The organism is Streptomyces sp. NPDC002577 (assembly GCF_053594815.1).
In genome coordinates this window covers 1-56544 of record NZ_JBSFWK010000029.1, presented here as the reverse complement: position 1 = coordinate 56544, position 56544 = coordinate 1, and the positions used below count along the sequence as shown (strand labels likewise).

The 56544-nt window shown below is 70.8% G+C and carries 50 protein-coding genes and 4 pseudogenes (1 of these 54 only partly in view); 38 read left to right on the top strand and 16 right to left on the bottom strand.

Going from position 1 to position 56544, the window contains the following annotated elements:
• The 21 genes and pseudogenes from ACWD4J_RS29045 to ACWD4J_RS28945 form a co-directional block, all read left to right on the top strand.
• Positions 1-686, top strand: partial view of an NrtA/SsuA/CpmA family ABC transporter substrate-binding protein gene (locus ACWD4J_RS29045; protein WP_451398406.1) — the 3' portion only. 322 nt of this gene lie to the left of the window's left edge; only the last 686 of its 1008 coding nucleotides appear in the window; the start codon falls outside the window, past its left edge; it ends in the stop codon at positions 684-686.
• An 11-nt stretch (positions 687-697) separates the two neighbouring features.
• The gene (locus ACWD4J_RS29040) at positions 698-1555 is read left to right on the top strand and encodes an ABC transporter permease (protein WP_451398457.1); all 858 of its coding nucleotides are present in this window, start codon (positions 698-700) and stop codon (positions 1553-1555) included.
• Entirely contained in the window at positions 1552-2307 is a 756-nt protein-coding gene (locus ACWD4J_RS29035) for an ABC transporter ATP-binding protein (RefSeq protein WP_451398405.1), read from the top strand. The genes ACWD4J_RS29040 and ACWD4J_RS29035 overlap by 4 nt, the downstream gene beginning before the upstream one ends.
• Positions 2308-3171, top strand: coding sequence for an ABC transporter substrate-binding protein (locus ACWD4J_RS29030; RefSeq protein WP_451398404.1), 864 nt, complete (start codon positions 2308-2310; stop codon positions 3169-3171).
• An 11-nt stretch (positions 3172-3182) separates the two neighbouring features.
• On the top strand, positions 3183-4256 hold the full coding sequence (locus ACWD4J_RS29025) for an LLM class flavin-dependent oxidoreductase (protein WP_451398403.1): 1074 nt from the start codon (positions 3183-3185) through the stop codon (positions 4254-4256).
• 94 nt (positions 4257-4350) lie between these two features.
• Positions 4351-5313 (top strand): Lrp/AsnC family transcriptional regulator, encoded by a 963-nt coding sequence (locus tag ACWD4J_RS29020; RefSeq protein ID WP_451398402.1) that lies wholly within the window; start codon positions 4351-4353, stop codon positions 5311-5313.
• 114 nt (positions 5314-5427) lie between these two features.
• Entirely contained in the window at positions 5428-5517 is a 90-nt protein-coding gene (locus ACWD4J_RS29015; protein WP_451398401.1) for a putative leader peptide, read from the top strand.
• A gap of 219 nt (positions 5518-5736) precedes the next feature.
• Positions 5737-7212 (top strand): APC family permease, encoded by a 1476-nt coding sequence (locus ACWD4J_RS29010; RefSeq protein WP_451398400.1) that lies wholly within the window; start codon positions 5737-5739, stop codon positions 7210-7212.
• Positions 7209-8498, top strand: a complete 1290-nt coding sequence (locus ACWD4J_RS29005; RefSeq protein WP_451398399.1) for a glutamine synthetase family protein — start codon at positions 7209-7211, stop codon at positions 8496-8498. The genes ACWD4J_RS29010 and ACWD4J_RS29005 overlap by 4 nt, the downstream gene beginning before the upstream one ends.
• A complete protein-coding gene (locus tag ACWD4J_RS29000) occupies positions 8495-9796 on the top strand; it encodes a hypothetical protein (protein WP_451398398.1) in 1302 nt (433 codons plus the stop codon). The genes ACWD4J_RS29005 and ACWD4J_RS29000 overlap by 4 nt, the downstream gene beginning before the upstream one ends.
• Entirely contained in the window at positions 9793-11055 is a 1263-nt protein-coding gene (locus ACWD4J_RS28995; RefSeq protein ID WP_451398397.1) for a cytochrome P450, read from the top strand. The genes ACWD4J_RS29000 and ACWD4J_RS28995 overlap by 4 nt, the downstream gene beginning before the upstream one ends.
• Positions 11056-11087: 32 nt before the next feature.
• Positions 11088-13151: a molybdopterin-containing oxidoreductase family protein gene (locus tag ACWD4J_RS28990; protein ID WP_451398396.1), complete on the top strand. Its 2064-nt coding sequence runs from the start codon at positions 11088-11090 to the stop codon at positions 13149-13151.
• Between the two features lie 153 nt (positions 13152-13304).
• Complete coding sequence (locus tag ACWD4J_RS28985; protein WP_451398395.1) at positions 13305-14048, top strand: DUF1684 domain-containing protein; 744 nt, start codon at positions 13305-13307, stop codon at positions 14046-14048.
• Between the two features lie 52 nt (positions 14049-14100).
• A complete protein-coding gene (locus ACWD4J_RS28980; RefSeq protein ID WP_451398394.1) occupies positions 14101-15621 on the top strand; it encodes an ABC transporter substrate-binding protein in 1521 nt (506 codons plus the stop codon).
• Positions 15621-16586, top strand: a complete 966-nt coding sequence (locus ACWD4J_RS28975) for an ABC transporter permease (protein ID WP_451398393.1) — start codon at positions 15621-15623, stop codon at positions 16584-16586. The genes ACWD4J_RS28980 and ACWD4J_RS28975 overlap by 1 nt, the downstream gene beginning before the upstream one ends.
• Complete coding sequence (locus tag ACWD4J_RS28970; RefSeq protein WP_451398392.1) at positions 16583-17455, top strand: ABC transporter permease; 873 nt, start codon at positions 16583-16585, stop codon at positions 17453-17455. Before ACWD4J_RS28975 ends, ACWD4J_RS28970 begins: the two co-directional genes overlap by 4 nt.
• Positions 17452-18252, top strand: a complete 801-nt coding sequence (locus ACWD4J_RS28965; protein WP_451398391.1) for an ATP-binding cassette domain-containing protein — start codon at positions 17452-17454, stop codon at positions 18250-18252. The genes ACWD4J_RS28970 and ACWD4J_RS28965 overlap by 4 nt, the downstream gene beginning before the upstream one ends.
• Positions 18253-18269: 17 nt before the next feature.
• Positions 18270-19034, top strand: coding sequence for an ABC transporter ATP-binding protein (locus ACWD4J_RS28960; RefSeq protein ID WP_451398456.1), 765 nt, complete (start codon positions 18270-18272; stop codon positions 19032-19034).
• A 188-nt stretch (positions 19035-19222) separates the two neighbouring features.
• Positions 19223-19303: a putative leader peptide gene (locus ACWD4J_RS28955; protein WP_451398455.1), complete on the top strand. Its 81-nt coding sequence runs from the start codon at positions 19223-19225 to the stop codon at positions 19301-19303.
• Positions 19304-19645: 342 nt separating this feature from the next.
• Entirely contained in the window at positions 19646-20212 is a 567-nt protein-coding gene (gene ssuE, locus ACWD4J_RS28950) for an NADPH-dependent FMN reductase (RefSeq protein ID WP_451398390.1), read from the top strand.
• 42 nt (positions 20213-20254) lie between these two features.
• A pseudogene (locus ACWD4J_RS28945) lies at positions 20255-20458 on the top strand (LLM class flavin-dependent oxidoreductase); the annotation flags it as partial.
• Here the strand turns inward: ACWD4J_RS28945 and ACWD4J_RS28940 are convergent.
• Together ACWD4J_RS28940 and ACWD4J_RS28935 are read right to left on the bottom strand one after the other, a co-directional pair.
• Positions 20454-20540: pseudogene (locus ACWD4J_RS28940) on the bottom strand (LLM class flavin-dependent oxidoreductase); the annotation flags it as partial. The pseudogenes ACWD4J_RS28945 and ACWD4J_RS28940 overlap by 5 nt on opposite strands.
• A gap of 26 nt (positions 20541-20566) precedes the next feature.
• Positions 20567-21013 carry a hypothetical protein gene (locus tag ACWD4J_RS28935; RefSeq protein WP_451398389.1) on the bottom strand — a complete coding sequence of 149 codons (447 nt, stop codon included), beginning with the start codon at positions 21011-21013 and terminating at the stop codon, positions 20567-20569.
• A gap of 203 nt (positions 21014-21216) precedes the next feature.
• Between ACWD4J_RS28935 and ACWD4J_RS28930 the strand changes: the two genes are divergently transcribed.
• A complete protein-coding gene (locus ACWD4J_RS28930; RefSeq protein ID WP_451398454.1) occupies positions 21217-22263 on the top strand; it encodes an LLM class flavin-dependent oxidoreductase in 1047 nt (348 codons plus the stop codon).
• 11 nt (positions 22264-22274) lie between these two features.
• Here ACWD4J_RS28930 and ACWD4J_RS28925 read toward each other — a convergent pair whose 3' ends face one another.
• The 7 genes from ACWD4J_RS28925 to rhaI all read right to left on the bottom strand — a co-directional run bounded on the left by ACWD4J_RS28925 (position 22275) and on the right by rhaI (position 31451).
• Complete coding sequence (locus tag ACWD4J_RS28925) at positions 22275-23354, bottom strand: sugar ABC transporter substrate-binding protein (protein WP_451398388.1); 1080 nt, start codon at positions 23352-23354, stop codon at positions 22275-22277.
• Positions 23355-23678: 324 nt separating this feature from the next.
• The gene (locus ACWD4J_RS28920; protein WP_451398387.1) at positions 23679-24329 is read right to left on the bottom strand and encodes a LutC/YkgG family protein; all 651 of its coding nucleotides are present in this window, start codon (positions 24327-24329) and stop codon (positions 23679-23681) included.
• Positions 24326-25801, bottom strand: a complete 1476-nt coding sequence (locus ACWD4J_RS28915) for a LutB/LldF family L-lactate oxidation iron-sulfur protein (protein WP_451398386.1) — start codon at positions 25799-25801, stop codon at positions 24326-24328. The genes ACWD4J_RS28920 and ACWD4J_RS28915 overlap by 4 nt, the downstream gene beginning before the upstream one ends.
• A complete protein-coding gene (locus ACWD4J_RS28910) occupies positions 25798-26553 on the bottom strand; it encodes a (Fe-S)-binding protein (protein ID WP_451398385.1) in 756 nt (251 codons plus the stop codon). Before ACWD4J_RS28910 ends, ACWD4J_RS28915 begins: the two co-directional genes overlap by 4 nt.
• 121 nt (positions 26554-26674) lie before the next feature.
• Entirely contained in the window at positions 26675-28126 is a 1452-nt protein-coding gene (locus ACWD4J_RS28905; protein ID WP_451398384.1) for a rhamnulokinase, read from the bottom strand.
• A complete protein-coding gene (locus tag ACWD4J_RS28900) occupies positions 28123-30162 on the bottom strand; it encodes a bifunctional aldolase/short-chain dehydrogenase (RefSeq protein ID WP_451398383.1) in 2040 nt (679 codons plus the stop codon). The genes ACWD4J_RS28905 and ACWD4J_RS28900 overlap by 4 nt, the downstream gene beginning before the upstream one ends.
• A gap of 128 nt (positions 30163-30290) precedes the next feature.
• The gene (gene rhaI, locus ACWD4J_RS28895) at positions 30291-31451 is read right to left on the bottom strand and encodes an L-rhamnose isomerase (RefSeq protein ID WP_451398382.1); all 1161 of its coding nucleotides are present in this window, start codon (positions 31449-31451) and stop codon (positions 30291-30293) included.
• 270 nt (positions 31452-31721) lie between these two features.
• Here rhaI and ACWD4J_RS28890 point away from each other — a divergent pair, with 270 nt between their 5' ends.
• The 8 genes from ACWD4J_RS28890 to ACWD4J_RS28855 all read left to right on the top strand — a co-directional run bounded on the left by ACWD4J_RS28890 (position 31722) and on the right by ACWD4J_RS28855 (position 40695).
• Positions 31722-33236 carry a sugar ABC transporter ATP-binding protein gene (locus ACWD4J_RS28890; protein ID WP_451398381.1) on the top strand — a complete coding sequence of 505 codons (1515 nt, stop codon included), beginning with the start codon at positions 31722-31724 and terminating at the stop codon, positions 33234-33236.
• Entirely contained in the window at positions 33233-34273 is a 1041-nt protein-coding gene (locus ACWD4J_RS28885) for an ABC transporter permease (protein WP_451398380.1), read from the top strand. Before ACWD4J_RS28890 ends, ACWD4J_RS28885 begins: the two co-directional genes overlap by 4 nt.
• Positions 34266-35261 (top strand): ABC transporter permease, encoded by a 996-nt coding sequence (locus tag ACWD4J_RS28880; RefSeq protein WP_451398379.1) that lies wholly within the window; start codon positions 34266-34268, stop codon positions 35259-35261. The genes ACWD4J_RS28885 and ACWD4J_RS28880 overlap by 8 nt, the downstream gene beginning before the upstream one ends.
• A 33-nt stretch (positions 35262-35294) precedes the next feature.
• A complete protein-coding gene (gene rhaS / locus ACWD4J_RS28875; protein ID WP_451398378.1) occupies positions 35295-36374 on the top strand; it encodes a rhamnose ABC transporter substrate-binding protein in 1080 nt (359 codons plus the stop codon).
• Between the two features lie 31 nt (positions 36375-36405).
• A complete protein-coding gene (locus tag ACWD4J_RS28870; RefSeq protein WP_451398377.1) occupies positions 36406-36726 on the top strand; it encodes an L-rhamnose mutarotase in 321 nt (106 codons plus the stop codon).
• A 29-nt stretch (positions 36727-36755) separates the two neighbouring features.
• Positions 36756-38177, top strand: a complete 1422-nt coding sequence (locus ACWD4J_RS28865) for a BNR repeat-containing protein (protein WP_451398376.1) — start codon at positions 36756-36758, stop codon at positions 38175-38177.
• 91 nt (positions 38178-38268) lie between these two features.
• Positions 38269-39294: a LacI family DNA-binding transcriptional regulator gene (locus ACWD4J_RS28860; RefSeq protein WP_451398375.1), complete on the top strand. Its 1026-nt coding sequence runs from the start codon at positions 38269-38271 to the stop codon at positions 39292-39294.
• Positions 39295-39393: 99 nt separating this feature from the next.
• Positions 39394-40695 carry an alpha/beta fold hydrolase gene (locus ACWD4J_RS28855; RefSeq protein ID WP_451398374.1) on the top strand — a complete coding sequence of 434 codons (1302 nt, stop codon included), beginning with the start codon at positions 39394-39396 and terminating at the stop codon, positions 40693-40695.
• 46 nt (positions 40696-40741) lie between these two features.
• Here ACWD4J_RS28855 and ACWD4J_RS28850 read toward each other — a convergent pair whose 3' ends face one another.
• Positions 40742-41251, bottom strand: coding sequence for a hypothetical protein (locus ACWD4J_RS28850; protein WP_451398373.1), 510 nt, complete (start codon positions 41249-41251; stop codon positions 40742-40744).
• A 97-nt stretch (positions 41252-41348) separates the two neighbouring features.
• Between ACWD4J_RS28850 and ACWD4J_RS28845 the strand changes: the two genes are divergently transcribed.
• Positions 41349-42107, top strand: coding sequence for a PIG-L deacetylase family protein (locus ACWD4J_RS28845; RefSeq protein WP_451398372.1), 759 nt, complete (start codon positions 41349-41351; stop codon positions 42105-42107).
• Between the two features lie 89 nt (positions 42108-42196).
• Entirely contained in the window at positions 42197-43174 is a 978-nt protein-coding gene (locus tag ACWD4J_RS28840; RefSeq protein WP_451398371.1) for an NADPH:quinone oxidoreductase family protein, read from the top strand.
• Positions 43175-43261: 87 nt separating this feature from the next.
• On the opposite strand, the gene ACWD4J_RS28835 is transcribed toward ACWD4J_RS28840, so the two are convergent.
• The gene (locus tag ACWD4J_RS28835) at positions 43262-43927 is read right to left on the bottom strand and encodes a response regulator (protein ID WP_451398370.1); all 666 of its coding nucleotides are present in this window, start codon (positions 43925-43927) and stop codon (positions 43262-43264) included.
• A complete protein-coding gene (locus ACWD4J_RS28830; protein ID WP_451398369.1) occupies positions 43924-45039 on the bottom strand; it encodes a sensor histidine kinase in 1116 nt (371 codons plus the stop codon). Before ACWD4J_RS28830 ends, ACWD4J_RS28835 begins: the two co-directional genes overlap by 4 nt.
• 321 nt (positions 45040-45360) lie before the next feature.
• On the opposite strand from ACWD4J_RS28830, the gene ACWD4J_RS28825 reads away from it, so the two are divergent.
• The 3 genes and pseudogenes from ACWD4J_RS28825 (at position 45361) to ACWD4J_RS28815 (ending at position 47022) form a co-directional block, all read left to right on the top strand.
• The gene (locus ACWD4J_RS28825) at positions 45361-45984 is read left to right on the top strand and encodes a VanZ family protein (protein WP_451398368.1); all 624 of its coding nucleotides are present in this window, start codon (positions 45361-45363) and stop codon (positions 45982-45984) included.
• A 154-nt stretch (positions 45985-46138) separates the two neighbouring features.
• Positions 46139-46662: pseudogene (locus ACWD4J_RS28820) on the top strand (hypothetical protein).
• A 165-nt stretch (positions 46663-46827) separates the two neighbouring features.
• Positions 46828-47022 carry a hypothetical protein gene (locus ACWD4J_RS28815; protein WP_451398367.1) on the top strand — a complete coding sequence of 65 codons (195 nt, stop codon included), beginning with the start codon at positions 46828-46830 and terminating at the stop codon, positions 47020-47022.
• A gap of 92 nt (positions 47023-47114) precedes the next feature.
• Here ACWD4J_RS28815 and ACWD4J_RS28810 read toward each other — a convergent pair whose 3' ends face one another.
• Both ACWD4J_RS28810 and xylB read right to left on the bottom strand, forming a co-directional pair.
• Positions 47115-48314 (bottom strand): ROK family protein, encoded by a 1200-nt coding sequence (locus ACWD4J_RS28810; protein ID WP_451398366.1) that lies wholly within the window; start codon positions 48312-48314, stop codon positions 47115-47117.
• Between the two features lie 78 nt (positions 48315-48392).
• Positions 48393-49838, bottom strand: a complete 1446-nt coding sequence (xylB, locus tag ACWD4J_RS28805; RefSeq protein ID WP_451398365.1) for a xylulokinase — start codon at positions 49836-49838, stop codon at positions 48393-48395.
• Positions 49839-50047: 209 nt separating this feature from the next.
• Between xylB and xylA the strand changes: the two genes are divergently transcribed.
• Positions 50048-51214 carry a xylose isomerase gene (xylA, locus tag ACWD4J_RS28800; RefSeq protein ID WP_451398364.1) on the top strand — a complete coding sequence of 389 codons (1167 nt, stop codon included), beginning with the start codon at positions 50048-50050 and terminating at the stop codon, positions 51212-51214.
• 289 nt (positions 51215-51503) lie between these two features.
• On the opposite strand, the gene ACWD4J_RS28795 is transcribed toward xylA, so the two are convergent.
• The gene (locus ACWD4J_RS28795; protein ID WP_451398363.1) at positions 51504-52931 is read right to left on the bottom strand and encodes an SWIM zinc finger family protein; all 1428 of its coding nucleotides are present in this window, start codon (positions 52929-52931) and stop codon (positions 51504-51506) included.
• A complete protein-coding gene (locus ACWD4J_RS28790; RefSeq protein WP_451398362.1) occupies positions 52928-55858 on the bottom strand; it encodes an SNF2-related protein in 2931 nt (976 codons plus the stop codon). The genes ACWD4J_RS28795 and ACWD4J_RS28790 overlap by 4 nt, the downstream gene beginning before the upstream one ends.
• Before the next feature lie 274 nt (positions 55859-56132).
• On the opposite strand from ACWD4J_RS28790, the gene ACWD4J_RS28785 reads away from it, so the two are divergent.
• Both ACWD4J_RS28785 and ACWD4J_RS28780 read left to right on the top strand, forming a co-directional pair.
• Entirely contained in the window at positions 56133-56315 is a 183-nt protein-coding gene (locus ACWD4J_RS28785; RefSeq protein WP_451398361.1) for a hypothetical protein, read from the top strand.
• A 133-nt stretch (positions 56316-56448) separates the two neighbouring features.
• Positions 56449-56544, top strand: a pseudogene (locus ACWD4J_RS28780) (IS481 family transposase); the annotation flags it as partial.

Here is a 56544-nt window from a genome sequence, read left to right as displayed (position 1 = left end):
TGTCTCAGGCGCCCGGATTCAAGTTCTTCGCGGCCACCGAGCCCGACCCCGTCGGGGAGGGCATCCTCGCCAAGGAAGGCTCAGGAATCGACTCTGTGAAGGACCTGATCGGCAAGAAGGTCGCCGTGAACCAGGGCGGCACCGGCGAGTACCTGCTGCTCAAGGCCCTGGCCAAGGAAGGCGTTCCGGTCGGCAAGGTGAAGCGCGTCTACTTGCGGCCCGACCAGACCGCGGCCGTCTTCAACGCGGGCAAGGTCGATGCCTGGGCGGTCTGGGCGACGTACTCCGTGGCCGAACTCGGCACCGGAAAGGCACGCTTCATCGCCGACGGGCAGGCCATCGGCTCCGACAACTACAGCCTCACCGCCGTGCGCACCGGCTTCGCGGAGAAGCACCCCGAGGTCGTCAAGGCCCTCTACGAGTACCTGCACGACGGCAGCGTGCAGGAGAAGAAGAACCCGGCGGCGTACCTGAACGTCAACACCGACGCCGGACCGCAGGCGCTGAACGGCGAGGCCAAGCGCATCCAGGTCGAGTTCACCGGCAAGGGCGGCACCATCGAAGCCATCACGGACGCCGACATCAAGCGGTTCAAGGACGTGGCACGCTTCTACGCCGAACAGAAGGTGACTCCGACCGAGGTCGACATCGCCGCCCACCTCATCGACATCGAGAAGCTGTCGTGACGGCGACACACATGGAGCTGGTCCAGGAGGAACCGGCCGACGAGAAGTCCGCCCACGAGGGGCTGGTCGTCCCGCGCGCATCGGTGCGGCGGCCCCGCTCGCGGACGTACTCGCTGACCGTACGAGCCCTGGGACCGCTGGTGCTGCTGGCCCTGTGGTGGATCGCCTCCGCCACAGGCATGCTGACCCCCGACGTGCTCGCCTCGCCCACCGACGTCGTACGCGCCGTCGGTGAACTGTGGGGCAACGGCCAGTTGCCCGACGCGCTCTCCACGTCGCTCACCCGCTCCGGCATCGGACTGCTCATCGGGCTCGTCGGGGGCCTGACTCTCGGCGTCACCACGGGCTTCACGCGCCTGGGCGACGAACTTCTCGACTCGTCGCTGCAGACCCTGCGCACCATCCCGTTCCTCTCCCTCGTACCGCTGTTCATGGTGTGGTTCGGCATCAACGAGGTCGCGAAGATCCTGCTGATCGCCGTGGCCACCACCTTCCCGATGTACGTCTCCACCGCCGGCGGCGTCCGCAACACCGACCGCAAGCTGGTCGAGGCCATGCGCAGCTTCGGAATGAGCAGGCTCGCGATCGTGCGGGAGGTCGTTCTGCCCGGCGCGCTGCCGTCGCTGCTCGCAGGGCTCAGGCTCTCCATGACGCTCAGTGTGATCGCGCTGATCGCCGCCGAGGAGATCAACGCCACCGCCGGCATCGGCTATCTCATGGCGCAGGCGCAGAGCTACGCCCGCACCGACATCCTCGCGGTCTGCATCCTCGTGTACGGGCTGCTCGGCCTGCTGGCCGACGGGATCGTGCGACTCCTGGAACGGCTGCTGATGCCCTGGCGTGCGGCAGTGCAGGGAGAGGCCCGATGAGTACCGCCGTACGCGTCAGGGGCCTGCGCCGGGTGTTCGGCGAGCGCGCCGTCCTCGACAGCCTCGACCTCACGATCGCGCGAGGGGAGTTCGTGGCGCTGCTCGGGGCGAGCGGCAGCGGCAAGACGACACTGCTGCGGATCCTCGGCGCACTGGACGGTGCCGACGCGGGAGAGGTCCTGGTCCCCGAGGCGCGCACCATCGTCTTCCAGGAGCCCCGCCTCGTCCCCTCCAAGCGCGTCCTGGCCAACGTGACCGTCGCACTGCCGCGCAGCGAGGCTGCGCGCGGACAGCGCGCGCTCGCCGAGGTCGGCCTGGAACGGCACGCACGCGCATGGCCCGCCACCTTGTCGGGCGGTGAGGCGCAGCGAGTCGCACTCGCCCGCGCCCTCGTCCGCGAACCCGAACTCCTGCTCCTCGACGAGCCGTTCGCCGCACTGGACGCCCTGACGCGACTGAAGATGCAGGACCTCGTGGGTGAGCTGTGCCGGACGCACCGTCCTGCCGTGCTGCTGGTCACGCACGACGTCGACGAGGCCGTACGCCTCGCCGACCGTGTCTGCGTCCTCCGCGACGGCCGGCTCGTCACCGACGAGCCCGTCGCCGTGGCCCGGCCCCGTGACCCGGGAGACCCCGCTTTCGCCGCCCTGCGCAGGCGGCTCCTGAACGACCTCGGCGTGCACATTGCCGCTGCCACGTCCCCCGACGCACCCGACACCGCCCTCAGCCCCATCCAGACCGGAGTGATCTGAATGACCATCACCATCGGCGTACACGACAGCAACCCGTCCCTGTACTACCTCTCCCGCCTCGACTACGCCGCCGAGGAACTCGCCGCCGTCGGCGAGACCGCGGCGTTCCACCCGTACACCAACGGCGTGCGCACCGGACCTTTCCTCACCGAGGGAGTGATCGACTTCGGCGGCACCGGATCGACCCCGCCCATCACGGCACAGGCGGCGGGGCACGACATCGTGTACACCGCCGTCTCGGCACCGCGTCCCGACCACGGCGCACTCCTGGTCACCGAGGACAGCCATGTCCGCAGCGTCGCCGACCTGAAGGGCGGCACCATCCACCTGGCGATCGGCTCCTGGCAGACCCACCTGATCGCCAAGGCGCTCGACGACGCCGGACTGTCGTACGCGAACGACGTCACCGCCGAACGCAGCAGTGACGACAGCGAGAAGCTGCTGCGCTCCGGAGAGATCGCCGCCTGGGTCGCACAGGGCGCGCAGCTCGCCGCCGCGCGACGCACGGGAGGCGTCCGCGTCCTGATCCCCACCGGCGAGGTCATCACCGACCGCTCGGTGTTCTTCACCCGCAGGGAACTGGCCGAGCAGCGGCCCGAGGTCGTCGAGGCGCTGACCCGGGCGCTGCGACGGGCCGACGACTGGGCGGCGGCTCATCCGCGCGAGGCCGCCCAGATTGCCGCCGAGCACCAGGGCGGCACCGCCGGCGACTGGGAGACGGCACTGCGCGCACTGCCGTGGCGCATCGAGGAGGTCAGCGACGCGTTCCTCGCCGAGCAGCAGGAGGCCGCGGACATCTTCGTGCGTACCGGCTTCATCGAGCGACCCGTCAGGGTCGCGAACGCCGTCGCCCGGACGGCGTGAGGGAACAGGACATGGCCTCGGAAGTCCTCTGGTACATCATTCCGCGCGAAGGCGCCTACCCCTGGGAGCCGGCCGGGCGCCGGCCTGTCGACCTCGGCTACCTCCAGCAACTCGCGGGCACCGTCGAACGCCTCGGCTTCACGGGCGCGTTGCTCGCCACCGACCTGTACGACGTGTGGCCGCTCGGCAGCGCCCTCGCGGCCACCACCAGCACCCGCTTCAAACCGCTGCTCGCCGTCCACCCCGGCCTGATCTCGCCGACCCTCCTAGCCAAGATGGCGCTCAGCTTCGACACCCTCTTCGGGGGGCGGCTGCGCTTCAACGTCGTCAACGGTTCGACGAAGACCCTGCGCGAGTACGGCCTCCAGGTCGAGCACGACGAGCGCTACGAACTCAGTGCCGAGTACTGGTCCATCGTGAAGCGGCTGACCGCCGGAGAGGTCTTCGACCACAAAGGCCGCTTCTACGACCTCAAGGACGCCGGAGCCTCCTTCCGCGAGCTGAAGCCGGTGCAGGCCCCGCACATCCCTCTGTGGTTCGGCGGCTCCTCGGAGCCCGGCATCGAGATGGCCGCCCAGCACGTCGACGTCTATCTGACCTGGGGAGAACCGCCGCACCTGCTCAAGGAGAAGCTGGACCGGGTGCGCGAGCGCGCGGCCGCGTACGGACGGACACTGCGCATCGGGCTGCGGCTGCACCTGATCGTCCGCGACACCGAGGACGAGGCGTGGGCCGCCGCCGACCGGCTCCTGGACGTCACCAGCGAAGCCACCTACGCGCGCCAGCTCGGCGGCAGGGCGGGGGAGGACGGGGTCGGCTGGCAGCGGCAGTTCCGCCAGCACGGCGGCAAGGTCCCGGCCCGGGCCCGGGAGCTGGAGGTCCATCCGAACCTGTGGCCGGGCATGAGCCTGTTCCGGCCGGGGCCCGGCACCGCCGTCGTCGGCTCGGCGTCCCAGGTCGTCGAGCGTCTGAAGGAGTTCGAGGACCTGGGCGTAGACACGTTCATCCTGTCGGCGAACCCGCTCCTGGAGGAGGCGTACCGAGTGGCGGAGACGGTGCTGCCCGCACTCGGTGTCCGGCCCTGACACGGGCCGTCCCCGCTCGCGGTCCCCTGCCATGGGCCGTGGCCCCGCCGGCCCACGTGCCCGACCACCGTGTACGCATATAGGTTCCTGAGCCATGCCCATGCTTGACGACCTCGACCTGAGGATCATCGCCGCGCTGCAGATCAACGGGCGCGCCTCCTGGCGCGCCATCGCCCAGGCTCTGCAACTGGGTGAGCGGACGGTGGCCCGTCGGGGGGCGAGGCTGCTGGAAAGCGGCACGGTGCGCGTCACGGGGCTGGAGAACTTCGCCGAAACGGTGGTCATCCGGGTGCACTGCGCACCCGGTCTCGCTCCGCAGACGGCGGCCGCGCTCGCCGAGCGTGACGATGTCGTGTTCAGCTGTACGGTCACCGGAACCGCAGATGTGGTCGCCGAACTTCAGTGCCCCGCAACGCGCCTGGAGGAGCTGGCCTTCTCGGAGCTGCCGACGCTGCCGGGGTTCGCCGGGCAGGAGATGGCCCCGGTCCTGCACTACTACCGGACCGCGCGGGAGTGGCGCCCCGGTCTGCTGACCGAAGCGGAGGCGGCGGCCCTGGATCCGGGGCCCGCCCCGGTGCAGGGTCCCACCCCCGCCCCGCTCCCCGGGGAGCAGGCCAAGGACGAGGTGGCGATGCTGCGGGCACTGGCCGCGAACGGGCGGCTCACCCATGAGGAACTGGCCGCCGTGGCCGGGGTGTCCAAGGCCACGGCGGGTCGGCGGGTGGAGGCCCTCATCGCACAGGCCCGTGTGGCGATCCGGGCCGTGGTGGAGCCGGCGGCACTGGGGCTGCCGGTGGAGTCGCTGGTCTGGGTCCGTACTCGTCCGGGGGCACTGGAGGACACGGCCGAGGCCCTGCTCCGGGATCCGGCGGTGCGCTATGCGGCCGTCCTGATGGGTGAGTTCCAGTTGCTGGTGAACACCGCGCATGACTCGCGTGCCGCGCTCCACCACTTCCTGTCCGACGGGTCCTGGACGGGTAGCGCCGAGGCGGTGCGCTCCAGCCTGGTGATGCGGTCGTTCCGGCGCGGCGGCCTTCCGGCGGCGGTGACGGATTAGCTCACCGGAATCGTTGTTGGCGACCACTTGGATCGCGAGAACGTCTCGTATGACGAGAAGAATCGCCAATGGCGGTCGAATAGTTGACCGCGCCCTTCGTGCTTCCTACGATGCATGGTCGTGGAGACCAATTCCGTGCTGACGGTGCGTCGCGAGGTCGATCTGTGCCGCGTCGCGAGTGCCTGCTGTCGTAGCACGCACTGATCTGCCGCCGTACCGGCGGATCCCTTCTGCTGCCGCGCATGTGAACTGTTCACCCGTCCCGGCCGAGCGATGAGCGCTAGGCCGGTGTGACGCGCGGTATCTGTCTTCCCTTCACGCCTGTTCCGCTCTCGCATCTCCTTGCCGCCGACGCCGTTCGGCCTGCCCGCGTGCGCGGACATCTGTCCGAAAGGCACCGCTATGCCCATATCATTGCGGGGAGTGGCTCACGACTCCCCGGCTCCGCCGCCCGGACCCGGACTGGCCCGCGGCGCCCTGTCCGCCCTGGAGGCGTTCGGGCAGTCGCTCGCCGCCACCGGTCCGAGCATCGCGATCGGCGGCACCATCCCCGTCATCTGCCTGACGGCCGGCGGCGGCGCCTTCTGGTCGGTCGTGGTGGGCACCGTGATCGCGCTGCTTGTGGCGCTGGTCGTCGCCCAGTTCGCCCGGCGTGCCGTCGGAGCGGGGTCCCTCTACAGCTACGTGTCGCTCGGGCTCGGGCGCGGCGCGGCCTTCGCGACCGGCTGGGGCATCGTCGTCGGGTATGTGGGCATCGCCGCCGCCTGCCTGGTCGGAGCGGCCGTCTATGCGGGCGCGCTGCTTGACTCGGCGGGTGTACCCGCGGCTGGACGCGGCGTTCAGCTGGTGCTGCTGGTCCTGGTGACCGTGGCTGCCTCGGTCCTGCCGGTGCGGGGCGTGCGGCTGTCCGCGCGGGTCGGGATCGTCCTGGAGATCGTCTCCCTGGTGATCATCCTGGCCGCCCTCGTCGCGACCGTCGTCCACTTCGGATTCCGCTTCGACACCGGCCAGTTCGACCCCGCCAACGTGGACGTGAACAACGTCATGCTCGGCGCGGTGCTCGCCGTCGCCGTCTTCGTCGGGTTCGAGTCGGCCGGATCGCTCGGAGCCGAGACCCGCGACCCGTACCGTTCGATCCCGCGCGCCATCCTCGCCACCGTGGCCGGCGCCGGCATCCTGTACCTGATCAGCGTGCACGTTCAGGTGATCGGCTTCAGCCACAGCGCCGAACTCGCCGCATCCGCAGCACCGTTGAACGAACTCACCGACGCCGCCGGAGTCGGCTGGCTCTCGCCCGTACTCAACCTCGGCGTCCTTGTCTCGGCCATCGCCTGCGCATCCGCCAGCGTGAACGCCGCCGCCCGGAGTCTCTACAGCCTCAGCCGCGAGGGCGTACTGCCGGCCTTCCTGGGCCGGGTACACCCCCGCCACAGGACTCCACACATCGCGCTGTACCTGCTGGGCGCGGCCTCCGGCATCCTGCCGCTGCTACTGATCGTGTCCGGCGGCGCGGAACTCGACGTCTACGCCTGGACCGCCGCCTTCGGCACCTTCGGCTATCTGCTGGCCTACCTGCTGACCGCGCTGGCCCTGCCCCGGTTCCTGCGCCGGCGCGGCGAGTCGTCCGCGGGCCCGCTGGTGGCGAGCGCGCTGGCGATCCTGGCCATCGCCTACGTCATCTACAAGAACCTTGTGCCGATGCCCGAATGGCCGGTGAACCTGCTGCCCTACGTGTTCGCCGCCGCCGTCCTCGGCGGGCTCGCCTGGTACGCGGTGCTGCGCCACCGCGATCCGCAACGCGCCCAGGGCCTGGGCCGTCTCATCGAAGCCCCCGAATCCCCCGAAGCCGGCGCATCCCGTACCGCCACCGAGCCCGAGCCCGCCGGAGAGATCGCATGAGCGCCGACGAATTGGCCACCGCTCTGGACAGTGGCGCCGTGACGGAGCTGGAGGTCGCCTGGTCCGACCCGTACGGCAGGGTGCAGGGCAAACGCGTCCCCGCAGCGCGCTATGCCGGGCCGGCCGCCGGCCGCGGCTTCACGTTCTGCACCGGCTCCCTCGCCTGGGACACCACCGGAGAGGTCCAGGAGACATCCCCGCTCGGCGATCCGGCGAGCGGATACCCGGACGCGTACGCCCTGCCAGATCCCGCCACTTACCGGCCGCTGCCCTGGCGACCCGGCACCGGCCAGGTCATCGCGGACGTGTACGACCATGAGGGGGAGCTGCTCGGCAGCACGCCCCGCGCGGCACTGCGCCGGGTCCTGGACCGTCTCGCCCGGCTCGGCTACACCGCGCGGACCGCGCTCGAGCTGGAGTGCTACCTGCTGCGCGCCGACGGGACGCCGCTCCAGGACGGGCTGCACGCCTACTCCCTGGAACTGGCGAACGAACTCGACCCGCTGCTCGGCCGGTTCACCCGAGACCTGACGTCGTACGTACCGATCGAAGGCGTACTGACCGAGTACGGCCCTGGGCAGATCGAGATCAACCTCGCCCACCAGGAGGCGCTGACCGCCGCCGACGACGCGTTCCGGCTCAGGTATGCGGTGAAGGAACTGGCCCGCCGCGAAGGGCTCCTGGCCACCTTCATGGCCAAGCCCTTCAACGGCCACTCCGGCAGCTCAGCCCACATCCACCTCTCGCTCTGGCGCGACGGCGTCCCGGCCTTCGCCCCCGAGCACGGCACCGAGAGCAAGATCGCCCGGGCGGCGATCGGCGGACTCGTCCGGCACCTGCCCGCCCTGGTGCTGTTCGGCGCGCCGACCGTGAACGCGTACAAGCGCTTCGAGCCCGGCGCGTTCGCCCCCGTGCGCGCCGACTGGGGCGGCGACGACCGCAGCGTGGCCGTCCGCTCCCTCCTCGACACGCCCGAGGCGAGCCGGATCGAGCTGCGCACTCCCGCCTCCGACGCCAACCCCTATCTCGCCCTGGCCGCCGCCCTCGCCGCGGTGGTCGCCGGCATCGAGGACGCCGAGGAGCCCCCGGACCGCGACGAGCCCGCCGCCCCGCTGCCCAGAACGCTTGCCGACGCCTGCGCCGCCACCCGCGCGGACACCCGGCTCGCCGCCGTCCTCGGCGAGCAACTCGTCCAGGACACCGCCGCGCTCGCCGCGGCCGAATGGCACGCCTACACCACCCAGGTCACCCCCTGGGAGACCGACCGCTACCTGAGGACCGCATGAACCACCCCCTGCACGAAGCCGCCGAATTCCCCGCCCTCAAGGCGGTGTTCGGGCGCCGCGCCCGCCGCTTCCCGCTCGGCGGCACCCTCACCGGGCCGCTGGCCTACGAGTCGTCGCACGCACCGGTGCCACTCAGCGCCGAAGAGGAAGCCGTCCTGGTTGCCGCCGCGAGCGGGGTGACCGGCATCGTCCGCGAGGAATGGTCCTTTCTGGACGAGGAGGGCCGCACCACCGGCGGCGACAAGCTCGCCACCTTCACCGGGCGCACCTACCCCAGCCCGCTGGCCAACCACTCCACCGAGGTGTTCTGGACCAACGACGAGGGCACCTTCGTCCTGCCGCAGCGCGACAGCCGCCCGGACGCCTACATCCAGAACCAGACCGCAGAGGAACAGCAGGCGTACGTGGGCAAGGCGGTCCAGCTCACCGAGGGCCGCCTGGACATCCCGCGGCGCCGCCCCAACCTGTTCGCCTTCAACCGGCAGAACATCAACCTCCCCGGCACCACACTCTTCATCCCCATCGCCGACCTGACCCGCCAGTGCATCTCGGCGCTGCTGCTGTACTTCGACCGCCCGCACGGCTACTACCTCGTCGACGAGCGGCTCGGCGGCGACCCGCTGCGGCCGTTCGTGAAGTCCGGGCTGCTGGACGACACCCACCCCGTGGACCTGGCCGACTTCGAGCGCTGGCAGATGGTCGACGCCAACGGCGTGGAGTCCGGTCTTGTCGTCGCCAACCTGATGACCGCCACCCAGGCCCTGGGCCTCGGCGGGCACCCGTTCAACGGCGGCAAGGGCCGCGTCACCATGGGCGGCGAGCGCCAGTGGCACGCGATCGGCGGCGAGGGGCCGGCCGGCGGGCTCGGCTTCCGCTTCCACCGGGTGCCGGACGACGCACCCATCGGGGCGGGCGAGGAGATCCCGGTCGGCCTGGACGGGGTCTTCGAGGGCGCGGTGCCCCCGTACCACGACACCATCGAGGACGCCGTGGACTTCGTCGTCGATCTGCGCTGGGGCCCCACCGGCACGTTCACCGGCGGCGTCACCACCCCGTGGAAGGACCCGTCCCTGGTCACCCGCATCCCGCGCCCCTCCGAGGAGGCCATCGCGGCCGTCAAGACGTGGGTGCGCTACGTCTGGGACGCCTACGGCCGCTTCCCGGCGACCATCGACCCGTTCCTCACCACCGTCTGGTACCAGGCACACCACCTGGACCTCGACTTCTACGACCGCTACTACCCGGGCGAGGCCGTGCCCGCGCACATCCGCACCCACCTGGAACGGTGGCACGGATGAGCTCCGCGACGACCCGACTCGCTCCCGGCACCGTCGATCTCATCGACAACGCCCGCTACGGCCGTGCGGTCCCCTACGCCGACTTCGACCTGCTGCGCCGCGAGGACCCCGTCCACTGGCACCCCGAGCCGGACGGGCCCGGCTTCTGGGCCGTCACCCGCTACGAGGACGTCGTCGCCGTGTCCCGGGACACCGCCACCTACTCCTCGGAAACCGGCGCGACCGCCCTGGAGGACCTGGAGCCGGACGCACTCGAGGCCCGCAAGTCCATGCTCGACATGGACCCGCCCCGCCACACCAAGCTGCGCAAGCTGCTGGTCGGCGACTTCACCCGGCGTCAGTCGCTGCGGCACGAGGAGGACATCCGGTCGATCGTCCGGCCGCTGCTGGACGTGGCGCTCGCCCGCGGGCGGTTCGACGTCGTCGAGCACCTGGCGACCGCCGTGCCCATCCGGGTGCTGTGCCGGATGCTGGGAGTGCCGCCCGAGGACGAGCCGCTGATGGTCTCCCTCAGCGACCGCATGATCGCCAACACCGATCCCGACCTCGGCGACGTGGCGCCGGACAGTCCGGAGAGCGAGCGCTACCGGCTGCTGCCCTTCCGCAGCCCCGCGTCCCTGGAGATGCACGCCTACGCGTCCCGACTTCGCGCGGACCGCACCGCCTGCCCGGCCGGCGACATCGTCTCGACGCTCGCGGCGGGTGAGGTCGAGGGGAGCCCACTGAGCGAGGCCGAGTTCCAGGCCATGTTCCTGCTGCTCCTGGTCGCCGGCAACGAGACCACCCGCTCCGCCCTCGCGCTCGGCATCCGGGCGTTCCTGGACCACCCCGACCAGTGGGAACTGCTGCGGGCCGGGGCCGACCTGGACCTCGCCGTCGAGGAGGTGCTGCGGTGGACGACGCCGCTGCACCACTTCCGGCGCACCGCGACCTGCGACACCGAGCTGCGCGGCCGCCGCATCAGCGCCGGCGACAAGGTCGTGGTCTGGTACACCTCCGCCAACCGCGACGAGGACGTCTTCACCGACCCGTACCGCTTCGACGTCGCCCGTGATCCCAACCCGCAGATCGCGTTCGGACGCGGCGGCCCGCACCGCTGCCTCGGGGAGCATCTGGCCCGTGTCGAGATCCGTGTCGTCCTGGAGGAACTGCTCGCCCGCGATCTGACGCTACGTCAGGACGGCCCGGCTCGACGCGTCCGGTCCAACTTCACCAACGGGCTCAAGTCCCTTCCCGTACGCGTGGAGACGGGCGGATGAGCGGGGAGTGCGAGGTGTCCGGAGGCAGTTCGGTGAGTGCAGTACGCGAGGTGCCCGGTGCCTGCCCGCTGGACTGCCCCGACACCTGTGCCTGGACGGTGTCCGTACGGGACGGGCAGGCCGTGGGGCTGCGCGGCCGGGCCGACCACCCCTACACCCGCGGCACCCTGTGCGTGAAGGTCAACCAGTACCTGGACCACACCCGCGCCCCGAGCCGCCTGCTGTACCCGCTGCGCCGCACCGGCCCCAAGGGCTCCGGACGGTTCACCCGGATCACCTGGGACGAGGCACTCGACGAGATCGCGACGCGGCTGCACGACATCATCGACACCCACGGAGGCGAGGCGATCTGGCCCTATCAGGGCACCGGCACCCTCGGCTGGATCCAGGGACTGCAGGGCAGGGCGGGCAGTCGGCTGTGGAATGTCCTCGGGGCCTCCCGGCACGAGATGACCATCTGCTCCAGCGCCGGTAACGCCGGGCTGCGCCACATCCAGGGCACCAGCCGCGGCATGGACCCCGAGGACCTGCGCCATGCGCGGCTCATCCTGCTGTGGGGCACCAACACTCTGACCACCGGTCACCATTTGTGGCGCATCATCCAGGAGGCGCGCCGCTCGGGCGCGTACGTCGTGGCGATCGACCCCGTGCGCACCCGCACGGCGGCGCAGGCGGACGAGCACCTCGCCCCGCGCCCCGGCACCGACGCCGCCCTCGCCCTGGGCCTGCTCCACACCGTCCTCGACGAGGACGCGGAAGACCGGGACTACCTGGCCCGCCACACCCTCGGCTGGGACGCCCTGCGCGCCCGTATCCAGGAACACACCCCCGAACGCGTCGCCGCCGCCACCGGTGTCTCGCAGCAGCAGCTGACCGCTCTCGGCCGGCGGCTGGCCCACACCCGCCCGACGGCCATCCGCACCTCGATGGGCATGCAGCGGCACCGCCGCGGCGGCGACGCCTTGCGCGCCCTCGCCTGCATCCCCGGCGTCACCGGCGACTGGCGCCACTGCGGCGGGGGCCTGCACTATTCCACCGACGGCGTCTTCGCCGCCGACACGGCCGCCCTGTTCCGCGACGACCTGCGGACCGCCCCGGTACGCAGCCTGTCCATGACCCGCCTCGCCGAAGGGCTGCTCGACGTCACCGCCCCTCCGGTCAAGGCGCTGTTCGTGTACGGCGCCAACCCGGTCGCCAGCTCGCCCGACCAGAACCGCATCCGGCAGGGCCTGGCCCGCGCGGACCTCTTCACCGTTGTCCTCGAGCACTTCCCGACGGACACGGCGGACTGGGCCGACCTCGTGCTGCCCGCCACGATGCAGCCCGAACACACCGATCTCCACGACGCCTACGGCCACCACTACCTCGCCTGGAACGAGCCCGCCGTCGCCCCGCCCGGCGAATGCCTCTCGACCACCGAGACCTTCCGCCGGATCGCCCGCCGCATGGGCCTGACCGAACCGTCGCTGTACGACTCCGACGAAGAGCTGGCCCGGCAGGTGCTGGATTCCGGGCATCCCTCTCTGGACGGCGTCACCGTAGAACGGCTCCGGGGGGAGGGGTGGGTACGGCTGCCGCTCCCAAAGCCGCGTCTGCCGTTCGCGGACGGCTTCCCGACGCCATCCGGGAAGTTGGAATTCCTCTCCGCGTCGGCGGCCGCCGAAGGGCGCGACCCGCTGCCGGGCAGTCACCGGCCCCAGGCCCCGGTCGAGGACGGTCGCTACCCGCTGGTCCTGCTGTCCACCGCCTCTCACTTCCGCCTGAACACCGTCTTCGGAAACAAGCCCGAGCTGCGGCGCCGCGCCGGCGGGCCGGAGGTGTCCCTGCACCCCGCGGACGCAGCCACCTGCGGGGTCGGCGAGGGGGACGCCGTGGTGATCAGCAGTCCGCGCGGGTCCTTCCGCGCGGTCGCGCGCATGGACGGCCGCGTCACGCGCGGCACGGCCCTCACCGAGAAGGGTCACTGGCCGAAACTCTCCCCGGGCGGCGGGGGCGTCAACGCCACGGTGGCCGAAGACGACGCCGACTTCGGAGGCGGCGCGGTCTTCCACGACAACCGGGTACGGGTTGAACCGGCCCGGACAGCAGTGACGTAGTGACCCGCGTGGACGCCTGGCCCCTCCTCCGGACGCCTGTCCCCTCCTCAATTTGACATTAGCCAATCTTATGGACGATAAAGAACCTGCTTTGGCCACCAATTTCACGCAGCGTGACAGTCGTGGCGTGGCAGCCGACGACCGACTACGTGAATGAGTGAAACCGTGTCCCACACCGCCGCCTCGGACCAGCCGACCCCGGACCCCGCCGGGGCCTGGGAGGCGTGGCGCGCCGAGCGGCGGCGCTCGGTCACCTCGCCCACCGGGAACCTCGCCCTCGTCGAGACCCGCTGGCTCCCGGCCGGTGAGCGCCCCGACCTCGATGCCGCCCGTGCCGGACAGCCGGAGACCGTGACAGTCACCACAGTCGAGCGCACCGACCTCGTCACCGGCGAGCCCGAGTACGGCATGCGCTTCTGGGACGCCCAGTCCCCGGCGATCAAGGACTTCGAGCACACCGACGCCTTCCCGTACGACCCGGCGTGGGTCCTGGAGGCCGACTACACCCCCGTGCCCGGCGCCCGGCGCGTCGCGTTCGAGCACATCCGGGACAACGGCGGCACCCGCGACCTCGTCGTGCCCGGGGACATCGCGCTCACCGTGGACGGCCAGGACTACACCCTGAGTGCCTTCGACGACGACGGCACCCTGCTCCTCGTCTTCGGCGACCCCACCAACGGCGACTCCACTTACGGCGCCGGCCGCTTCCTCTTCGTGGAGCGCACCGTCGACGACAGCCGAGTCCTCCTCGACTTCAACCGCGCCTTCGTGCCGCCCTGCGGATTCTCCGATCAGTACAACTGTCCGATGCCGCCGCGGCAGAACCGCTTCCACCTGCCCGTCGAGGCCGGCGAGAAGCGCCCTGTCTTCCGCGGCGGCGTCCCGGCGCAGCACTGATCACCACTCCCGGCTCGTCACTTCCCCGCAGTACGAAAGCGTGCGTTCCCTCATGAGCATCAAGAAGACGTCCCTGTACGGCACCGCCACCGTCGCCGCCCTTGCCCTGACTCTCACCGCCTGCGGCGGGGGCTCCGGCAGCAGCGACGCCTCCGGTGGCACGTACGACAAGAACGCCACCGTCAACATCGGCTCCCTCTACGAGCCGCAGAACCTCGACAACACCGCGGGCGGCGGCCAGGGCGTCACCGAGGCGCTCAACGGCAACGTCTACGAGGGGCTGTTCAAGCTCACCGACGACGGCAAGGTCGAGAAGCTGCTCGCCCAGGACTACAAGGTCAGCGACGACGGCCTCACGTACACCCTCACCCTGCGCAACGGCGTGAAGTTCCACAGCGGCAAGACGCTGACCAGCGCGGACGTCAAGTACAGCCTGGAGAAGGTGCTCGCCGAGGACTCGCAGTCCGCGCGCAAGAGCAACCTCGAGGTCGTCAAGGACGTCGCCACCCCCGACGCGAAGACCGTGAAGGTCACGCTGTCGAAGAAGTCGATCTCCTTCGTCTACAACCTCTCCTACGTCTGGATCATCAACTCCGAGGCCAAGGGCCTGAAGACGAGCGAGGACGGCACCGGCCCGTACAAGCTGAACAAGTGGACGCGCGGCTCCGCCCTCAGCCTTGACCGGTTCACGGGCTACTGGGGTGACGCGGCCGCCAACAAGCAGGTCGTCTTCCACTACTACAAGGACGCCACGGCGCTGAACAACGCGCTGCTGACCAACGCCGTCGACGTCGTCACCAGCGAGCAGTCGCCCGACGCCCTCGACCAGTTCAAGAACAACCAGAACTACAAGGTCAACGACGGCAACTCGACGACCAAGCTGCTCCTCGCCTTCAACGACAAGGCGAAGCCCTTCACGGACGTCAAGGTCCGCCAGGCCGTCTCCGCCGCCATCGACGACAAGAAGCTGCTCGAGTCCGTCTGGGGCGGCTACGGCAAGCTCATCGGCTCCATGGTGCCGCCCACCGACCCGTGGTACGAGGACCTCACCAAGGTCAACGCGTACGACACCGCGAAGGCCAAGAAGCTGCTCGCCGAGGCAGGTTACGAGAACGGCTTCAGCTTCACCCTCGACACCCCGAACTACGACCCGCACCCGACCGCCGCGACCTTCATCAAGTCCCAGCTCGCCAAGGTCGGCATCACCGTCAAGATCAACACGATCACGCCCGACGAGTGGTACACGAAGGTCTACAAGAACCACGACTTCACGGCCACGCTCCAGGAGCACGTCAACGACCGCGACCTGGTCTGGTACGGCAACCCCGACTTCTACTGGGGCTACGACAACAAGCAGGTCACCAAGTGGGTCGAGCAGGCCGAGGAAGCGTCCTCCACGGCCGAGCAGACCGAGCTGCTGAAGAAGGTCAACCGCCAGACCGCCGAGGACGCGGCCAGTGACTGGCTGTACCTGTACCCGCAGATCGTCGTCGCCGGCAGCAAGCTGTCCGGCTACCCGGTCAACGGCCTCAACTCGCAGTTCTTCGCCTACGACATCAAGAAGAAGGGCTGATGGCGCGGTACCTCCTGCGCCGCCTCGCCTTCCTGCTGGTGTCGCTGGCGCTCGCGAGCATCGTGCTGTTCGTGCTGCTGCGCATGCTGCCGGGCGACCCCGCCAACGCACTGACGTCGGTGGGGGCCAGCCCCGAGCAGATCGCGGCGGCACGGCACTCCATCGGCTCCGACAAGCCGCTGCCCGAGCAATTCACGCACTGGATCGGGCAGCTGGCGACCGGTGACCTCGGCACGTCGTTCGTCAGCTCGCTGCCGGTCGCGCCCGAGGTCGGCTCGCGGCTGAACGTCACGGTCCCGCTCACGCTCGCGGCGTTCGTCCTGGCGGTCGTCATCGCCGTACCGGCCGGTTTCGTCGCCGCGTACAAGCGCCGGACCTGGTACGGGGCGCTGCTCAGCGGGGTGTCCCAGCTGGGCATCGCCGTCCCGGTGTTCTGGCTCGGCATGATCCTCATCGCCGTGTTCGCGCTGAACGCGGGCTGGCTTCCCGCGGGCGGCTTCCCGCCGGACGGCTGGGCGCAGCCGGGCGAGGCGATCCGCTCGCTCGTCCTGCCCGTCGTGACGATCGCGCTCGTGATGAGCGCGTCGCTGATCCGGTACGTGCGGTCCGCCACGCTCGACGTCCTGGACAGCGACTACCTGCGCACCGCGCGCGCTCTCGGCTCGTCCTTCGGACGGGCCATGTGGCGGCACGGGCTGCGCAACGCCTCCGTGCCGGTCATCTCCATCCTCGGCATCGAGCTGGCGTCCACGCTGCTCGGCGCGGTCGTCGTGGAGTCCGTGTACGCACTGCCCGGCCTCGGCTCCATGCTCGCGACCGGCATCGCCCAGCACGACTACCCGGTCATCCAGGGCGTGCTGTTCGTGTCCACGTTCGCGGTGCTGGTCATCGGCTTCGCCGCCGACCTCGTACAGCGGATCATCGACCCGCGGCTGCGGGGCAGGCTGTCGGGAGGTGCCCGATGACGCAGATGGATCTGACAGCTCAGACATCGCAGACGCCGGAGCCGAAGCGGTCGGCCAAGCGCTCGTACACGCTGATCACCGGCTGCGCGCTGGCCGGCCTGATCGCCCTGCTCGCGCTGGTCTCCCTCGTCTGGCTCCCGTACGCCTCCGACGACACGTCCGGCGGACGGCTCACGGGCCCTGCCGGAGACCACCTGCTCGGCACCGACAAGCTCGGCCGCGACCTGTTCACCCAGCTCATGACCGGCTCCCGGATCGCCTTCGAGGCCGGCCTCGGATCGGTGCTCATCGCAGCGGCCGTCGGGGTCACGCTGGGCGTGCTGGCCGCCTTCGCGCAGGGCTGGCTCGACGACACGGTCTCCGCGTTCCTCGACATCCTGATCGCCTTCCCGACGCTCCTCCTGGCGATGCTCATCGTCGCCGCCCGCTCGGCCTCGCTGGGCTCCGCCGTGCTGGCCATCGGCCTCGCGCAGAGCGCGGTCGTGGCGCGGCTGGTGCGCGTCCTGGTCAAGCGGGTCCTCGCGCAGGACTACATCACGGCCGCCCGTACCTCGGGCACGTCGTGGCCGCGGATCGTGGCCGGGCACGTGCTGCCCAACATCTGGCCGACCCTCGTGGTGAACCTCGCCCTCCAGTTCGGGCTCGCCGTGCTGGCCGAGGCAGGTCTGTCGTACCTGGGCCTCGGGGCGCCGCCGCCCAACGCCTCGTGGGGCCGCATGCTCCAAGAAGCGCAGGCCACCTTCACCACGGCCCCGGCGGGCGCGCTGGCCCCCGGCATCCTGCTCGTTCTCCTCGTCATCGGCGTGAACCTCATCGCCGACGGCCTGCGCGACACCCTCGACCCGGCGGCCCGGCGGAGGCGCGCGTGAACATCCTCGACGTACGCGACCTGACCATCCGGACCGCCGACGGGCGCGTCCTCGTCGACCGGCTCTCGCTGACCATCGCCCCCGGCGAGCGACTCGGCCTCATCGGCGAGTCCGGTTCCGGCAAGTCGCTGACCACGCTCGCCGTGCTCGGCCTGCTGCCCGACGGGATGACCACCACCGGCAGCGTCGAACTCGCCGGCACCCAGATCCTGGGCGCGAGCGAGAAACAGCTCACCGGCGTGCGCGGCCGGGACGCCGCCATCGTCTTCCAGGAGCCGCTCACCGCACTCGACCCGCTGATGCGCGTCGGCAAGCAGATCGCCGAACCGCTGGCCAGGAGGCAGGGGCTGAAGGGCGCCGCACTGAAGCGGGCCGTGGCGGAAGCCCTGGAACAGGTGCGACTGCCCGAGCCCGGCCGCATCGCCCGTGCCTTCCCGCACGAGATCTCCGGCGGCCAGCGGCAGCGCGTCGCACTCGCCATGGCGCTGGCCTGCAACCCGAAGCTGCTCATCGCGGACGAGCCCACCACCGCGCTCGACGTCACCGTGCAGTCCGAGATGCTCGACCTGCTCGACACCCTCGTACGGGAACGGGACATGGCCGTCCTCTTCGTCAGCCACGACCTCGCGGTCGTCTCGAAGGTCACCGATCGCGTCCTGGTGATGAAGGACGGACACGCCGTGGAGGAGGGCGACGTGCGCGAGATCGTGCGGGCCCCGCGTGAGGAGTACACCCAGGCGCTGGTGGCCAGCGCCCGGCAGCTGGAATCGGCCCTGGACCTGAGGAGCGCGCGATGACGCCCGTACTGGACGCGATGACGCCCGTACTGGAGCTGAGCGCGGCCTCCTTCGCCTATCGGGGAAGCGCCGCGCCCGTCGTCCAGGACATCTCCCTCAAGATCGAGGCCGGGCAGAGCCTCGCCCTCGTCGGCGAGTCGGGCGCGGGCAAGACGACTCTGCTGCGGCTGCTGCTCGGGCTCGCCCGGCCCACCTCGGGCGTCGTCCGCTTCGACGGCGACCCGCTGAACCTGCGCGCCCGCGAGCAGATGCGGCGCTTCCGGCGCAGCGTGCAGTGCGTCTTCCAGGATCCGTACTCGTCGCTCGACCCGCGCCGGTGCGTCGGCAGCATCGTGTCGGAACCACTGCGTTCCCTCGGCATCGACGACCGGCGGACGGCCCTGCCCAAGGCGGCCGAGGCCCTGGAGCGGGTCGGGCTGCCCGCCGACGCCGCCGAGCGCTATCCGCACGAGTTCTCCGGCGGCCAGCGGCAGCGCATCGCGATCGCCCGCGCGACCGTCTGCGACCCGCGGGTGCTGCTCGCCGACGAACCCGTCAGCGCACTCGACGTCACGACCCGCGTCAAAGTCGTGGACCTGCTGAGCGAGTTGAAGGAAGAGCGCGGCCTGACCCTCGTCATGGTCTCCCACGACCTGTCGGTGGTCGCCTCGCTGTGCGAACACACAGCGGTCCTCGAGAGCGGCCGCATCGTCGAACAGGGCGACACGGCACAGGTGCTGGGCGCTCCCGTCCACCCGTACACCCGCCGTCTGGTGGAGAGCGTGCCGCGGCTGCCCGCCTGACCGCGCCTGCTGTTCAAGGGCATCCCTATCACGGCCTCGCGAATACCGACTCGTCGCCCGGCAGCCATCGCCGGTAATCTGGCCTATGGGTGTACGCCATTTCCGCAGCGCAGCACCCGTGTCCGGGATGTGGAATCACATCAGGGCCTTCTTGACCGGCTGGACTTCCCACTGGTTGGATCGGTGACATGAAGCGACAGGACCTCACGCGGCGACGGCACGTCGACCTTGCGCGTGTTTCCAGTGCCTTCTGTTGCCGTCGGGCCTGAGCGGACCTGAGGGAAACCCTCCAACTCGCTGCAGTTTCCGGACGTTTGCCGGGCCGTCGATCGATCGTCCGGCCGCAGAGCCGTCCGACTTCATGAAATCCAGTAGCGGTCGAATTCCGTGCCGTGAATCTTCTGTTCCTCAACTCACTGCCGCAGCGCAACGCATCTGAATTCTCGCGGCCTATCGATGTCGATCACCGGTCGCTTCGTCGGCATACGGCAATTCAGATCACGGTGCACGGCCGCGCAGACTGATTCGGCCTGCATGCACCCCCTTCACGCATCGATCTGACATTCCGTCATCAACCGTCGTCGCGCACGCCACAACCAGAAGGAACCCTCATGGCCACCATCCTCTCCGTCTCCGGAAGCCCCTCCGCGACCTCCCGCACCGGCCGCCTGCTGCGCCACCTGGACGCCCGGCTCACAGCCCAGGGACATGAAGTGATCCCCCTGGACGTCCGCACGCTGCCCGCCGAGGCGCTCCTCGGTGCCGACTTCAAGCACCCCGCGATCGTCGAGGCCACTGAGCTGTTTGCGCAGGCGGACGGTGTGGTGGTCGGCACTCCCGTCTACAAGGCCGCTTACTCCGGCCTGCTGAAGTCCCTCCTCGACCTGCTCCCGCAGTACGCCCTCGAGGGCAAGACCGTCCTGCCGCTGGCCACCGGCGGTACGACGGCCCATGTCCTGGCCATCGACTACGCGCTGCGGCCCGTGCTCAACTCCATGGGCGCCGGGCACATCGTCCAGGGCTGGTTCACCCTCGACAAGGACATCACCGTCGGCGACGACGGAACCCTGACGATCGCCCCGGGCTCGGCCGAGGCCCTGCAGCACGTCGTGGACCGGTTCTCCGCCCTCCTCGGCGGCCGCACCTCGCGTACGTCCCTGCTGGCGGCCACCGCGTGAGCGCCGAGCCTGGTGACGAGTCCGTGACCGGGTCCGCGACCGATGGCCTCCACCTACCAGCGGCAAACAGGCGGACGCCTGCTGCTCAACGTGGTCACCGGCGGGGAGAGCCACGCGCAGCGCGCCTACGGCGACTTCCTGGACAGGACCGGCCGTTATGAGCGTACGGACGAGTTCCTGGCGATCGTCCGGGGGCTGTGGGCCGGCGAGTCCGTGGACTTCGCGGGCAAGCACCTGCAGGTCGAGCGGCGACCTCGCTCGCGATGGGCGATGAGCCGCCGAAGCAGAACTCCGGCAGCGGCTCGGGCACCCGGGCCAGCTTCGCGTCCCAGCCCCGGCTGACCCGTACCGGCGTCAGTCCCAGAGCTTGAACGTCTCTTGCTGCCGCGCCTGCTCCGGCTTGTCATGGGTGTAGACGAGGCGCATCCGGGTGTAGTGATCCTGGTTCGGATCCCTGTCCCAGGTCTGGGGGCGGTCGAGCTTCACGGTGACCGGGTACGAGTGGAACTTGCCCGCGGCGCAGTACGGCTTGCAGTCGTTGACGAGGTCGTTGCCACGGGCCTCGGCGTACGTCGGCCCCCAGGAGGTCCACCGGAGGTCGGCGAGCCGGTTGTTGCCGTCCCCGCAGGCGAGGATGAAGTGATCGGGGCGGACCTGTGCGTCGAAGAAGCAGTCGACCACGACGGGATCGGGCTCGGGCGATGGCGACGACGCCCCCGCGGAGGTGGATGCCGGTACCACCGCTGCGAGCGCTGCAGCGGCACAGACCATGACCGCTGTCCTCAGCTGGTGTCTCTGCATGTCGGCTCCCCTCCACAGCTTGGCTCCTGTATCGACGCTACGACCGCGCCTGGAGATGCACCACCGCGACACGCATGACCATGCATTCCATGAAATAGAACAGATGTGGGAGTGATCCCGCTTGAGTCCCCCCTGTGACCGCCTGCGAAAATCAGGACAGCACTGGTGTACGGCAGAACATGCCGCTGACGATGGAGGAGCCCGTGCCGCTGACCTCGAAACCACTGCGGAAGCTGGGCTTCCTGACCATCGGGCTGTTCGACGAGGCAGACCCCCGCCGCGGCCATGAGTCGACACTCGAGATCATCGAACTGGGCGAGCAGCTGGGCTTCGACAGCGCCTGGGTGCGCCACCGGCACCTCCAGTACGGCATCTCCTCGCCCGTCGCCGTCCTGGCGGCGGCCTCACAGCGCACCAGCCGCATCGAGCTCGGCACCGCGGTCATCCCGCTGGGCTGGGAGAATCCGCTGCGGCTCGCCGAGGACCTGGCGACGGTCGACATCCTGTCCGGTGGCCGCCTCAATCCGGGCGTCAGCGTGGGCCCGCCGATGCACTACGACCAGGTCAAGCAGGCGCTCTATCCCGACACCGCCGATGTCGAGGACTTCGGCTACGACCGTGTGGAACGGCTCCTGGACTTCGTACGCGGCAAGGCGGCCACCGACTTCAGCGGTCTCGAGGGCTTCGAGGTGTTCTCCGACCGCGTCCAGCCCCACTCCGCCGGTCTGGGCCGCCGCATGTGGTACGGGGGCGGCAGCCTCCGGTCGGCCCAGTGGGCCGGTGAGCACGGGATGAACCTCCTGACCAGCAGTGTCGTGAAGGCGGAGGAGTCGGAGGACTTCGCCGAGGTCCAGCTGTCGCACATCCGCACCTTCCGCGCCCACCACCCCGAAGGCGACCGGGCCCGCGTCTCGCAGGGACTCGTCGTCATCCCCACCGACTCCGCCTCGCCGGAGCAGCGCGCGAAGTACGAGGCGTACGCCGAGAAGCGGCTGCCGCGCACCGCCTCGCCCCAGGGCCCCGCGCGCATGATGTTCGCGCCCGATCTCGTCGGAACCTCCGAGGAGATCGCCGAGCGGCTCTACGCCCATGCCGCCTTTCGGGAGGTCGACGAGGTGGCGTTCGCGCTGCCGTTCACCTTCGAACACGCCGACTACGTGCAGATCCTCACCGACATCGCCACCAAGCTCGGCCCGGCACTCGGCTGGTCGGCCACCTCCTCTGCACAGCCCGGTGTCTCGCCTGGCTGAGCCCCGCCACGTCAGGTCAGCCCGGCCGCGGCGCAGGCGGACCGGAGCCTGGGGATGCAGATCTGGTCGACCGTGTACATGCCGTCCTTGATGAGGGTGTCCTTGATGTTGTGGACGGTCACGGAGACGGGAGTGAGCAGTACGGCCGGGATGTTCTTGGTGGTGGCGCTGTCGATGGTGCCAGTGGCGATGCCGTCCACGTCCTCCCCGCGGCCCAGGGCGACGGCCATGGCGGCAGCGGCGTCGGCCTGGTCCTTGAAGGGCTTGTAGACCGTCATGTACTGCTCACCGCTGACGAGGCGCCTCACCCCGTCCAGGTCGGCGTCCTGACCGGTGACCGGCGGCAGCGGTGTGATGCGGGCGCCCTTGAGCGCGGAGACGACGCCGGTGGCGATGGCGTCGTTGGCCGCCAGGACGCCGTCGATCCCGCCCGGTCCCAGCGATGCGATGGCGCCGGCCATGTTGGCGTGAGCGTTCTCCGTCTGCCAGTCGACGGTGTAGTAGGACTTGCCGATCTTCACCTTGCCCTGGAGGACGGACAGCGCGCCCTTCCTGTACCACTCCGCGTTGGGGCCGCTCGGATCGCCGTTCATCATGACGATCTGGCTGTGTTCCGCCTTGTCGCCGAGGGCCTTGAGCAGCGCCTCACCCTGCAGCCTGCCGACCTGCGTACCGTCGAAGGTGACGAAGCCCGAGATAGGGCCTTGGGCGAGCCGGTCATAGGCGACGACCGGGATACCCGACTTGTGCGCCGCATCGACCGAGGAGCGGAGCGCCTTCGGGTCGACGGGGTCGAGGATCAGGACGCTCGCCCCCTTGGTGATCATGGTGTCGACCTGGTTCCGCTGGACCACCGCACTGTCGCCGGCGTTGGCGTACTCAACCCTGCAGTGGGCGCACAGTTCCTTCAGCCTCTTCTCGATCAGAGGTCTGTCGGAGTTCTCGAAACGGGGGCGCCCGTAGCTCGGAAGCAGCAGGCCGATGGTGAAGCTGTCACCCCCGGCAGCACCGTTGCCACCGCAGCCGGCCAGAGTCGTGACCATGAGCCCTGCGGCCACGGCGGCGATGGCGGTCAACCTGCGGGTCCTCATGTCAGGGCCCGCATCGCTCGGCGCCCGGTCCGGCGCACGCCGATATGGCGCTCACGGCGACTCGCAGATGGTCCGCGGCGAGAGTGAGGGTCGGGCACATCCCCATCTGCCTCCCGTCCGATGCCGTAGGTATCGACAGGTGGAGGTCCCCGGGCGGACACGGCGACGGTGAGGGCACCGAACCCTGCGCTGGGGGACCAGCCGTCCAGGACCGGTAGGGCACCTACACACCAGAGTGGCACACTCGGTGGCGCCGTTGTGCGTCGACGCCCTGCCGGGTCGGCAGGGCGTCGACGTGTCGGGGCGTCGTGGTGGGCCGCGGCGTCACTCCCCGCTGACCAGCACGACCTCCAGCCTCCGCGGACCGTGTACGCCCTCCACCCGGTCCAGCTCGATGTCGCTGGTCGCGGACGGGCCGGAGATCCAGGTGAGCGGGCGCGTCGGGTCCAGGCGTTCCAGTGCCTGGGGGACCGAGGAGACGACCTGGCCGGGGACGCGTACGACGCAGATGTGGTGGTCGGGGACCAGGGTGATGCGGCGGCGGCCCTGGTCGGGGCCTCCGTCGAGGATGATCGTGCCGGTCTCCGCGACGGCCACCGCGCAGCCGGTGACGACGCTGTCGATCTCGTCCAGCTCGTGCGGGGTGCTCGCCGCCCGGTCGTGGACGCGGGTCGCGTCGGCAGCTACCAGCCACTGCGGGGGCAGGCCGTCCGGCACCAGGACCGTCCGCGAGCCGCGCTCGGCGAGCAGTCGCGCGATCAGAGCGGGGAGGCCGTCGGTGTCCGTGCGGTGCACGATCGCCCGGTAGTCCGCCAGGTTCTCGGCGAGCAGGTCGACGGTCGCCTGAGTCGTGCGGTCACCGTGCTCGCGGAGATACGCGCGATCGACGGCCTGCTCGTACGGGGTGTCGTCCTTCGGCACGTCGCCCAGTGCGCGCCGCACCCGGCCGAGAATGAGGTCCCTGCTCCCGCTCACCGGGCGTCCTTTCCACCGTGCGTACGCTGCCACCAGTCGCGGAACGGCTCCGCAGGTACCGCCGGAAGGTCCCGGCTCGCGGTCCATGCCTGGGCCGGGCCCGGCAGCGACCGCGGATGGAACCGGCGCGTGCGCGATGCCAGCCGTTGGCCCGTGCGCAGCACGCCCGGGTGGCTGAACGCCCAGCGTGCCGCGCGCATCGCGGCCCGCTCGGCGGCGTGCCCCTTCGCGGGCTTCAGCACGACCTTCACGCCCTGCCGGGTCACCGCGCCGCCCTCCACGACGCGCTCCCGCAGATGCACCAGCACCTCCGGGATGTCGATCGCCACCGGGCACACCTCGTAGCAGGCGCCGCACAGCGACGACGCGTACGGCAGCGAGGCGTCGATCTCGCTCTCCGTGCCCCGCAGTTGCGGGCTCAGGATCGCCCCGATCGGGCCGGGATACACCGAGCCGTAGGCGTGCCCGCCCGCCCGCTCGTAGACGGGGCAGACGTTGAGGCACGCCGAGCAGCGGATGCAGCGCAGCGCCTGGCGGCCGACCTCGTCGGCGAGCGTGTCGGTTCGGCCGTTGTCGATCAGGACCAGGTGGAAGGTCTGGGGGCCGTCCTCGTCGGTGGTGCCGGTCCACATCGAGGTGTACGGGTTCATGCGCTCGGCCGTCGAGGAGCGGGGGAGTGTCTGGAGGAAGACCTCCAGGTCCTGCCAGGTCGGCACGATCTTCTCGATGCCGACGACCGAGATCAGCGTCTCGGGGAGGGTCAGGCACATCCGGCCGTTGCCCTCCGACTCCACGACGACCAGCGTGCCGGTCTCGGCGACCATGAAGTTCGCACCCGAGATACCGACCTTCGCGCGCAGGAACTTCTCCCGCAGATGCAGACGCGCCGCTTCGGCGAGTTCGGCGGGCGTGTCGGTGAGGCCGGCGGGGGCCGGGCGGCCCCACTCGCCCATCTCGCGCTTGAAGATGTCCCGGATCTCGCCACGGTTGCGGTGGATGGCGGGCACGAGGATGTGCGAGGGGCGGTCCTTGCCGAGCTGCACGATGAGTTCGGCCAGGTCGGTCTCGTAGGCGTGGATGCCCTCGGCCTCCAGGGCCTCGTTCAGGCCGATCTCCTGCGTGGCCATCGACTTGACCTTGACGACCTCGGTCTCGCCGGTGGACTTCACCAGGTACGTGACGATGCGGTTGGCCTCGTCGGCGTCGGCGGCCCAGTGGACGACGCCGCCCGCCGCGGTGACCGCCTCCTCCAACTGCACGAGATAGCGGTCGAGATGGCGCAGCGTGTGGTCCTTGATCTGCTTGCCGGCCTCGCGCAGCAGCGCCCAGTCGTCGAGTTCGGTGACGGCGCGGGCGCGCTTGTCGCGGATGGTGTGCGTCGCGTGCCGCAGATTGCCGCGCAGGGTCTTGTTGCGTACGGCGTCGTGCGCGGCTTTGGGAAACGCGGGCATGCCCACGAACGTCCCGCTCATGCCAGGGGCTCCTCTTCCGTGCTCGCCAGGATCTCCGCGATGTGGACGGGACGCATGGCGGTACGCAGCCGTCCCATCGTGCCGCCGATGTGCATGAGGCACGAGTTGTCCGCGGCGCACAGCACCTCGGCACCCGTCGATTCGGCGTTGCGCACCTTGTCGGTGCCCATCGCCGCCGATACGTCGGGGTTCTTGATCGCGAAGGTGCCGCCGAAGCCGCAGCACTCCTCGGCGCCGGGCAGCTCCACCAGATCGAGGCCCTTGACGGCTTGCAGCAGCCGTCGCGGCCGGTCGCCGAGGCCGAGGCTGCGCAGTCCGTGGCAGGTCGGGTGGTATGTGACCTTGTGCGGGTAGTACGCGCCGACGTCGGTCACCTTCAGCACGTCCACGAGGAACTCGGTGAGCTCGTACGTCTTGGGGACCACGGGCGCCAGCGCGGTCGCGAGCCCGTCGCCGCGGCCCTCCGCGCGCGCCCGCTCACCCATCCGCGGATACAGCTCGCGCACCATCGCCCCGCAGGAGCCGGAGGGTGTCACGATCGCGTCGTAGTCACGGAAGACATCGGAGAAATGCCGGGCGAGAGGCTCTGCCTCATGCCGGTACCCGGTGTTGTAGTGCGCCTGCCCGCAGCACGTCTGCGCCATCGGGAAGTCGACCTCGACACCCAGCCTGGTCAGCAGTTTCACCACGGCGCGGCCGGTATCCGGATAGAGCGTGTCGTTGACACAGGTCAGGAACAGTGCGACACGCATCGCGGCTCCTTCGCGTTCCTTCGGGTTCGATCATCGGATGAGTGCAGACTACGCGGCGGGAGGGCGTCGCGGCAGCCAGCCCCTTGCGACACCCTCCCGCCGTCCCCTCCTGTTCCCGGAGTCACCGCGCGGCGATCCTGGCCTCCGCGGCACGCCATGCGGCAGCCTCGCCCACGGGCTCGTACCGCCGCAACGGTTGCGTACGCGCGAGGAGCTCACGCATCGGCGCACGGTCGCCGACGAGGCCGTGGGCCCGCGCCTGGACCAGGACGTTGCCGAGTGCCGCCGCCTCCGCCGGCCCTGCCACCACCGGCAGCCCGCACGCGTCCGCGGTCAGCTGGCACAGCAGTTCGTTGTGCGCGCCGCCGCCCACGATGTGCACGACGTCCACGGACCGGTCGGCGAGGCGCTGGGCCTCGGCGACCGCCCGGCGGTGGGCGAGAGCGAGCGAGTCGAGGATGCAGCGGGTGATCTCGGCGGGCGTCGCCGGAACCGGCTGGCCCGTCGCGCGGCAGGCGTCGGCTATGCGCTCCGGCATCCGGCCCGGAGCGAGAAACGCGGCGTCCCCCGCGTCCACGACGGCCCGCAGCGGCTCCACCTCCGCCGCATCCCGCAGCAGCGCGGTCAGATCCGGGTCGCCCCACGACCGCAGGCACTCCTGCAGCAGCCACAGGCCCATGATGTTGCGCAGATAGCGGACCGTGCCGTCGAGCCCCAGCTCATTGGTGAAGTTGGCCGCGCGGCTCTCCTCGCTCAGCACCGGGGCGTCGAGCTCAAGGCCGGCCAGCGACCAGGTGCCGGTGCAGATGTACGCGAACCGCTCGCTCGTCGCGGGGACCGCGGCCACGGCGGAGGCCGTGTCGTGCGAGCCCACCGCGGTCACCGGCACCGGACCGGTCAGGCCCGTCTCCTCCAGCACGTGCGGCAGAAGGTGGCCCGCAGGGTCGCCGGGGTTGCGCAGGGGCGCGAACAGGCTGAGGTCGATGCCGAGCCGGGCCGCGGTGTCGTACGACCAGTCGCGGGTGCGCGGGTCGATCAGCTGGGTGGTGGAGGCGTTGGTGAGCTCCGTGCCCGCCTCGCCGGTCAGCCAGTACGTGAGCAGGTCGGGGATCAGCAACAGCCGCTTGGCGGCGGCCAGTTGAGCGCTGTCGCGAGCCGCCACCAGCTGGTACAGCGTGTTGAACGGCGCGTACTGGAGCCCTGTCGCCGCGTACAGCTCGCCCGCCGGGACCGTCGCCCACACCTTCTCCGCGACGCCCTCGGTACGGGTGTCGCGGTAGTGCACCGGATTGCCGAGCAGCGTGCCGTCCGCGTCGAGCAGTCCGTAGTCGACGGCCCAGCTGTCGACGCCGACCGAGTCGACCGGCCCGGCCGCCCGCAGACCGTCCAGCACGCCTGCGTACAGGGAGAGGATGTCCCACCGCAGCCCTTCGCGGAGCCGCACCGGCCGGTTGGGAAAGCGGTGGACCTCCGCCAGGTCCAGGGTGCCGGGGCCGACGCGACCGACCATCACGCGTCCGCTGGACGCGCCGAGGTCGACCGCGGCGAACGCGCCCGCCGTCGCCGAGCTCATCGCAGGAACGCGGCCGCGACACCCGCGTCCACGGGGATGTGCAGCCCGGTCGTGTGCGTCAGGTCGCCGCCGGTCAGCGCGAACACGGCGTTCGCGACATGCTCCGGCAGCACCTCCCGCTTGAGGATGGTGCGCTGGGCGTAGAACTCGCCGAGCTTCTCCTCCTCGATCCCGTACGTCGCCGCGCGCTGAGCGCCCCAGCCACCGGCGAAGATGCCGGAGCCACGCACCACGCCGTCGGGGTTGACGCCGTTGACGCGGATGCCGTGCTCGCCCAGCTCGGCCGCCAGCAGCCGCACCTGGTGGGCCTGGTCCGCCTTGGTCGCGGAGTAGGCGATGTTGTTCGGACCGGCGAACACGGCGTTCTTGGAGGCGATGTAGACGATGTCGCCGCCGAGGCCCTGGTCCCGCATGACGCGCGCCGCCTCGCGGGAGACGAGGAACGAACCGCGCGCCATGATGTCGTGCTGCAGGTCCCAGTCCTTGGCCGTGGTCTCCAGGAGCGGCTTGGAGATGGAGATGCCGGCGTTGTTGACGACGAGGTCGACGCCGCCGAAGGCGAGCAGCGCGGCCTTGAACGCCTCGGTGATCTGCGCCTCGGACGTGACGTCCACGGTGACGGCGACGGCCTTGTCCGAGCCGCCCAGCTCCTCGGCGACCGCGGCGGCGTTCTCGGCGTTCAGGTCGGCGACGACGACACAGGCGCCTTCGGCGGCCAGCCGGTGCGCAATCGCCTTGCCGATACCGCTGCCCGCGCCCGTCACCAGCGCCACGCGCGTGGCGAGCGGCTTGGGCTTCGGCATCCGCTGGAGCTTGGCCTCCTCCAGCGCCCAGTACTCGATGCGGAACTTCTCGGACTCCTCGATCGGCGCGTACGCCGAGACGGCCTCGGCGCCCTGCATCACGTTGATCGCGTTGACGTAGAACTCGCCCGCCACGCGGGCCGTCTGCTTGTCCTTGCCGAAGGAGAACATGCCCACGCCCGGGACCAGCACGATCGCCGGGTCGGCGCCGCGCATCGCGGGCGAGTCCGTCTCGGCGTGCCGCTCGTAGTAGGCGGCGTACTCGTCGCGGTACTCCGCGTGCAGCTCCTTCAGGCGCGCGACCGCCTCGTCCAGCGGAGCCGTGGGCGGCAGGTCCAGGACCAGGGGCCTGACCTTCGTCCGCAGGAAGTGGTCCGGGCAGGAGGTGCCGAGGGCGGCGAGGCGCGGGTGCTCGGCGCGTGCGAGGAAGTCGAGGACGACGTCGGAGTCGGTGAAGTGGCCGACCTGCGGACGGTCCTGCGAGGCGGCGGCCCGGACGTACGGCGCGAGGGCCGCCGCCCGCGCACGGCGCTCGCCCTCGGGCAGCGCCTCGTACCCCTCGATGACCGGACCGAACGGCTCGGCCTTGCCGCGCTCGGCGAGGAACGCCTCGGCGGTGCGGATGATGTGCAGGGAGTTGCGCTCGCACTCCCCGGCCGTGGCACCCCACGCCGTGATGCCGTGCCCGCCGAGGATGCAGCCGATCGCCTGCGGGTTGGCCTCCTTGACCGCCGCGATGTCCAGGCCGAGCTGGAAACCGGGCCGGCGCCACGGCACCCACACCACACTGTCGCCGAAGCACTCGGCTGTCAGCTTCTCGCCGTCGGCCGCGCAGGCCAGTGCGATCCCGGAGTCGGGGTGCAGATGGTCGACGTGCGGCGCGTCCACGAGGCCGTGCATCGCGGTGTCGATGGACGGCGCCGCACCGCCCTTGCCGTGCAGGCAGTAGTCGAACGCGGCGACCATCTCGTCCTCGCGCTCCACGCCAGGGTAGACGTCCTGCAGCGCCCGCAACCGGTCGAGGCGCAGGACGGCCAGACCCGCCTCGGTGAGCGTGCCGAGGTCGCCGCCGGACCCCTTGACCCACATCAGCTCGACGTCGCCGCCGGTCACAGGGTCGGTGTCGGTGCCCTTGGCGGAGGCGTTGCCGCCGGCGTAGTTGGTGTTGCGGGGGTCGGAACCGAGCCTGTGGGAGCGCGCCAGAAGGGCGGCGGCTTCGGGATGGGGTGCCATGGTTTTCTCAGTCCTTCACGAAGTGGATGTACGTAGGTGCACGCGCCCCGATAGGGGCGCGGGGAACTGCGCGACCAGGCCAATTCGGCCCGCAGGGATGCCACTGACCGCACCCCCACGGCGAGTGGTCACGCCCCCCACCCCGCCTGCTGCCCGCCAACCCGCTCCTCCGCGATCTTCTCCGCCCAGCCGGAGGCGCGATACGCGGCGACCGGGTCCGCGTCCAGGCCGAGCTCCTCGCGAACCTCGGCGAGGAGCGGCCGGACGTCGGTGTTGTACGCGTCCATGAGGACGGCGTTCGCGCCGAGCACGTCACCGGACCGCTGCGCCGCGGCGAGCGCCTCACGATCGACGAGTAGAGCCTTGGCGGTCGCCTCCTGCACGTTCATCACCGACCGGATGATCGCCGGGATCTTCGCCTCGATGTTGTGGCACTGGTCGAGCATGAAGGCGACCTCAGGGGTGAAGCCGCCGCCCCGCACCACCTCGTACATGATCCGGAACAGCTGGAAGGGGTCCGCGGCGCCCACCATCAGGTCGTCGTCCGCATAGAAGCGCGAGTTGAAGTCGAAGCCGCCGAGCTTCCCCTCGCGCAGCAGTGTGGCGACGATGAACTCGATGTTGGTGCCCGGCGCATGGTGTCCGGTGTCCACCACGACCTGCGCCTTCGGCCCGAGCTTGAGGCAGTGCGCGTACGCCGTGCCCCAGTCCGGGACGTCCGTCGTGTAGAAGGCCGGCTCGAAGAACTTGTACTCGAGGAGCATCCGCTGGTCGTCGCCGAGCCGCTCGTAGACCTCGGCGAGGCCCTCCGCGAGGCGGTCCTGGCGCTCGCGGACGTCGTCCTGGCCGGGGTAGTTCGTGCCGTCGGCGAACCACAGCTTCAGGTCCTTCGAACCCGTCGCGTCCATGATGTCGACGCACTCGAGGAGATGGTCGAGGGCCTTGCGGCGTACGGCCGCGTCCGGGTGGCAGATGCTGCCGAGCTTGTAGTCGTCGTCCTGGAAGGTGTTGGAGTTGATCGCGCCCAGCTTCAGGCCGCGTTCCTGCGCGTGCTTCGCCAGCGCCGCGTAATCGTCGACCTTGTCCCAGGGAATGTGCAGCGCGACGGTCGGCGCGACACCCGTGAACTCGTGCACCTTCGCCGCGTCGTCCAGCTTCTCGCGCGGATTGCGCGGGACCCCGGGCTGTGCGAACACCTTGAAGCGGGTCCCTGAGTTCCCGTACGCCCACGACGGCGTCTCGACGGCCTGGGTCTTGAGCGCGGCCTTCACCGCGGCGAGCTCGGTCACTTCGGGGCTCCTGTGACTTCGGGTCTGGAAGAAGACGCTTTCTGAATAATCTGAATCGATTCAGAGAGGGAAGCTATGAGCCGCCGGAAGGGCTGTCAACCCTTCTGACAAAGACCGCCCTTCGTGACCCCCTTGTGACCTTATGGCGTCGAAAATTTCGACACGGACCCATTGACGCGACCTGCGTGGCATGCCTAACGTCCCGGCAACCTAGTTGAAACCTTTCACGACGTCGTGAGGCCGCTCCGCCCGCGTCGTTGAGGAGCCCTCATGACCCAACGGTCCGACACGGGTCCGGCCCCCGTGCTGGCACTCAAGGACGTCTCCAAGTCCTTCGGCGCCGTGCGCGCTCTGCGGGACGTGTCCCTGGAACTGTTCTCCGGCGAGGTGCACGCACTCGCCGGCGAGAACGGTGCGGGCAAGTCGACTCTCATCAAGACGCTCGCCGGGGTGCACCGACCGGACGCCGGCCAGGTGCTGCTCGACGGTGAGCCCACCGTCTTCCACGGTCCGGCGGACGCCCGGGACGCGGGCATCGCCGTGATCTACCAGGAACCCACGCTCTTCCCCGACCTGTCGATCGCCGAGAACATCTTCATGGGCCGCCAGCCCCGGCGCGCCCTGGGCCGTATCGACCACAAGGCCACGAACGCCGCGACCCTGGCGCTCATGCAGCGCCTCGGCGTGGAGCTGGACCCCGAGCGCCCGGCGCGCGGCCTGTCCATCGCCGACCAGCAGATCGTCGAGATCGCCAAGGCGCTCTCCTTCGACGCCCGCGTCCTGATCATGGACGAGCCGACCGCGGCCCTCACCGGCAGCGAGGTGGCCCGTCTGTTCGGTGTCGTCCGCACCCTGCGCGAGCAGGGCGCCGCGGTGCTGTTCATCTCGCACCGCCTCGAGGAGATCTTCCAGATCTGCCAGCGGGTCACGACGCTGCGGGACGGCGCCTGGATCTCCAGCGAGCCGCTGGACGGCATGACCGAGGACGACCTCGTACGACGCATGGTCGGGCGCGATCTCGACGAGCTGTACCCCAAGCAGGAGGTGGAGGCGGGCGAGGTTGCGCTCAGTGTGCGGCGCCTGACCCGCGAGGGCGTGTTCACCGACGTCTCCTTCGAGGTGCGGCGCGGCGAGATCGTCGGTCTCGCCGGGCTCGTCGGCGCCGGCCGCACCGAGGTCGCCCGTGCCGTCTTCGGCGTCGACCGCTGGGACGCCGGTGAGGTGGAGGTCGACGGCAGGGCGCTGACCAACGGCGCACCGTCCACCGCCATGGCCGCCGGGCTCGCCCTCGTCCCCGAGGACCGGCGCGCCCAGGGCCTGGTGATGGACATGTCCATCGAGCGCAACATCGGCCTCACCGGCCTGCGTACGACCGTGAAGGCCGGCCTGATGGACCGGGGCGCCGAGCGCAGCCGCTCCCTCGACTGGGCGGTCAAGCTCCAGGTGAAGTACGCGCGCATCGCCGACACCGTATCCACGTTGTCCGGCGGCAACCAGCAGAAGGTCGTCCTCGCCAAGTGGCTGGCCACCGGCCCCAAGGTGCTGATCGTGGACGAGCCGACGCGCGGCATCGACGTCGGTACGAAGGCCGAGGTGCACCGCCTGCTCAGCCAGCTGGCGGCCGACGGGGTCGCCGTCCTGATGATCTCCTCCGACCTGCCCGAGATCCTCGGCATGGCCGACCGCGTGCTCGTGATGCACGAGGGCCGGCTCACCGCCGAGATCCCACGCTCCGAAGCCACCGAGGAATCCGTGATGGCCGCAGCAACCGGGAGGGCCGCATGACCGTGACCGCTCCCAACCCCGCACCCGCCGCGGAGATACCGAAGTCGAGCGGCACCCGCCTCGTCGACCGTGTCTTCAAGATGCGCGAACTCGCCATCCTGGTCGTCTTCCTGGTGATGATCGCCATCACTCAGGCGGGCAACAGCGAGTTCCTGTCCGAACAGGGCATCAAGGACCTGCTGCTGAACGCGACCATCCTGGTGCTGGTCGCGACAGGCCAGTCCCTCGTCGTGATCACCCGCAACGTCGACCTGTCGGTCGGCTCGACGCTCGGCATCAGCGCCTTCGCGGCCGGCACGTATCTGCAGGGCGGCGGGAACCCCGTCGTGGCGATCGCTTTGGCGGTGCTGCTGGGCATCGGCTTCGGGCTGGTGAACGGCCTGCTCGTGAGCCTCGGCCAGGTGCCCGCGCTCGTCGTCACGCTCGGCACGCTGTACATCATCCGCGGCATCGACTCGATCTGGGTCGGCTCACGGCAGATCACCGCGGCCGATCTCCCCGGCGGATTCGTCGACTTCGGCTCCGGCGGTATCTCGGCGGTGCCGTGGCTGGCGCTGATCGCGCTGGCCGTCCTCCTCGCCACCGCGTACTACCTCAAGCACTTCGGCAGCGGGCGCGAGCTGTATGCGCTCGGCTCCAACCCGGAGGCGGCACGGCTCGCCGGCATCCCCGTCCGCAAGCGGATCCTGGCCGCGTACACCTTCTGCGGGGGCCTCGCCGGTCTCGCGGGTGCGATGTACCTGGCCCGGTTCGGGAACGTCGACTCCGGCACCGGCAACGGCTACGAACTCACCGTCGTCAGCGCGGTCGTGGTCGGCGGCGTCGTCTTCACCGGCGGCTCCGGCAGCGTCTACGGCGCGGCGCTCGGCGCGCTGCTCCTGACCTCCATCAACAGCGTGCTGCCCGCCCTCGGCGTCAGCTCCGTGTGGGTGCTCGCCATCAACGGCATCCTGCTCATCCTCGCCATCGCGGTCGACCGTGTCGTCGCGCTGCGCGTGGCCTCCGCCCTGAAGAAGAGGAATGCCCGCCATGGCTGACTCGTCGCTCGCGCGCGCCGTCCGCTGGGACACGGTCGTCGGCGCCCTCCTCATCGTCGTGCTGCTACTGTCCTTCGGCTTCGTCGACGGCTTCGGCAACGCCCTCAACCTGTCCTTCCTGATCGGCAACACGCTGCCGATCGCGCTGATCGCCCTGCCGATGACCCTGCTCGTGGTCTCCGGCGAGATCGACCTGTCGGTCGCCTCCACGGCCGGTCTGTCGGGTGCGGTGATGGGTGCGCTGTGGAACCAGGGGATGGCGATCGAGACGATCATCCCGCTGTGCCTGCTGCTCGGCGCGGTGTGCGGTCTCGTCAACGGCCTGCTCGTCACCCGCCTCGGCCTGCCGTCGCTCGCCGTCACCATCGGCACGATGGCCGCCTACCGTGGCATCGCGCAGATCGTGCTCGGCTCGGACGCCGTGACGGACTTCCCCACGCAGTACCTGGACTTCGCGGCCGGACGCATCGGCGACACGTTCATCCCGTACGCGTTCCTGCCCTTCCTGGCGCTGCTGGCGATCGCCGTGGTCGTCCTGCACGCAACTCCGTTCGGGCGCTCGCTGTTCGCCGTCGGCGCCAGCGAGGAAGCCGCCCGGTTCGCGGGCATCCGCGTCAAGCGGCAGAAGCTGATCCTGTTCACCGTGACCGGGCTGATGGCCTCGCTCACCGGTATCTTCTGGGCCCTGCACTACGCCAGCGCCCGCTACGACAACGCCACCGGCCTCGAACTGGCCGTCATCGCCTCGGTGCTGCTCGGCGGCATCGACTTCGACGGCGGCAAGGGCACGCTCGGCGGCGCGATCGCGGGAGTCTTCCTGCTCGGCGCGCTGCAGAACGTGATGAGCCTCGTGAACGTCTCCGCGCAGTCCCAGATCGTCGTCACCGGCGTTCTGCTCGTCGCCTCCGTGCTCGGCCCCCGGGTCGGGCGCCAGATCTCGGTCGCGAGGGCGGGCCGCAGAGCCGCCGCCTCGACACCGACCTCGTAACCGCTCCGCTCACCCTCGTAAAGGACCTCCACCATGCGTAAGTCTTCGATCCGCCGTACCTGCGCGGCCCTCGCCGCCGTCACCTCGCTCGCCCTCGCCGCCACCGCCTGCGGCGGCACCACCAAGAACGACGTCAAGGACGACAGCGGATCCACCGCCAGCGCCGGCAAGGCCGACCCGAACGCGGCCCTCAAGAAGGGCCTGACCGTCGGCTTCCTGCCCAAGCAGGTCAACAACCCGTACTTCACCTCCGCCGACAAGGGCGGCGAGGCGGCCCTGAAGGAGCTGGGCTCCAGCTACAAGGAGGTCGGCCCGTCCAGCGCCACCGACACCTCCGGCCAGGTCTCCTACGTCAACACGCTCACCCAGCAGCAGGTCGACGCGATGGCCGTGTCCGCCCAGGACCCGGGCGCCCTGTGCACCGCGCTCAAGCAGGCCATGAAGAACGGCATCAAGGTCGTCACGTACGACTCCGACACCAAGGCCGACTGCCGCAACGCCTTCGTCTCGCAGGCCAGCGCCGAGGACCTGGGCCGCACCGAGGTGCAGCTGCTCGCCGAGCAGATCGGCTACAAGGGCGAGATAGCGATCCTTTCCGCCGCGCAGACCGCGACGAACCAGAACACCTGGATCGACTACATGAAGGACGAGCTGAAGGACCCCAAGTACAAGAACATGAAGCTGGTGAAGGTCGCGTACGGCAACGACGACGCCCAGCAGTCCTTCCAGCAGACCCAGGGCCTGCTCCAGGAGTACCCGGACCTGAAGGGGATCATCTCCCCGACCACGGTCGGCATCAAGGCCGCGGCCCAGTACCTGTCCGGCTCCAAGTACAAGGGCAAGGTCCAGCTGACCGGCCTCGGCACCCCCAACGACATGCGCAAGTACGTCAAGAACGGCACCGTCGAGGCGTTCGAGCTGTGGGACCCGGCCAAGCTCGGCGACCTGGCCGCCCGCACCGCCGTCGCCCTGGCCTCCGGCCAGATCACCGGCAAGGAGGGCGAGACCTTCAAGGCCGGCGACACGACGTACACCATCGGCAAGGACGGCGTGATCAGCCTGGGCAAGCCGACCGTGTTCGACAAGAAGAACATCGACCAGTTCAACTTCTAGTCTCATTCTTCCAGGACCCGGAGGGTCGTTGATGCAGCGCGTGTGCTTTCTGCTGAAGGTCCGGGCGGACCGCCTCGACGAGTACCGCGAGCGGCACGCCACCGTGTGGCCCGAGATGCTCGAAGCGCTCTCGGCCACCGGCTGGCACAACTACTCGCTGTTCCTGCGCGAGGACGGCCTGCTGGTCGGCTATCTGGAGACCGAGGACTTCGCGGCCGCCCAGGCCGGCATGGAGGCCACCGACATCAACGCCCGCTGGCAGGCGGAGATGGCGCCGTTCTTCGAGTCGCTGGACGGCGCCCGGCCCGACGAGGCCATGAAACCGCTCACCGAAGTGTTCCATCTTGCCTGACATACCCCCCACCTCAGGAGCAAGCGGACATGAGACGACGTACCTTGCTGGCCACCGCCCTCGCCTCGGGACTGGGCACTGTGGCAGTCACTAGCACGGCACGGGCCGCCGACCCCGGTCCGTCGGTCACCCTGACCGGCAGCACCACCCTCGACGCCCAAGCGATCTTCTTCGTCTCCTACGACGGCCTGGTCAACAACAACTCGTTCCAGAAGAACGGGCTGTTGACGTACAAGGGCTACCAGTACGCCGCCTGGTACACCGCCGACCGCAACGCCGTCGTCGGCCGCCGCGCGCTCGGGGCGAGCACCTGGTCGACCGTCGAGGTCGGCCACACGCTCAAAGCCGACGACTCCCACAACGTCATCTCCATGGGTGTGTCGAAGACCGACGGCCGGCTGCACCTCAACATGGACTCCCACAGCGACGGCTTCACCTACATCAAGTCGGTGGCCGGACTCCTCGACAACCCCTCCGGGCTGAGCTGGACCGCGAGCCGCTTCGGCACCCCGCAGTCCACCCTCGACGGACTCGCCCTGACCTCGCAGTTCACCTACCCGCAGTTCATCTCCACGCCCGAGGGCAGGCTCCAGCTCAGCTACCGCGTCGGCATCTCGGGCAACGGCCGCAACGCGCTGGCCGAGTACGACGGCACTTCCTGGACCGGCCTCGGCGAGTGGACGAGCTCCACCGGCACGTACACCAGCGAGCACGGCTCCAGCGCGGCCCGCAACATGTATCTGCACGGCATCGACTACGACAAGAACGGCCGGCTGCACTCCTTCTTCACCTGGCGTGAGCAGAACGGCGCCGTGATGTGCAGCAGCGGCGGCATCACCAACCACGACACGGGCTACGTCTACTCGGACGACCGCGGCCGCACCTGGCGCAACGACGCGGGCACCGTCGTCGGCACCACCGGCGGCTCCGACAAGGTCGCCGTCACGGACTCCGGGCTCGTCGTCGACCCGCTGAACCCGGATCACTCGCTGATGAACCAGGAGAGCCAGTTCACGGACTCCGCGGGCCTGCCGCACGCGATCATCAGCTATGTCCCCGGCCGCTTCGGCCAGTGCACCACGAACTACGTCACCGACCGGACGAACAACGGCCGCGCCTTCCACGTCCGCAAGAACTCGTCCGGCACCTGGCAGAAGACCGAGATCCCGGTCGCGCTGAGCTCCAGCCAGCGCACCAAGCTCATCCTCGACAAGTACGACAACGCGTACGCGATCTTCCCGTTCGGCCGGATCGCCGGTGCCTCCAAGTCCTCCGGCTACACGGACTGGAAGGTCCTGTACGACGGCAGCGGCCTGAACGCCTTCGGCGAGGTCGTGATCGACGAGATGCGGGTCTCCCAGGACGGGGTGCTGTCGTTCATGTACCAGGAGAAGTCGAGTGGTACGACGCCCTCGGCGCTTCATGTCGTCGACTTCCGGCTGCCCTCGTGACCGGTGCTTTCGGCGGGCGTGCAAGTAATGTGCGCGTAGGTAGTGTGAAGGCATGCCCGCCGCTTCTCGTCCCCCAGGAGGTCCCAGCCTGATGGCCCAGTCGGTGGGTATCAAAGACGTCGCTCGCGCCGCCGGAGTCTCGGTGGGCACGGTCTCGAACGTCATCAACCGTCCGGACACCGTCGCCTCCGAGACCCGGGCGCGGGTGCTGTCCGCGATAGACCGGCTCGGCTATGTGCGCAGCGAGTCGGCCCGCCAGCTGCGGGCCGGCCGCAGCCGGATCATGGGCCTGCTCGTCCTCGACATGGGCAACCCCTTCTTCGTGGACGTGGCGCGTGGCGCCGAGCGGGCCGCCCGGGACGCCGGTCTCGGCGTCATGGTCTGCAACAGCGCGCAGAGCGCGGGCGAGGAGGCCGACTACCTCTCGCTCTTCGCCGAGCAGCGGGTGCGGGGCGTGCTGCTGACGCCCGCCGACGCAACGGGACGCAACATCGAGACGTTCCGCCGCCACGGCATCCCGTTCGTGCTCGTCGACCGGGTCGCCGAGGGCACCACCGAGTGCTCGGTGTCGGTCGACGACGTGGTGGGCGGCGCGCTGGCCGTCCGGCATCTCATCGACGCCGGTCACCGCTCCATCGCGTATGTGAGCGGGCCGCCCGGACTGAACCAGGTCAGGGACCGCCGGACGGGGGCCCTGAGCGCCCTCGCCGAGGCGGGACTCGCACCCGAAGCACTGCGCGAACTGCCGACGGAGCGGCTCGACGTCGCCGCGGGCCGTGACGCCGGGGCCCGGCTGCTCGGGCTCGCCGACCGCCCGACGGCCGTGTTCTGCGCCAACGACCTGCTCGCCCTCGGCGTGCTGCAGGCCATGTTCGCGGCCGGCGTGAGCGTGCCGGACGACCTGGCGATCGTCGGGTACGACGACATCGAGTTCGCCGCCGCCGCCGCCGTGCCGCTCACCTCGGTGCGCCAGCCGGCGGTGACCATGGGTGCGCTCGCCGCCGAGCTCCTCCTCGAGGAGACGGAGGCCGAGACCGCGTCGGCGCCGCACGAGCACAAGCGGGTCGTGCTGCAGCCGGAGCTCGTGGTGCGCCGCTCCAGCCTTGCGCCGCGCTGACGAGGCCGGTCTTCCCGCCGAGCCTCGCTGTGCGTCCGCTGAACAGGTGTGTTGAATGGGGGACGGATGATCACGTTCCGTATGCCCTCAGGAGCACCCTTGACCGCCACGTACCGTCAGCCGGGCGTCGTCCTCACCGACCGCCACTTCACCGTGCCTCTCGACCACGACCGGCCCGGAGGGGAGCGGATCGAGCTCTACGTACGCGAGGCCGTGGCGAGCGACAAGGCGGGCGCGGACCTGCCCTGGCTGATCTACCTCCAGGGCGGCCCCGGTTTCGGGGCCAACCGGTTCATCGGCAAGCAGGCCTGGCTGGGCCGCGCCTTGGAGGAGTTCCGGGTACTGCTCCTGGATCAGCGCGGCACCGGCCGCTCGACGCCCGTGAACCGGCAAACGCTCCCGCTGCGCGGCGGCTCTCGCGAACAGGCCGACTACCTCGCGCACTTCCGCGCTGACTCCATCGTCCGCGACTGCGAGGCGATCCGCCCCACCGTCACGGGCGGTGCCCCCTGGACCGTTCTCGGACAGAGCTTCGGCGGTTTCTGCACCACGCACTATCTGTCGGCCGCGCCCGAGGGCCTGAGAACAGCGTTCATCACGGGCGGTCTGCCGTCGCTGGACGCCCACGCGGACGACGTGTACCGGGCCGCATACCCGCGCATCGAGCGCAAGGTGGCGGCCCACTACGCCCGGTATCCACAGGACGTCGGACGGGCCCGCCGCATCGCAGAGTACGTCGCCGAACATCGCCCCCTGCTGAACGGCGGCTACCGGCTCACCGTCGAGGCATTCCAGTCCCTGGGCATTCTCCTCGGCACGAGCGACGGCAGCCACCGCCTGCACTACCTGCTGGAGAACGCCTTCGTGCACACGCCGGCCGGTCCCGCCCTGTCCGACGCATTCCAGGAGGACGTCCAGTCCGCCCTGTCGTACGCAGCCCATCCGCTCTATGCGCTCGTGCACGAGGCGATCTACGCCCAGGACGACCGGCCCACGGCCTGGTCCGCTGAGCGTGTACGCGCTGAATTCCCCCAGTTCGACGCGGAGAAGACGCTGTCCGGCGACGGCCCGCTGTTGTTCACCGGGGAGTCCGTTCATCCCTGGCAGTTCGACTGCGACCCGGCGCTCGCACCGCTGCGCGAGACCGCCGAACGGCTCGCCGAGCGTACCGACTGGGCGCCGCTGTACGACCCGGCGCGGCTCGCGGCCAATGCGGTGCCGGTCGCGGCTGCCGTCTATCACGACGACATGTACGTCGACACGGAGCACGCCCTGCGTACCGCCCGCACCATCCGCGGACTGCGCACGTGGGTCACGGACGAGTTCGAGCACGACGGCGTGCGGTCGGGCGGACCCCGGGTCCTGGACCGCCTGCTGGCTCTGGCACGGGACGAGGTCTGACGGCGCGGAGGAATCCGGGAGGGAGCCCCATTGCCGCGACGGCTTTCTACTTCGACGGCAGGCGGGTGCCGCACCGACTGCAGTACAGCGCGTCACGTTCGGACGCAAGACGCCCGCAGTCGGGGCAGACTCGGTGCAGCAGGCAGGCCGGCTCGCCGGCGTCCTGCCCCGGTGCCGGGCGCTGCTCGGATGCTGGGGAACGGATGGTGAGCCCGGGGCGGCGGCGGTGCACCGTGAGGTAGGCCATGCCGTCCGGGCCCGCCGACAGCGACCGGCGGGTGCCGTGCGGCAGCCACGTGATGCTCCCCGGCCCGAGCGTGTGCCGTACGCTCTCGGCGTCGAGTTGCCCGCCGCCGGCGGTCACGTACAGCAGGACGTCGAGATCCGGCTCGGCGTGCGCGCCGACTTCGGCCCCGGGTGCCAGACGCACCACGTTCGCGTCCAACTGCCGTCGCCGGGCAGCCAGCCGCCACAGTGCGCCGCCCTGTTCCGGGGGCGTCTCACCGAGCAGATCGGCCATCCGGGCGAGCACGCCGGGTTCCGAATGGGGTGCCACCAGCTTCCTCCCATGCATGTACAGGTTGCCGGGAGGCGGATGTTACCCGGAGTCCGGAGGTACTCCCGACCAGGCCGCGACGCATAGGCTCTCGTGCATGACCGAGCCGGGGACCGACCTGACGACCGAACCGCAGCTCGAACCCATGCCCACCGACTGGCAGCGCGCCGTCGCCATCGTGGCCCACCCCGACGATCTCGAGTACGGCTGTGCGGCAGCGGTCGCCGCATGGACCGACGCCGGCCGTGAGATCGCGTACGTCCTGGCCACCCGCGGTGAGGCGGGCATCGACACGCTGGAGCCCGCCATGTGCGGCCGGCTGCGCGAACAGGAGCAGCGGGCGAGTGCCGCCGTCGTCGGGGTGACGAGTGTGGAGTTCCTCGACCACAAGGACGGCGTGATCGAGTACGGGCTCCGGTTGCGCCGGGACATCGCCGCGGCGATCAGGCGCCACCGGCCCGAGCTGGTGATTACCCTCAACCACCGCGACACCTGGGGCGGCGTCGCCTGGAACACCCCGGATCATGTAGCTGTCGGGCGCGCCACGCTCGACGCTGCGGGCGACGCCGGCAACCGCTGGATCTTCCCCGAACTCGCCGACCAGGGCCTCGAGCCGTGGAACGGGGTGCGCTGGGTCGCCGTCGCCGGATCCGCGCAGCCGACCCACGCCGTGGACGCCACCCCGGGCCTTGAGCGGTCCGTACGGTCCCTGCTCCAGCACCGCAGCTATATCGAGGCGCTCACGGACGAGGACCCGGAGACGTACTGCCGCACCTTCCTTCTCGGCAGCACCGAGGCCATGGGCCGGCGGTTCGGCGGGAAGCCCGCGGTGGCATTCGAGCTGTTCAGCCGGTGAGTGACAGGCGTAGCTCTTCCCACCTGTCAAAGCGACCGCTTAGTATGCGTCGGAGCCAGGTTCTACGAACAGTCCCGTGGAGGCCCCGCATGCAGGCATGGCACGTGCACGAGAACGGCGAGCCGAGGGAGGCGATGCGCCTCGAGGAGACGGCCGAGCCGGTACCCGGCGAGGGGCAGGTCCTCCTCCGGGTGCGGGCCGCGAACGTCAACTTCCCCGACGCGCTGCTGTGCCGCGGGCAGTACCAGATCCGGCCCACGCTGCCGTTCACGCCCGGCGTGGAGATCTGTGGCGAGACCGAGAACGGCCGCCGCGTCATCGCCAACCCGGTGCTGCCGTACGGCGGTTTCGCCGAGTACGCCCTGGCCGACGCGGCGGCCGTGCTGCCCGCTCCCGACGCGCTGGACGACGCCGAGGCGGCGGCGCTGCACATCGGCTACCAGACGGGCTGGTTCGGCCTGCACCGCCGCGCCCGCATCCAGGCCGGCGAGACGCTGCTCGTCCACGCGGCCGCGGGCGGCGTCGGCAGCGCGGCCGTGCAGCTCGGAAAGGCCGCGGGTGCCACCGTCATCGGTGTCGTGGGCGGCCCGGAGAAGGCCGAGATCGCCCGTGAGCTGGGCTGCGACCTGGTGCTCGACCGGCACACGGACGACGTCGTCGCCGCCGTCAAGGAGGCCACCGGCGGTCGCGGCGCGGACGTGATCTACGACCCGGTGGGCGGCAACGCCTACGCGCAGTCCGCGAAGTGCGTGGCCTTCGAGGGGCGGATCGTCGTCGTGGGATTCGCCAGCGGCACGATTCCGACCCCCGCGCTCAACCACGCGCTCGTGAAGAACTATTCGATCCTCGGGCTGCACTGGGGCCTGTACAACACCAAGGACCCGCAGGCGGTGCTCCACTGCCACGAGCAGCTCACCGAGCTCGCCGCGAAGGGCGCGATCAAGCCCCTCGTCAGCGACCGTGTACCGCTGACGGCCGCGGCCGAGGCCGTGCAGCGCGTCGCCGACGGCGTCACGACCGGTCGTATCGCCGTCGTCCCGGGGCTTGAGGAGGGAGCAGCCGCCTGATGGGCGCAGCCACGCCGCCTGCCCAGCGCAGGGCCGCCTGACGGTCGTTCGGCCGGGCGAGGCGGCCCAGGGCGGCGAGTCACCCTTTCACTGCCGGTCGACGAGCCCGGATTCCCAGGCCCAGGCGGCGATCTCCACGCGGTTGCGGGCGGGTAGTTTCGTCTGCACGTTGCCGAGGTGGGTTTTCACCGTGCCCACCGAGATGGACAGTTCGGTCGCGATCTCCGCATTGGTCAGTCCCCGGGCCACCAGGCGTACGAGGTCCAGTTCGCGCGCCGACAGGGTGCTGTGCACCGCGCCCTGCACCCTGCGGCGCGTGGTCGCCGCGCTGTTGAGGCTGCGCAGCAGCCGCACCGTGATCGAGGGGCTGACCAGGGCCTCACCCGAGGCCGCCGCCCGGATCGCCTCGACCAGGAGCGCGGGTCCCGAGTCCTTGATCAGGAATCCGCAGGCGCCGTCGGTCAGGGCGCGGTGTACGTACTCGTCGTCGTCGAAGGTCGTGACGACGACGACCTTCGGCGGGTCGACGGTGCCGGGGCGGGTCAGCCGGCGCAGGGCCTCCAGGCCGTCGAGGCGGGGCATGCGGATGTCCATCAGTACGACGTCGGGGCGGTGCCGTTCGGCGAGTTCCACCGCCTGCAGGCCGTCGCCGGCCTCGGCGACGACCTCGATGTCGTCCTCGGCGGCCAGGATCATCGCGAATCCGGCGCGGACCATGGCCTGGTCGTCGGCGATCAGCACCCGGATGGTCATCGGGCCGCTCCGATCGGGGCGGCGGCCGAAGACGCCGGGAGGGTGGCTTCGACGCCCCAGCCGCCGCCCATGGCCGCTCCGGCCTCGATGCGGCCGCCGATCATGCCGACCCGTTCGGCCAGTCCCCGCAGCCCGAAGCCGGATCCGGGGCCGGCACCGGAGGCGTGCCGCGGCTGTCCGTCGTCGCTGACCCGTACGGCGACGCCGTTCGCGGACCGTGCCACGGCCACCCGCACTTCGGTGCAGCCTTGGGCGTGTTTGCGTACGTTGGTCAGCGCCTCCATCACCACCCGGTGCACGGTGGTGGTCACCTCCACCGGCAGGTCGTCGAACGTTCCTTCCATGTCGAGTCCGGCCCGCGCGCCGCCGATCGCCGAGAACCCCTCGACGAGCGAGCGCATCTCGGCGATCCCTGCCAGGGGGGTGAGAGCGGGTTGCCCGGCGCCACTATTCCCGTCGCCGTTCCCGTCCCCTTCCCCGTTCTGCCGGGTGCCGTCCTGGCCGTCGGTGTCGCGCAGCATTCCCACCATGAGGCGCATGGACGACAGTGCCTCCGTCCCGGCCTGCTCGATCCGTTCCAGCGAGGGCCGCATGAGCTCGGGGCGCCGCTCGGCGATCGCCAGGGCGCCCTGCGCCTGTACGACGATGCCGGTCACATGGTGGGCGACGAAGTCGTGCAGGTCGCGTGCGAACTCCGTGCGCTGCTCCAGACGCAGCGCGGCCGCCCGGCGCCGCCGGTCCGCCCTGACCAGCCGCCAGGTGACACCGGCGCCGAGTACCGCGGTCGATCCCACGGCGAAGAACAGCGCCGTGATGACGCTGATGTCCACCACCTCGACCGCGATCGGCCGCAGCACGATCGCCACCCACAGGACGGGAGGGACGGTCCAAGCCACCCACGACCGGCGTCCGCGCAGCGGGACGAGCAGCAGCAGCCACAGCAGCGCGGCGGGTTCGGCGAAACCGTACGCCTTCGAGGCCAGCGGATCGGGTGCGCTGCCGGGTCCGGCGCGCAGGACGACCGATACGGCCAGCGACGCGGCCCCCGCCAGACCGGCGACCACCGGCAGCGCCTTGGCGCCGAGCCAGGGCGAGGCGGCGACGGAGGCCACGGCCAGCAGGGCACAGCACAGTTTCGCCAAGTCGAGCCGCTGTGCGCCGATCAGCCCGCCCCAGTAGTCGGCCAGCAGGGCCGCGCACAGGACAGCCAGCCACGCCGCCCATGCGCCCCAGGGCGCCAGGGCCCGCGTTCGCGCCCGCCAGGAAGGGGTTTGGGAAGCCCACCTTGAATCCAGGGGTGCGGACGCCGCTCGGCCGAAAGTCGTAGCCGGCCGCGCAAGTTCTGACTTTCGCCGGATCCGGCGCGCGGGACGGCCGGGCAGAGTCGGATCCGTCGGGCGGGTTCCGCGATCTATCACACCCAGGAGCATGTCATGGGCAACACCAGCTTCCGTATCGAGTCCGTGGAGGTGCTGGCGCCCCTCCTCGCCGCGTTCACTGTGCTGCTCGCGGCGCGCGCCTCGAGGAAGCACCCCGGCTGGTACGGCAGGCCGGCGCTCACCCGGCTCGTTGCGGCCGTCTACGCCGCGGGCTTCCTGCACTTCACGCTGTTCCCGATCATCGTGGACAAGGCTCAGAACGAGGCGGACTGGACGAGCCAGATCCAGCCGGTCCCTCTCTTGGGCGTCCTCGGGATGGACCCCAGCTTCGTACTCAACATGGCCTTGTTCATCCCGTTCGGTGTGCTGCTGCCGCTGATGGCGGAGCGTGAGCTCCGGGTGAGGCGGGTCGCCCTGCGCGGCCTGGCCGTCAGCCTGACGATCGAGCTGAGCCAGCTGGGGATGTACATCCTGTTCAGCAACGGCCGGGGGGCGGACGTCGACGACCTGATCGCCAACACCCTCGGGGGCGTGCTCGGTTACCTGATCCTGCGCCGGGTCCTGCGCTCCTCCGCTCTGTCCGACCTCGTACGCGGCTTCGCCCTGCCGGGAACCGCGCTCGCGCCCTCGGCGATGGAGACGGTGTCCGAGGTCGCGGCCGCGCCTGGCGCGCGCTGACCGGCGGCGGCACGGCAGCGATCAGGCCCCGCGGGGCCTGATCGCCGTCGCTTACCCCGCCTGCTCACCCGCGCCTGCCATGGTCGCCGCGTGAACGCGCCGTGCGGTTCCGCGGCGAAGTGAACGCAGGGCGGGGGTCACTCTCGCCGCCGCCCTGGCGGGCAGCGTCGCCGCCCCCGCCGCGTACGCCGGGGCGAGCGGAAGCGCGGGCCGCACCCGCTCCTGCGCGCCCCACGCGCACAACGACTACGAGCATCCCCGGCCCCTCTTCGACGCGCTGGACGACCGTTTCATGAGCGTGGAGGCCGACATCTACCTCGTCGGCGACCAACTGCTCGTCGCGCACGACCCGGTGGACCTCGACCCGTCCCGCACACTCGAATCGCTGTACCTGGAGCCGCTGCTCGCCCGCATCCGGGCCAACCAGGGCTCGGTGTACCGCGGTTACCGCACGCCCCTGAAACTCCTCATCGACATCAAGACCGAAGGCGCCTCGACGTACCTGGAACTCGACCGCCACCTCCGGCGTTACCGGCAGATCTTCACCACGTACGCGCACGGCACCGTGCGCAAGGCGACGCGGTGTGGAGCGAGCTGCTCGCCGCCGACGTCGACCACCTGAACACGGACGACCTGGCGGGTCTCGAGGCGTTCCTGGACGCTCACGACAAGGCCTAGTTGAGGGGCCCTCAGTCCCTCAGTTCGGAATTCGGCTCGCGGCATTGCCATCACAGCGAGTCAAAACACTTTCGGGGGACACGCCAGTCACGAGGACCGCCCCGCCGCTACGCCACACTTGCGGCCGAAAGTCACGGGCGTCGACGTGGCGGAGGAGACCGGGCGATGGCTGTTTCGATTTCTGCGGTGCTGCTGCTACTGATCCTGGCAGTGGTCTTCATCCGCAACGGTGCGCTGAAGCTCTCGCATGCCTTGGTGTGCATCCTGCTCGGGTTCTATCTCGCGAGCACGAGCATGGCGCCGACCATCCACGAGGGTTTGTCGGCGACAGCGGAGATCGTCAGTCACCTCAATCCATGAGCGGGCCGGGACCGGCTGCGGCAGTGCCCGCGGCCGGCCCCGGCACTTCATGGCCATGGGTTCATGAGCATGGGCGAGCCTAGGCCCTGCCCTCACACCCCGCCCGCCACCATCGCCGGATCGTCCAGCACCGCCCGTACGACCGAGTGCGCCGCGCCGAGCAGCGGGCCCTCCGAGCCGAGGCGGGACACGGCGACGCCGCAGGCCAGGCGTGCCGTGCGGCTGCCGAGCTCGCGCTCCAGCGCGGGGAGCAGCCAGGGCGCGAGGCGGGACAGCGCCCCGCCGAGCACCACGGTGTGCGGATCGAGGAGATTGACGGCACCGGTCAGTGCGATGCCCAGAGCCGTGCCCGCGCCGCGCAGCGCCCGCCGTACGTCCTTGTCGCCTTCGCCGGCGCGGTCGGCGAGCAACCCGACGCGGCCTTCGCCCGGACCGAGGCCCGCCGCTCGCAGCACCGCCTCGACGCCCGCGTACTGCTCGAGGCAACCGCGGCCGCCGCAGCGGCACTTCGGGCCCTCGGGACGCACCGGGACGTGGCCCAGCTCGCCCGCGAACCCGCGGGTGCCGCGCAGCAGCCGGCCGTCGACGACGACCGCCGCGCCGATGCCGATCTCCGCCGACACATGGACGAAGTCGGGTGGGGTGCCGTCGCCGAGCCACAGTTCCGCAAGGGCGCCGAAGTTGGCCTCGTTGTCCACCGTCACGGGCAGGTCACCGGCGAGGAGCTCCCCGAGGTCGGTGTCGCGCCAGTCGAGGTTCGGTGCGCGCACGACCAGTCCGGTGCCGCGCTCCACCAGGCCGGGGACGGCGACGGCCAGTCCGGCGGGGCGCAGGCCGGCCTTCTGCGCCTCGACGGCCACCTGGTCCACCAGCGCGGCGAGCTCCACGGTCACCGGTTTCGCGGCCCGGCCCCGGTTGTCGGTCCAGTGCACGGCACGCGCGCGTACTTCGCCGCGCAGATCGACCGCACACACCGCGAGGTGGTCGACGCCCACCTCGGCGCCGAGGCCGGCCGGGCCGCGGCCGCTCACCGCGAGCGCCGAGCCGGGGCGGCCTCGGCCCACCTTGCCGGGGCGCTCCGGCCCCAGCTCGTCGAGCAGACCCGCCCTGATCAGCTCGTCGACCAGCGTCGACACAGCGGCGCGCGTCAGGCCGATGCGGGAGGCGACCGCGGCGCGCGACAGCGGGCCCTCCGCGGCGACGGTGTGCATCACCCGCGAGAGGTTGCGGCGGCGCATGCCCTGCTGGGTGTCGGGCGTGCCCCGGCGGGTGTCGTGCAGCGGTGCGGTCATGCCTCCCTCAGTCCTGCTCGGTTCGCATCCTGGGTCGGGTGATGCGCGCGCCCGGGAGCCCCGGGCGCGCGATCACGGTCAGGACGCGTCCGGGCGCCTGTCCAGCAGCGCGGCGGCGTCGGACAGCACTCCGGAGATTCTGCCGAGCACCGCCTCGTCGCGTTCCACCGGGTCCAGGACAGGGCCCCGTGCGGTGCCCCAGCGCCGTGCCACGGCGGCCGGGTCCTCGCCGGTGAGCAGCCCGGCGGCCTGCGCTGCCGCACCGAGTGCGACCAGCTCCTTGGCCTCCGGGATCTGCACCGCCCGGCCGGACAGACGCCGTACGGTCTGCTGCCAGGCCGTGCCGCGGGCGCCGCCGCCGATGAGCAGCAGCGGAGCGGTCGGGTCCGCGTCCTCGTCGAGCACCAGGTCGAGGGCGCCGAGCAGCGAGTGCACCGCGCCGTCGTACGCCGCCTGCAGGAGCTGGCCCGGCGTCGTGTCGTGCCGCAGCCCGTGCAGCAGGCCGGAGGCGTTCGGCAGGTTCGGCGTGCGCTCGCCGTCCAGGTAGGGCAGGAGCGTGACGCTGCCGCCGGGCTCCACGGCCTGCCGGTCGATGCCCAGCAGGGCGGCCATGCGGTCGACGGCGAGCGTGCAGTTCAGGGTGCAGGCAAGGGGCAGCCAGTCGCCCGTTGCGTCGGCGAAGCCCGCCACGGTGCCGGACGGGTCGGCGGGCCTGTGCCGCGACACCGCGTACACCGTGCCGGACGTGCCGAGGCTGAGCACGGGCATGCCGGGGCGCAGGCCGAGGCCGAGGGCGGCGGCCGCGTTGTCACCGGTGCCGGGAGCGACCAGCGTCCCCTTGGCGAAGGGCAGCTCACCGCTGCCGCGCACGGTTCCGGCGACCTCACCGGGGCGCACGACGCGGGGCAGCAGCGCCGGGTCGAGACCCACGCGGCCGAGGATCTCCTCGTCGTAGGACTCGCTCGCCGACGACCACCATCCCGTGCCCGACGCGTCGCCGCGGTCGGTGGTGCCGTCACCGGTCAGGCGCTCGGTGAGGTAGTCGTGCGGCAGGCGGACGGCGGCCGTGGCGCGGACGGCATCCGGCTCGTGCTCGGCGAGCCACGCCCACTTGGTGACCGTGAAGGAGGCCCCCGGCACGCTGCCGAAACGGTCGGCCCACACCTTGGGGCCGCCCAGCTCCTCGATCAGCCGCTCGGCCTGCGGCGCCGACCGTACGTCGTTCCACAGCATCGCGGGGCGCACCGGCCTGCCCTGCGCGTCGAGCGTGACGAGTCCGTGCTGCTGGCCGCCGATCGACACGGCCGCGGCCTCGTGGGCAGCGTCACCGCACTGGCGCAGCGCCTCGCACAGGGCGCTCCACCACTGCTCGGGGTCGCTCTCGCGCCCGGCGCCCGACGTGACGGTGTGCGGGGCCTGGCCGCTCGCCACGACCTGCCCGGTGGCGGCGTCGACGACCAGGGCCTTGGTGGACTGCGTCGAGCTGTCCACTCCGACAACGAGCGGTCCCTCCGCTGCTGACATCGGGCTCTCCGTTTCTGCGGCTCGCGCCGGGCCCAAGGGGGCCCCACGCTGTTTCTGGGGGACTCTGCGCATGCCTGACGGGTCTCGGGGTTCCCGTTTTCTGACCGAATCCGCCGGTCTTGTCGAGACCCGTCTTCCCAGGGATGCCCTGGCATACTAATTTGTAAAGCGCCATGACGAAATAGTCGGAGCGAGCAAGGAGCCGCGGCATGAACTACCAGCCCACCCCTGAGGACAGGTTCACCTTCGGTCTGTGGACCGTCGGCTGGCAGGGCAGGGACCCCTTCGGTGACGCCACCCGGCCGGCCCTGGACCCGGTCGAGACCGTCCAGCGCCTGGCCGAGCTCGGCGCGCACGGCGTGACCTTCCACGACGACGACCTGATCCCGTTCGGGTCCACCGACACCGAGCGCGAGGCCGTCATCAAGCGGTTCCGCCAGGCGCTCGACGCCACCGGCATGAAGGTGCCGATGGCCACGACCAACCTCTTCACGCACCCGGTCTTCAAGGACGGCGCGTTCACCGCGAACGACCGTGACGTACGCCGTTACGCGCTGCGCAAGACGATCCGCAACATCGACCTGGCCGTCGAGCTGGGCGCCACCACGTACGTCGCCTGGGGCGGCCGCGAGGGCGCCGAGTCCGGCGCCGCGAAGGACGTGCGTGTCGCGCTGGACCGGATGAAGGAGGCGTTCGACCTCCTCGGCGAGTACGTGACCTCCCAGGGCTACGACCTGCGCTTCGCCATCGAGCCCAAGCCGAACGAGCCGCGGGGCGACATCCTGCTGCCCACGATCGGTCACGCTCTCGCCTTCATCGAGCGCCTGGAGCGGCCCGAGCTGGTCGGCGTCAACCCCGAGGTGGGCCACGAGCAGATGGCGGGGCTGAACTTCCCGCACGGCATCGCCCAGGCCCTGTGGGCGGGCAAGCTGTTCCACATCGACCTCAACGGCCAGTCCGGCATCAAGTACGACCAGGACTTCCGTTTCGGCGCGGGTGACCTGCGGCAGGCGTTCTGGCTGGTCGACCTGCTCGAGTCCGCCGGCTACGCGGGCCCGAAGCACTTCGACTTCAAGCCGCCGCGCACCGAGGGCTTCGACGGCGTGTGGGCGTCGGCCGCGGGCTGCATGCGCAACTACCTGATCCTCAAGGAGCGCGCGGCCGCCTTCCGCGCCGACCCGGAGGTCCAGGAGGCCCTGCGCGCGTCGCGCCTCGACGAGCTCGCCAAGCCGACCGCCGAGGACGGCCTGTCCGCGCTGCTTGCCGACCGCGCCTCGTTCGAGGACTTCGACGTGGAGGCGCGCGGCGCCCGCTCCATGGCCTTCGAGCAGCTCGACCAGCTGGCGATGGAGCACCTGCTGGGTGCGCGGGGCTGACCCCGCGCCAGGCGTGCCCTGGGGAGGTGTGCCCCGGGGAGGTGGCACCCTGCCTGGTGACACGGTGCCTCCCCGGGCGGCGGCTTCGAGCCGCCGCCCGGGGGCACGGCCCGCATTTTGGTGGGCACGGGTGGTCTTCCGGTGGGACGGCCGACTGCCCGGACGGCCGGGTACGGCCCGGCGTTCGATGGCGGCGGGCCTCCTGAGGGTGGCGGCCTGCCGCCCTCCGGCGTAGGCCTGCCTCCCCCCGGCGCTGGTCCGAGGGGCGCCGTCGCCGGAACCGGCCCGTTCACTCGCCGCCGGCCGCCACCGCCAGTGCCGTCGCCGGATCGGGCGCGGAGGGGCCTGCGGGTGCCCAGCGGCCGCGCTCCTTGCGGTACGGCCACCAGCGGCCGTCGCGCCCCAGACGAAGCTGTGCCTGTACACCCGCCGCCCGAGCGTCGACCGGCCCAGCGTCGACAGGCTGGGCGCCGATCACCGTCCAGCGGTTGCGCGCACCACGCAGCTCGGGCCGTTCGCCCTCGTCCCACGCCGACTCCAGCGCGGCACGCGCGCGTGCCAGTTCTTCCGGCTCTGGCGTCCACTCCTCGTCGAGTACCGACAGGGCCGCCGCACCACCGAACCCCCAGGCGCGCACGGCGAGAGCGAGCCCCTCCCGGCCCCGGCCCGATGCGGCCGCGAGCCGCGCCAGGATCTCCGGCCCGGGACCATCGGCAGCCAGGCGTACGGCATCCTGATCCTCTGTCAGGCCGGGTTGGCGCGGCTGCCGTTCATGGCCCGGGGAGAGCGCCTCGGTCAGCAGCCGGTGTGCCTCCGCGGCCGCCTGCGCCGCCAGGAACTCCAGCGCGAGCACATCGAGACCGGATACGGGCTCCTCCTCCGTGTCCAGCGATGGCGGAACCCCTGGCTCCTGAGGTGCCGATGGCGGTGCGGACAAAGGCGGCAGTATCTGCCCCGCGGCGTACGCCTCCTGCGCGTCGACACCCTCGGGAGCGTCCGCTTGCGCCTCCTCCGGAGCCGCCTGTGAGGAAGCCTGGGCCACACTGCGGGCCTGCAACTCGTCCAGCAGTTCGCGCTCCCCGCGGCCGCGCATCAGCAGCAGCACGAACGGATCCTGGTCCAGCAGCCGCGCCACCTGGTAGCAGAGCGCCGCGGTGTGCGCGCAGTGGTCCCAGGCTCCGCAACCGCACTCCGGCTCGAGGTCGCCGATGCCCGGCAGCAGCTCGACGCCCGCGGCGGCCGAGTCCTCGACCAGATGAGGCGGCATGTCCCGGTCGAGGAGGGCCGCGATGTGCCCCGCGCGCTCGACGGCCATGCCCAGGAAGCGGTCCCACTCCTCGTCGCTCAGCTGCTGCAGGAGGACGTCCGAGCGGTGCCGGGTGTGGTCCCGGTCCTGGACGACCGCGGTGATCCGGCCGGGGCGTACGGACACCGCGCCCACCGCCCCGGCGCGCGCGAGCCTGCGGCCCGTCTTCACCTGCTCGGAGTCCAGAGCCGTGTCCTCCAGCGCCCTGAGCCAGGCCTGCCCCCACCAGGTCGCCGCGAAGCCCCGCCCGCGCGCGGGCGGCAGCGCGGCGAAGGTGCGTTCGTGAATGGGCTCGTCGAGGGTTTCGTCGGCGTGGCCGCGCGCATCGCTGTGCTCGCTGTCCGCCTCGCTGTACTCGTCGTCCGCATCGCCGTACGCGTCACCCTCGGTGTACTCATACCTGCGGCTCATCGGCCGTCGCCCCCTCGCAGCTCCACCAGATCGGCCAGTTCCGCATCGGTCAGTTCCGTCAGGGCGGCCTCGCCGGTGCCGAGAACGGCGTCCGCCAGTGCCCGTTTGCGCAGCAGCATGTCGGCGATGCGGTCCTCGATCGTGCCTTCGGCGACGATCCGGTGCACCTGGACGGGCTGGGTCTGCCCGATGCGGTACGCGCGGTCGGTCGCCTGGGCCTCGACGGCGGGGTTCCACCAGCGGTCGTAGTGCACGACATGACCCGCCCGGGTCAGGTTCAGCCCCGTGCCGGCCGCCTTCAGCGACAGCAGGAAGACCGGCACATCACCTGCCTGGAACCGGCTCACCATGGCCTCGCGCTCCGCCACGGGCGTGCCGCCGTGCAGCAACTGCGAGGGCACACCGCGGGACGTCAGATGCCGCTCGATGAGCCGGGCCATCCGGACGTACTGGGTGAACACCAGCACGCTCGCGTCCTCGGCGAGGATGGTGTCGATCAGCTCGTCCAGCAGGTCCAGTTTTCCGGAGCGGCCCGCGATCCTCGGGCGCTCCTCCTTGAGGAACTGTGCCGGGTGGTTGCAGATCTGCTTGAGCCCGGTGAGCAGCTTGACGATCAGCCCGCGGCGCGCGAAGCCATCGGCACCCGAGATCTCCGCGAGCGTCTCGCGCACCACGGCCTCGTACAGCCCGGCCTGTTCAGGGGTGAGCGACACAGCCCGGTCGGTCTCGGTCTTGGGTGGCAGTTCGGGGGCGATGCCCGGGTCCGACTTGCGGCGGCGCAGCAGGAAAGGGCGTACGAGCTTGGCGAGCTGTTCGGCGGCCGCCGGGTCCTGACCGCCCTCGACGGCCTGTGCGTAGCGGCTGCGGAACGTGCCGAGTCGGCCGAGCAGCCCCGGTGTGGTCCAGTCGAGAATGGCCCACAGTTCGGAGAGGTTGTTCTCCACGGGTGTGCCGGTGAGCGCCACGCGCGCGTGCCCGCCGATCGTCCGCAGTTGCCTGGAGGTCCCCGAGTAGGGGTTCTTGACGTGCTGCGCCTCGTCGGCGACGACCATCCCCCACCGCGTATCGGCGAGCTGCTCGGCGTCGAGCCGCATCGTGCCGTACGTGGTGAGCACGAACTCGCCGTCGGCCAGGTCCTCCAGGCTGCGGCGCCCGCCGTGGAAGCGGCGCACGGGGCAGCCGGGCGCGAACTTCTCGATCTCGCGCTGCCAGTTGCCCAGCAGTGACGTCGGGCAGACCACGAGGGTGGGGCCCGCCGACGCCTCGTCGGTCTGCCGGTGCAGATGCAGGGCGATCAGCGTGATCGTCTTGCCCAGGCCCATGTCGTCGGCCAGGCAGCCGCCCAGACCGAGCGAGGTCATTCGGGCCAGCCAGTTCAGGCCGCGCAGCTGGTAGTCGCGCAGGGTGGCGTCGAGCCCGGCGGGCTGCCCCACCGGTTCCATGGCCTCGGGGTCGGCCAGCCGTTCGCGCAGGGTCGCCAGCCAGCCCGTCGGCCGTACCTCCACGTGCCGCCCGTCCACCTCGGTGGAACCCGTCAGCACGGCGCTCAGGGCGTCGATCGGAGTGACCTTGCGGTCCTGCTCATCCCGGGCGCGGCGGACCTCCGCCGGGTCGACGAGCACCCATTGGTCGCGCAGTCGCACGACCGGTCGGCTTGCTTCGGCGAGGTGATCCAGCTCCTGGCGGGAGAGTTGCTGGTCGCCGAGTGCGAAAGACCAGTTGAAGGCGAGCAGGGCGTCCGCGGACAGGAACGACGGTGCGTCGGACGAGGCGCTGCGCTCCTTCTGCCCCTCGCCTCGGCCGTCGTGCCAGCCGCCGTCGTGCCAGCCGCCGTCGTCCGGGGCGCCGTCGTCCGGAGGGCCGATGACCGCGCGGGCGGTCAGCTTGCGCGCCAGTTCCCTGGGCCAGTGCACCTCCACGCCCGCGGCCGCGAGCCGCCGGGCCCCCTCGCCGAGCAGCTCGGTGACCTCGTCGTCGGCCAGCTCGACGGCGTCGGGCACGGGGGCCGACAGCAGAGGGGCGAGCGGCGGCCAGGCGCGGGCCGCGCGGCGCAGCGCGAGCAGGGCGTCCATCCGCGCGCGGGCCCCGAACGACCGCACCGAGGGGCTGGTCGCGGCCCATAGCTCGGCAGCGTCCGCGACCAGTGCGGGATCGCTGGCGCTGTGCATCTGGAGCACGGCCCGGAAGGCGATCGCGGTGGCGCCGTCCGATGTCGCCGACGCAAGCCCTGGCATCTCGACACGCAGCGAGATCCGTACGCCCGCGTCGTGTCCCGCGGCCACATCGGCGGCCCACGCGCGGTGCTCGGGGACGCGCTGCGGGCGGTGTGCCGCGAAGACCGGACCGCCCGCCGCGAGCGCGGCTGCGGGGGAGCGCGGCAGAGTGTCGGCGACCGCGTCGAGGAAGGCGCGCAGCAACGGCTCGGAGTCCGGCAACCGGGTTGGGCCTGAGCCGTCGAGCGGGACCGCGTGCGCGGCCGGGGGCATCGCGGCGGCCAGGTCACGTACCCGCTGAAGGTCCTCAGGGCTCAGCGGGCCCGCACGCCAGGCGTCGTGGTCGGCCGGCGTCAGCCCCGGCAACAGCAGCCCGCGAGCGACGAGTTGCAGTGCCAGTACCGTGGCCGCTCCCCAGAAGGCGGCCGCCGGATGCGCCTGCGCACGGGCACGCGCGCGTGTGAGCACGGGGAGGGCCTGCCGCACGGGCAGCACGAGGGCGGGTACGCGCACGAGCTCGACGCCGTGGTCGTGGGGAACGACGACGGTGAGTTCCTCGACCGATCCCGCGGCCGCCGGGGGAGGTGGTGCGGTTCCGTCGTCGTGCCAGAAGGCGACGCTGCCGCCGCGCGCCGGGTCGGCGGGCAGGAAGACGACGGAGCAGCGGGACAGTTCAGAGATCTCGGAGGGTGTTGCTGCGGGCAGGTTCTGCACAGCGATGGCACATTCCTCAAATTTGACTACTGAGACCGGAGTCGTTGAGGGTACCTCACTCGGGGGCTTCGGTGAGGGTTTCGGCGCCCTGGGTGAGCGCGGCCCGGGGCCGCACGTCAGGGGCGAGTCCCAGGGGCGTGTCCTCAGGGGCGAGTCCTCAGGGTCCAGTAAGGGGCGCACGTCAGGGACGTCTCAGGGTTGTGACCTGGAACCGCCGGGGACACCAGGCCGTTTTCAAGGCAGAGAGCGGCAGCAGCCGCGAAGGAGGCGACACATGTCCAAGAACGCGAAGATCGCCGCAGGAGGTGTGGCGGCCGGGCTCATCCTGCTGTACTGGCTGCCCTGGTGGGCCGTCCTCTTGATCATCCTCGGGGTGCCGGCGGCGGCGTATCTGGCCCTCGATCCCTCGCAGCGGCGCAGGCTGCGCCGTGTCACACGCAAAGAGCTCGGCCGCTGAGATGGACGCCCAGCGGCCGACGCAGGCCCTAGATGTATTGATCACGAGCGTTGTTAACGGTCGCTGGGCTTGATCATGGCGAAGACCTCCGGTGTGGTGGAGCTGTCTAGGACTACACCGCACGGAGGCCTTCATGTCCCACCGTAATGCCCGGCTGACCGTTCATGGCAGGCGGCTGCTCGTCGAACGTGTCTGCAGTGGCCGCCCGGTCGCGCACGTCGCGGCGGAG

What these genes read in the sequence shown, in the direction of transcription:
- ACWD4J_RS29040 (WP_451398457.1), top strand. Translation starts at nt 698, where the DNA reads ATGGAGCTGGTCCAGGAGGAACCGGCCGACGAGAAGTCCGCCCACGAG.
- ACWD4J_RS29035 (WP_451398405.1), top strand. Translation starts at nt 1,552, where the DNA reads ATGAGTACCGCCGTACGCGTCAGGGGCCTGCGCCGGGTGTTCGGCGAG.
- ACWD4J_RS29030 (WP_451398404.1), top strand. Translation starts at nt 2,308, where the DNA reads ATGACCATCACCATCGGCGTACACGACAGCAACCCGTCCCTGTACTAC.
- ACWD4J_RS29025 (WP_451398403.1), top strand. Translation starts at nt 3,183, where the DNA reads ATGGCCTCGGAAGTCCTCTGGTACATCATTCCGCGCGAAGGCGCCTAC.
- ACWD4J_RS29020 (WP_451398402.1), top strand. Translation starts at nt 4,351, where the DNA reads ATGCCCATGCTTGACGACCTCGACCTGAGGATCATCGCCGCGCTGCAG.
- ACWD4J_RS29015 (WP_451398401.1), top strand. Translation starts at nt 5,428, where the DNA reads ATGGTCGTGGAGACCAATTCCGTGCTGACGGTGCGTCGCGAGGTCGAT.
- ACWD4J_RS29005 (WP_451398399.1), top strand. Translation starts at nt 7,209, where the DNA reads ATGAGCGCCGACGAATTGGCCACCGCTCTGGACAGTGGCGCCGTGACG.
- ACWD4J_RS29000 (WP_451398398.1), top strand. Translation starts at nt 8,495, where the DNA reads ATGAACCACCCCCTGCACGAAGCCGCCGAATTCCCCGCCCTCAAGGCG.
- ACWD4J_RS28995 (WP_451398397.1), top strand. Translation starts at nt 9,793, where the DNA reads ATGAGCTCCGCGACGACCCGACTCGCTCCCGGCACCGTCGATCTCATC.
- ACWD4J_RS28985 (WP_451398395.1), top strand. Translation starts at nt 13,305, where the DNA reads ATGAGTGAAACCGTGTCCCACACCGCCGCCTCGGACCAGCCGACCCCG.
- ACWD4J_RS28980 (WP_451398394.1), top strand. Translation starts at nt 14,101, where the DNA reads ATGAGCATCAAGAAGACGTCCCTGTACGGCACCGCCACCGTCGCCGCC.
- ACWD4J_RS28975 (WP_451398393.1), top strand. Translation starts at nt 15,621, where the DNA reads ATGGCGCGGTACCTCCTGCGCCGCCTCGCCTTCCTGCTGGTGTCGCTG.
- ACWD4J_RS28970 (WP_451398392.1), top strand. Translation starts at nt 16,583, where the DNA reads ATGACGCAGATGGATCTGACAGCTCAGACATCGCAGACGCCGGAGCCG.
- ACWD4J_RS28960 (WP_451398456.1), top strand. Translation starts at nt 18,270, where the DNA reads ATGACGCCCGTACTGGAGCTGAGCGCGGCCTCCTTCGCCTATCGGGGA.
- ACWD4J_RS28955 (WP_451398455.1), top strand. Translation starts at nt 19,223, where the DNA reads ATGAAGCGACAGGACCTCACGCGGCGACGGCACGTCGACCTTGCGCGT.
- ssuE (WP_451398390.1), top strand. Translation starts at nt 19,646, where the DNA reads ATGGCCACCATCCTCTCCGTCTCCGGAAGCCCCTCCGCGACCTCCCGC.
- ACWD4J_RS28935 (WP_451398389.1), bottom strand. Translation starts at nt 21,013, where the DNA reads ATGCAGAGACACCAGCTGAGGACAGCGGTCATGGTCTGTGCCGCTGCA.
- ACWD4J_RS28925 (WP_451398388.1), bottom strand. Translation starts at nt 23,354, where the DNA reads ATGAGGACCCGCAGGTTGACCGCCATCGCCGCCGTGGCCGCAGGGCTC.
- ACWD4J_RS28915 (WP_451398386.1), bottom strand. Translation starts at nt 25,801, where the DNA reads ATGAGCGGGACGTTCGTGGGCATGCCCGCGTTTCCCAAAGCCGCGCAC.
- ACWD4J_RS28910 (WP_451398385.1), bottom strand. Translation starts at nt 26,553, where the DNA reads ATGCGTGTCGCACTGTTCCTGACCTGTGTCAACGACACGCTCTATCCG.
- ACWD4J_RS28905 (WP_451398384.1), bottom strand. Translation starts at nt 28,126, where the DNA reads ATGAGCTCGGCGACGGCGGGCGCGTTCGCCGCGGTCGACCTCGGCGCG.
- ACWD4J_RS28900 (WP_451398383.1), bottom strand. Translation starts at nt 30,162, where the DNA reads ATGGCACCCCATCCCGAAGCCGCCGCCCTTCTGGCGCGCTCCCACAGG.
- ACWD4J_RS28890 (WP_451398381.1), top strand. Translation starts at nt 31,722, where the DNA reads ATGACCCAACGGTCCGACACGGGTCCGGCCCCCGTGCTGGCACTCAAG.
- ACWD4J_RS28885 (WP_451398380.1), top strand. Translation starts at nt 33,233, where the DNA reads ATGACCGTGACCGCTCCCAACCCCGCACCCGCCGCGGAGATACCGAAG.
- ACWD4J_RS28880 (WP_451398379.1), top strand. Translation starts at nt 34,266, where the DNA reads ATGGCTGACTCGTCGCTCGCGCGCGCCGTCCGCTGGGACACGGTCGTC.
- rhaS (WP_451398378.1), top strand. Translation starts at nt 35,295, where the DNA reads ATGCGTAAGTCTTCGATCCGCCGTACCTGCGCGGCCCTCGCCGCCGTC.
- ACWD4J_RS28870 (WP_451398377.1), top strand. Translation starts at nt 36,406, where the DNA reads ATGCAGCGCGTGTGCTTTCTGCTGAAGGTCCGGGCGGACCGCCTCGAC.
- ACWD4J_RS28865 (WP_451398376.1), top strand. Translation starts at nt 36,756, where the DNA reads ATGAGACGACGTACCTTGCTGGCCACCGCCCTCGCCTCGGGACTGGGC.
- ACWD4J_RS28860 (WP_451398375.1), top strand. Translation starts at nt 38,269, where the DNA reads ATGGCCCAGTCGGTGGGTATCAAAGACGTCGCTCGCGCCGCCGGAGTC.
- ACWD4J_RS28845 (WP_451398372.1), top strand. Translation starts at nt 41,349, where the DNA reads ATGACCGAGCCGGGGACCGACCTGACGACCGAACCGCAGCTCGAACCC.
- ACWD4J_RS28840 (WP_451398371.1), top strand. Translation starts at nt 42,197, where the DNA reads ATGCAGGCATGGCACGTGCACGAGAACGGCGAGCCGAGGGAGGCGATG.
- ACWD4J_RS28835 (WP_451398370.1), bottom strand. Translation starts at nt 43,927, where the DNA reads ATGACCATCCGGGTGCTGATCGCCGACGACCAGGCCATGGTCCGCGCC.
- ACWD4J_RS28825 (WP_451398368.1), top strand. Translation starts at nt 45,361, where the DNA reads ATGGGCAACACCAGCTTCCGTATCGAGTCCGTGGAGGTGCTGGCGCCC.
- ACWD4J_RS28815 (WP_451398367.1), top strand. Translation starts at nt 46,828, where the DNA reads ATGGCTGTTTCGATTTCTGCGGTGCTGCTGCTACTGATCCTGGCAGTG.
- ACWD4J_RS28810 (WP_451398366.1), bottom strand. Translation starts at nt 48,314, where the DNA reads ATGACCGCACCGCTGCACGACACCCGCCGGGGCACGCCCGACACCCAG.
- xylB (WP_451398365.1), bottom strand. Translation starts at nt 49,838, where the DNA reads ATGTCAGCAGCGGAGGGACCGCTCGTTGTCGGAGTGGACAGCTCGACG.
- xylA (WP_451398364.1), top strand. Translation starts at nt 50,048, where the DNA reads ATGAACTACCAGCCCACCCCTGAGGACAGGTTCACCTTCGGTCTGTGG.
- ACWD4J_RS28795 (WP_451398363.1), bottom strand. Translation starts at nt 52,931, where the DNA reads ATGAGCCGCAGGTATGAGTACACCGAGGGTGACGCGTACGGCGATGCG.
- ACWD4J_RS28785 (WP_451398361.1), top strand. Translation starts at nt 56,133, where the DNA reads ATGTCCAAGAACGCGAAGATCGCCGCAGGAGGTGTGGCGGCCGGGCTC.